At 39.7% G+C, this 57,671-nt stretch carries 48 protein-coding genes (1 of these 48 running past the window's edge); 28 read left to right on the top strand and 20 right to left on the bottom strand.

Going from position 1 to position 57,671, the window contains the following annotated elements; genetic code table 11:
- The 7 genes from DFQ12_RS03720 to DFQ12_RS03690 form a co-directional block, all read left to right on the top strand.
- Positions 1 to 2,033: the 3' end of a hybrid sensor histidine kinase/response regulator transcription factor gene (locus DFQ12_RS03720; protein ID WP_120257667.1), read on the top strand. It extends 2,077 nt beyond the left edge of the window; the window shows 2,033 of its 4,110 coding nt (coding positions 2,078-4,110); the start codon falls outside the window, past its left edge; it ends in the stop codon at positions 2,031 to 2,033.
- Between the two features lie 487 nt (positions 2,034 to 2,520).
- Complete coding sequence (locus DFQ12_RS03715; protein WP_244211669.1) at positions 2,521 to 5,382, top strand: glycoside hydrolase family 31 protein; 2,862 nt, start codon at positions 2,521 to 2,523, stop codon at positions 5,380 to 5,382.
- 27 nt (positions 5,383 to 5,409) lie between these two features.
- On the top strand, positions 5,410 to 8,547 hold the full coding sequence (locus DFQ12_RS03710) for a SusC/RagA family TonB-linked outer membrane protein (RefSeq protein WP_208642424.1): 3,138 nt from the start codon (positions 5,410 to 5,412) through the stop codon (positions 8,545 to 8,547).
- Positions 8,548 to 8,559: 12 nt separating this feature from the next.
- A complete protein-coding gene (locus DFQ12_RS03705; protein WP_120257666.1) occupies positions 8,560 to 10,188 on the top strand; it encodes a RagB/SusD family nutrient uptake outer membrane protein in 1,629 nt (542 codons plus the stop codon).
- Between the two features lie 51 nt (positions 10,189 to 10,239).
- Positions 10,240 to 11,175 (top strand): hypothetical protein, encoded by a 936-nt coding sequence (locus tag DFQ12_RS03700; RefSeq protein WP_120257665.1) that lies wholly within the window; start codon positions 10,240 to 10,242, stop codon positions 11,173 to 11,175.
- A gap of 10 nt (positions 11,176 to 11,185) precedes the next feature.
- Positions 11,186 to 12,805 (top strand): glycoside hydrolase family 43 protein, encoded by a 1,620-nt coding sequence (locus DFQ12_RS03695; protein WP_244211668.1) that lies wholly within the window; start codon positions 11,186 to 11,188, stop codon positions 12,803 to 12,805.
- Positions 12,806 to 12,835: 30 nt separating this feature from the next.
- On the top strand, positions 12,836 to 15,280 hold the full coding sequence (locus tag DFQ12_RS03690; protein ID WP_167457186.1) for a glycoside hydrolase family 2 TIM barrel-domain containing protein: 2,445 nt from the start codon (positions 12,836 to 12,838) through the stop codon (positions 15,278 to 15,280).
- A 189-nt stretch (positions 15,281 to 15,469) separates the two neighbouring features.
- Here DFQ12_RS03690 and rsgA read toward each other — a convergent pair whose 3' ends face one another.
- Both rsgA and DFQ12_RS03680 read right to left on the bottom strand, forming a co-directional pair.
- On the bottom strand, positions 15,470 to 16,522 hold the full coding sequence (gene rsgA / locus DFQ12_RS03685) for a ribosome small subunit-dependent GTPase A (RefSeq protein ID WP_120257662.1): 1,053 nt from the start codon (positions 16,520 to 16,522) through the stop codon (positions 15,470 to 15,472).
- A gap of 325 nt (positions 16,523 to 16,847) precedes the next feature.
- On the bottom strand, positions 16,848 to 17,822 hold the full coding sequence (locus DFQ12_RS03680; protein ID WP_120257661.1) for a helix-turn-helix domain-containing protein: 975 nt from the start codon (positions 17,820 to 17,822) through the stop codon (positions 16,848 to 16,850).
- Positions 17,823 to 17,933: 111 nt separating this feature from the next.
- Here DFQ12_RS03680 and DFQ12_RS03675 point away from each other — a divergent pair, with 111 nt between their 5' ends.
- The 3 genes from DFQ12_RS03675 (at position 17,934) to DFQ12_RS03665 (ending at position 20,238) form a co-directional block, all read left to right on the top strand.
- The gene (locus DFQ12_RS03675; protein ID WP_120257660.1) at positions 17,934 to 18,431 is read left to right on the top strand and encodes a transposase; all 498 of its coding nucleotides are present in this window, start codon (positions 17,934 to 17,936) and stop codon (positions 18,429 to 18,431) included.
- A complete protein-coding gene (locus DFQ12_RS03670) occupies positions 18,424 to 19,608 on the top strand; it encodes an FAD-dependent oxidoreductase (RefSeq protein WP_120257659.1) in 1,185 nt (394 codons plus the stop codon). Before DFQ12_RS03675 ends, DFQ12_RS03670 begins: the two co-directional genes overlap by 8 nt.
- 63 nt (positions 19,609 to 19,671) lie before the next feature.
- Positions 19,672 to 20,238 (top strand): hypothetical protein, encoded by a 567-nt coding sequence (locus DFQ12_RS03665; protein WP_120257658.1) that lies wholly within the window; start codon positions 19,672 to 19,674, stop codon positions 20,236 to 20,238.
- A gap of 87 nt (positions 20,239 to 20,325) precedes the next feature.
- On the opposite strand, the gene DFQ12_RS03660 is transcribed toward DFQ12_RS03665, so the two are convergent.
- Positions 20,326 to 20,835, bottom strand: a complete 510-nt coding sequence (locus DFQ12_RS03660) for a dihydrofolate reductase family protein (protein WP_120257657.1) — start codon at positions 20,833 to 20,835, stop codon at positions 20,326 to 20,328.
- A gap of 89 nt (positions 20,836 to 20,924) precedes the next feature.
- Here DFQ12_RS03660 and DFQ12_RS03655 point away from each other — a divergent pair, with 89 nt between their 5' ends.
- On the top strand, positions 20,925 to 21,266 hold the full coding sequence (locus DFQ12_RS03655; protein ID WP_120257656.1) for a winged helix-turn-helix transcriptional regulator: 342 nt from the start codon (positions 20,925 to 20,927) through the stop codon (positions 21,264 to 21,266).
- Between the two features lie 195 nt (positions 21,267 to 21,461).
- Here the strand turns inward: DFQ12_RS03655 and DFQ12_RS03650 are convergent, their stop codons facing one another.
- Positions 21,462 to 21,692, bottom strand: coding sequence for a TfoX/Sxy family protein (locus DFQ12_RS03650; protein ID WP_208642423.1), 231 nt, complete (start codon positions 21,690 to 21,692; stop codon positions 21,462 to 21,464).
- 511 nt (positions 21,693 to 22,203) lie between these two features.
- Here DFQ12_RS03650 and DFQ12_RS03645 point away from each other — a divergent pair.
- Both DFQ12_RS03645 and DFQ12_RS03640 read left to right on the top strand, forming a co-directional pair.
- Positions 22,204 to 22,911: an SH3 domain-containing protein gene (locus DFQ12_RS03645; RefSeq protein WP_120257655.1), complete on the top strand. Its 708-nt coding sequence runs from the start codon at positions 22,204 to 22,206 to the stop codon at positions 22,909 to 22,911.
- A 167-nt stretch (positions 22,912 to 23,078) separates the two neighbouring features.
- Positions 23,079 to 23,504 (top strand): hypothetical protein, encoded by a 426-nt coding sequence (locus DFQ12_RS03640; RefSeq protein ID WP_120257654.1) that lies wholly within the window; start codon positions 23,079 to 23,081, stop codon positions 23,502 to 23,504.
- A 173-nt stretch (positions 23,505 to 23,677) separates the two neighbouring features.
- Here the strand turns inward: DFQ12_RS03640 and DFQ12_RS03635 are convergent, their stop codons facing one another.
- Both DFQ12_RS03635 and DFQ12_RS03630 read right to left on the bottom strand, forming a co-directional pair.
- The gene (locus DFQ12_RS03635; protein ID WP_147420318.1) at positions 23,678 to 23,860 is read right to left on the bottom strand and encodes a hypothetical protein; all 183 of its coding nucleotides are present in this window, start codon (positions 23,858 to 23,860) and stop codon (positions 23,678 to 23,680) included.
- 25 nt (positions 23,861 to 23,885) lie between these two features.
- The gene (locus DFQ12_RS03630) at positions 23,886 to 24,854 is read right to left on the bottom strand and encodes a helix-turn-helix domain-containing protein (protein WP_120257652.1); all 969 of its coding nucleotides are present in this window, start codon (positions 24,852 to 24,854) and stop codon (positions 23,886 to 23,888) included.
- 150 nt (positions 24,855 to 25,004) lie between these two features.
- On the opposite strand from DFQ12_RS03630, the gene DFQ12_RS03625 reads away from it, so the two are divergent.
- A complete protein-coding gene (locus DFQ12_RS03625) occupies positions 25,005 to 26,192 on the top strand; it encodes an MFS transporter (protein ID WP_120257651.1) in 1,188 nt (395 codons plus the stop codon).
- Between the two features lie 97 nt (positions 26,193 to 26,289).
- On the opposite strand, the gene DFQ12_RS03620 is transcribed toward DFQ12_RS03625, so the two are convergent.
- Positions 26,290 to 27,114: a helix-turn-helix domain-containing protein gene (locus DFQ12_RS03620; protein ID WP_120257650.1), complete on the bottom strand. Its 825-nt coding sequence runs from the start codon at positions 27,112 to 27,114 to the stop codon at positions 26,290 to 26,292.
- Positions 27,115 to 27,266: 152 nt separating this feature from the next.
- On the opposite strand from DFQ12_RS03620, the gene DFQ12_RS03615 reads away from it, so the two are divergent.
- The 4 genes from DFQ12_RS03615 (at position 27,267) to DFQ12_RS03600 (ending at position 30,983) form a co-directional block, all read left to right on the top strand.
- On the top strand, positions 27,267 to 27,827 hold the full coding sequence (locus DFQ12_RS03615) for a GNAT family N-acetyltransferase (protein WP_120257649.1): 561 nt from the start codon (positions 27,267 to 27,269) through the stop codon (positions 27,825 to 27,827).
- Between the two features lie 180 nt (positions 27,828 to 28,007).
- A complete protein-coding gene (locus tag DFQ12_RS03610) occupies positions 28,008 to 28,904 on the top strand; it encodes a GNAT family N-acetyltransferase (protein ID WP_120257648.1) in 897 nt (298 codons plus the stop codon).
- 370 nt (positions 28,905 to 29,274) lie between these two features.
- On the top strand, positions 29,275 to 30,309 hold the full coding sequence (gene srmL, locus DFQ12_RS03605; protein WP_120257647.1) for a PheS-related mystery ligase SrmL: 1,035 nt from the start codon (positions 29,275 to 29,277) through the stop codon (positions 30,307 to 30,309).
- Positions 30,310 to 30,515: 206 nt separating this feature from the next.
- Entirely contained in the window at positions 30,516 to 30,983 is a 468-nt protein-coding gene (locus tag DFQ12_RS03600) for a GNAT family N-acetyltransferase (protein WP_120257646.1), read from the top strand.
- A gap of 125 nt (positions 30,984 to 31,108) precedes the next feature.
- Here DFQ12_RS03600 and DFQ12_RS03595 read toward each other — a convergent pair whose 3' ends face one another.
- Both DFQ12_RS03595 and DFQ12_RS03590 read right to left on the bottom strand, forming a co-directional pair.
- Positions 31,109 to 31,333 (bottom strand): hypothetical protein, encoded by a 225-nt coding sequence (locus DFQ12_RS03595; protein WP_279634404.1) that lies wholly within the window; start codon positions 31,331 to 31,333, stop codon positions 31,109 to 31,111.
- 199 nt (positions 31,334 to 31,532) lie between these two features.
- Positions 31,533 to 31,976: a hypothetical protein gene (locus DFQ12_RS03590; protein ID WP_120257645.1), complete on the bottom strand. Its 444-nt coding sequence runs from the start codon at positions 31,974 to 31,976 to the stop codon at positions 31,533 to 31,535.
- 212 nt (positions 31,977 to 32,188) lie between these two features.
- Here DFQ12_RS03590 and DFQ12_RS03585 point away from each other — a divergent pair, with 212 nt between their 5' ends.
- Together DFQ12_RS03585 and DFQ12_RS03580 are read left to right on the top strand one after the other, a co-directional pair.
- On the top strand, positions 32,189 to 33,160 hold the full coding sequence (locus DFQ12_RS03585) for a DUF6985 domain-containing protein (RefSeq protein WP_120257644.1): 972 nt from the start codon (positions 32,189 to 32,191) through the stop codon (positions 33,158 to 33,160).
- 276 nt (positions 33,161 to 33,436) lie between these two features.
- Positions 33,437 to 33,661 carry a GNAT family N-acetyltransferase gene (locus tag DFQ12_RS03580; RefSeq protein ID WP_279634394.1) on the top strand — a complete coding sequence of 75 codons (225 nt, stop codon included), beginning with the start codon at positions 33,437 to 33,439 and terminating at the stop codon, positions 33,659 to 33,661.
- A gap of 95 nt (positions 33,662 to 33,756) precedes the next feature.
- On the opposite strand, the gene DFQ12_RS03575 is transcribed toward DFQ12_RS03580, so the two are convergent.
- Positions 33,757 to 34,455: a DUF1963 domain-containing protein gene (locus tag DFQ12_RS03575; RefSeq protein WP_120257643.1), complete on the bottom strand. Its 699-nt coding sequence runs from the start codon at positions 34,453 to 34,455 to the stop codon at positions 33,757 to 33,759.
- Between the two features lie 413 nt (positions 34,456 to 34,868).
- Here DFQ12_RS03575 and DFQ12_RS03570 point away from each other — a divergent pair, with 413 nt between their 5' ends.
- Entirely contained in the window at positions 34,869 to 37,313 is a 2,445-nt protein-coding gene (locus DFQ12_RS03570) for a S8 family peptidase (protein ID WP_120257642.1), read from the top strand.
- 35 nt (positions 37,314 to 37,348) lie between these two features.
- Here the strand turns inward: DFQ12_RS03570 and DFQ12_RS03565 are convergent, their stop codons facing one another.
- The 5 genes from DFQ12_RS03565 to DFQ12_RS03545 all read right to left on the bottom strand — a co-directional run bounded on the left by DFQ12_RS03565 (position 37,349) and on the right by DFQ12_RS03545 (position 42,684).
- The gene (locus DFQ12_RS03565) at positions 37,349 to 38,371 is read right to left on the bottom strand and encodes an AAA family ATPase (protein WP_120257641.1); all 1,023 of its coding nucleotides are present in this window, start codon (positions 38,369 to 38,371) and stop codon (positions 37,349 to 37,351) included.
- A gap of 169 nt (positions 38,372 to 38,540) precedes the next feature.
- Positions 38,541 to 39,215 carry a hypothetical protein gene (locus DFQ12_RS03560; RefSeq protein ID WP_120257640.1) on the bottom strand — a complete coding sequence of 225 codons (675 nt, stop codon included), beginning with the start codon at positions 39,213 to 39,215 and terminating at the stop codon, positions 38,541 to 38,543.
- Between the two features lie 10 nt (positions 39,216 to 39,225).
- Positions 39,226 to 40,458 (bottom strand): ApeA N-terminal domain 1-containing protein, encoded by a 1,233-nt coding sequence (locus tag DFQ12_RS03555; protein WP_120257639.1) that lies wholly within the window; start codon positions 40,456 to 40,458, stop codon positions 39,226 to 39,228.
- Positions 40,459 to 40,469: 11 nt separating this feature from the next.
- Complete coding sequence (locus DFQ12_RS03550) at positions 40,470 to 40,883, bottom strand: NRDE family protein (protein WP_120257638.1); 414 nt, start codon at positions 40,881 to 40,883, stop codon at positions 40,470 to 40,472.
- Between the two features lie 238 nt (positions 40,884 to 41,121).
- Positions 41,122 to 42,684 (bottom strand): reverse transcriptase domain-containing protein, encoded by a 1,563-nt coding sequence (locus tag DFQ12_RS03545; protein ID WP_120257637.1) that lies wholly within the window; start codon positions 42,682 to 42,684, stop codon positions 41,122 to 41,124.
- A gap of 441 nt (positions 42,685 to 43,125) precedes the next feature.
- Between DFQ12_RS03545 and DFQ12_RS03540 the strand changes: the two genes are divergently transcribed.
- Complete coding sequence (locus tag DFQ12_RS03540) at positions 43,126 to 44,331, top strand: WYL domain-containing protein (protein ID WP_120257636.1); 1,206 nt, start codon at positions 43,126 to 43,128, stop codon at positions 44,329 to 44,331.
- Between the two features lie 722 nt (positions 44,332 to 45,053).
- Here DFQ12_RS03540 and DFQ12_RS03535 read toward each other — a convergent pair.
- The gene (locus DFQ12_RS03535; protein ID WP_120257635.1) at positions 45,054 to 45,620 is read right to left on the bottom strand and encodes a hypothetical protein; all 567 of its coding nucleotides are present in this window, start codon (positions 45,618 to 45,620) and stop codon (positions 45,054 to 45,056) included.
- A gap of 563 nt (positions 45,621 to 46,183) precedes the next feature.
- On the opposite strand from DFQ12_RS03535, the gene DFQ12_RS03530 reads away from it, so the two are divergent.
- Genes DFQ12_RS03530 through DFQ12_RS03520 form a run of 3 tightly spaced genes read left to right on the top strand, consistent with a single transcriptional unit; the run spans position 46,184 to position 52,209 of the window.
- Entirely contained in the window at positions 46,184 to 49,564 is a 3,381-nt protein-coding gene (locus tag DFQ12_RS03530; protein ID WP_120257634.1) for a SusC/RagA family TonB-linked outer membrane protein, read from the top strand.
- Between the two features lie 10 nt (positions 49,565 to 49,574).
- Positions 49,575 to 50,933 carry a RagB/SusD family nutrient uptake outer membrane protein gene (locus tag DFQ12_RS03525; RefSeq protein ID WP_120257633.1) on the top strand — a complete coding sequence of 453 codons (1,359 nt, stop codon included), beginning with the start codon at positions 49,575 to 49,577 and terminating at the stop codon, positions 50,931 to 50,933.
- Between the two features lie 19 nt (positions 50,934 to 50,952).
- Entirely contained in the window at positions 50,953 to 52,209 is a 1,257-nt protein-coding gene (locus DFQ12_RS03520) for a TlpA family protein disulfide reductase (RefSeq protein WP_120257632.1), read from the top strand.
- Between the two features lie 75 nt (positions 52,210 to 52,284).
- On the opposite strand, the gene DFQ12_RS03515 is transcribed toward DFQ12_RS03520, so the two are convergent.
- From DFQ12_RS03515 to DFQ12_RS03505, 3 genes are all read right to left on the bottom strand, one after another.
- The gene (locus DFQ12_RS03515; RefSeq protein WP_120257631.1) at positions 52,285 to 52,509 is read right to left on the bottom strand and encodes a hypothetical protein; all 225 of its coding nucleotides are present in this window, start codon (positions 52,507 to 52,509) and stop codon (positions 52,285 to 52,287) included.
- A gap of 346 nt (positions 52,510 to 52,855) precedes the next feature.
- Positions 52,856 to 53,416 carry a cyclic nucleotide-binding domain-containing protein gene (locus DFQ12_RS03510; RefSeq protein WP_147420317.1) on the bottom strand — a complete coding sequence of 187 codons (561 nt, stop codon included), beginning with the start codon at positions 53,414 to 53,416 and terminating at the stop codon, positions 52,856 to 52,858.
- 94 nt (positions 53,417 to 53,510) lie between these two features.
- On the bottom strand, positions 53,511 to 53,942 hold the full coding sequence (locus DFQ12_RS03505) for a hypothetical protein (RefSeq protein ID WP_120257629.1): 432 nt from the start codon (positions 53,940 to 53,942) through the stop codon (positions 53,511 to 53,513).
- Between the two features lie 353 nt (positions 53,943 to 54,295).
- Here DFQ12_RS03505 and DFQ12_RS03500 point away from each other — a divergent pair, with 353 nt between their 5' ends.
- Positions 54,296 to 55,324, top strand: coding sequence for a hypothetical protein (locus DFQ12_RS03500; RefSeq protein WP_147420316.1), 1,029 nt, complete (start codon positions 54,296 to 54,298; stop codon positions 55,322 to 55,324).
- A 39-nt stretch (positions 55,325 to 55,363) separates the two neighbouring features.
- On the opposite strand, the gene DFQ12_RS03495 is transcribed toward DFQ12_RS03500, so the two are convergent.
- Positions 55,364 to 55,558: a hypothetical protein gene (locus DFQ12_RS03495; RefSeq protein WP_120257627.1), complete on the bottom strand. Its 195-nt coding sequence runs from the start codon at positions 55,556 to 55,558 to the stop codon at positions 55,364 to 55,366.
- A gap of 602 nt (positions 55,559 to 56,160) precedes the next feature.
- Between DFQ12_RS03495 and DFQ12_RS03490 the strand changes: the two genes are divergently transcribed.
- Complete coding sequence (locus tag DFQ12_RS03490; protein WP_120257626.1) at positions 56,161 to 56,916, top strand: hypothetical protein; 756 nt, start codon at positions 56,161 to 56,163, stop codon at positions 56,914 to 56,916.
- Positions 56,917 to 56,925: 9 nt separating this feature from the next.
- A complete protein-coding gene (locus DFQ12_RS03485) occupies positions 56,926 to 57,330 on the top strand; it encodes a DUF5675 family protein (protein ID WP_120257625.1) in 405 nt (134 codons plus the stop codon).
- Positions 57,331 to 57,671 lie beyond the last annotated feature (341 nt).

Below are 57,671 nucleotides of genomic sequence, written 5' to 3'. Positions count from 1 at the left end.
AAAAAAGGGGCAATCACACCGTTTTGCCGGTTTCTATTGTAGGCCTCGACAAGCTTACCTTGAAATATAATGAAACAAACTTTTCCATTCGATTTTCCGCATTCAACTTTATCCACCCGAATAAAAATAAATATCGCTATAAGTTGGAAGGTGTCGATAAGGAATGGATTGAAACTTCGCGTAGTACAGGAGTAGCTTCCTATTCCAATCTTAATCCAGGCCGATATATCTTAAAAGTTTATGCGGGCAATGAGGATAATGTATGGTCGCCTCAACCGATCGAGATGCAGATTGTAGTCAATCCTCCATTTTGGTTTTCATGGTGGGCTATAGCGACTTATATTGCAGTGTTTGTTTTGTTAATCAGGTGGTTTATTAAATATCGGTTGAAAAGAAAGCAGGATCAACTTGATCAAAATGCCCGTATGTTGGAAGCTGATAAGCTGCATGAAATAGACCAGCTGAAATTAAAGTTTTTTACCAATATCAGTCATGAATTCAAGACGCCTTTATCACTGATTATCAGTCCACTGGAAATGTTGTTAAAAAAAGATAGTCATCAGGAACAAAAAGCAGCACTGGGAGTCATGTATAAAAATGCCCAGAAACTGCTTACGATGGTCAACGATATATTGGATTTTCGGAAATTAGATCAGGATAAAACGAAACTCAATATATCATCGGGTAATATTATTGAATTTGTCAAAGAGACCAGTACATCCTTTTTGTCCATTGCAGCTGAAAAATCGATCAGACTAACTTTTACGACAAACCATCAATACATAGACCTGAGCTTTGATAAAGATAAGATGTATATGGCCATTTCCAATTTGATTTCAAACGCCTTTAAATATACCCGAACTTCAGGCCAGGTAGACGTTAGCGTAGCTATAAACGAAACGATTATTGACCAGGAAATCGATAAGCGTCTGTGTATTAAGGTTGCAGATACAGGTATTGGAATAGAAAAAGAACATCTTGACCGAATTTTTGATCGTTTTTACCGAATTGATTCCAATGAGACCCACGGTATCTCAGGGACAGGCGTTGGGCTTCATATTGTAAATGAATTTGTCAAGCTCCATGGAGGAACAGTGGAGGTCGATAGTGAACTTGGAAAAGGCACAGTTTTTACGGTGCAAATTCCCATGTTAAAAGAGACTTATGCCACGAACAGACAAGATGTGATCTATTCGGGTACTCATGATGAAAGCAATGCAGCATACAATAGGGATAGTGAAAACGACTTTATCCTAGATGCGGAGAACGGCGTATATACGCTTCTCATTATTGATGATAATGAGGATTTTCGCCTGTTTCTAAAGGATCTTTTTAGCAATGATTACAGGATCTTATCCGCAAAAGATGGCCAACATGGCTATGAGCTCGCGACCGAATATATTCCGGATCTTGTGCTTTGTGATGTTATGATGCCAAATGTAGATGGCTACGAATTCTGTCGCAAGATCAAGCAGGATATACGCAGTTCCCATATACCAGTCGTCTTGCTTACGGCAAAGTGTTCGGATGAAAATCAATTCCAGGGTATGGAAGCAGGTGCAGATGCTTATATCTCGAAACCTTTTAATATCGATATTCTACGCGTTACGCTGGCCAATATTGCAAAAAGGCAGAAACAACTACAGGATAAATTCAAATCAAGAATTGATATCTCAACAACCAAACCGGAGATCATTTCGATGGATCAGAAATTTATACAAAAAGCCGTCTCCATCGTTGAGTCAAATATAGAACGAACCGACTTCTTAGTGGAAGATTTATGCCGTGAAATGGCAATGAGCAGGGTTAATTTCTATAAGAAAATTCTTGCTTTGACCGATAAAACGCCCTCGGAATTTATCCGCTTTATCAGGCTAAAAAGAGCAGCAGAACTGCTCGAAAAAAGCCAGATGTACGTCAATGAAATCGCTTTCCTTGTGGGATTTAATGAGACCAAATACTTTAGAAAATACTTTAAAGAAGAGTTCGGGGTAACACCGAATGAATATAAAAAAACAATCACCTTAAAGTAGGAAATTGCTGCTAAGATTTCGGCATTGAAAGCAATCATTAAAAATATATGCAGATTATTCGCTGTTATGATGTTTTCTGTGATTTGCCAAATAAGGGCCGTACCGATCCACTATTTTCTGTTTTCCAAATTCGGATGAAAAGTATTGATCGCTGAATCAATGAACCATGGATCTCATACAGCATTCCAAATTATTGATGGTAGCATCTCCGGTAAAACAAGATTCGGCAATCCAAAACAATCCGGTAAATAAATTATAAACTCGCCTTTGGAAATTCACCCTCGTTTTAGCTCAACTTGTTTTAAAACAATAATTTAACATATAATATATTCCATTTATCCGACCGTATGTTAACAAATCACCCCCTAAAAGTTAACAAATCATAGCCTTAAGACAACCGGTTGCACTCTATATTTGACATGTTCTTTCATTAGGAAAGTATAAGCAATAACCAAGGGAATACAATAACCAATAAATCTTTATTTACATGCGCAACATAACGTATGCTTTAAGCGGTCTGATGTTCTTTACCATGATACATCAAGGATCTGCACAGGCTCAGAAAGCTCAGTTTGAAAAAACCGCCACCGGCGTGAAGGTCAGCTTCAAAAATTCTGCGGGCTCCATTGATCAGGACGTCTATCTGGACGCCATTACGGATAAGATCATACGGGTAACGGCAGTCCCTGCTGGGACTGGCTTCCCGAAACAGCAGCGCCTGGTGATTGTAGACTCTTTGCACCGGCAGCTAAAATCATTTGTTGCCGGATCGACAGACTCAACGGCCACAATACAGACAGCGGATCTGCGGGCTATTGTTTCTTTGAGCAGCGGTAAAGTAGAATTTTACGACTTACATGGCCATGCCATTTTAAAAGAAGCAAAACGGAATTCCGGTTCGTTTACTGCGGGGAGCTATAATGGCGATGCCTTTTACCAGGTCAACCAGGATTTTATTGTCCAACCGGAGGAGGGGATCTATGGGCTTGGACAGCATCAAAATGCGGTCATGAACTACAACCGGGGAAAACAGGTCACGCTACTGCAGTACAATACCGAAATCGGCATTCCATTTTTGTTATCCACCAACAACTATGGTCTGCTCTGGCATAATTACTCGATCACCAAAGCCGGGGATGTGCGCCCATTATTACCTTTGAATGCATTTAAGCTATCGTCCGTGGAAGGGGAGCAGGGCTGGCTCACGGCTACTTATATGAACCGCAATACCGACTCGGTATACCTTTCCCGTCCGGAATCGATCATCGATTATGGCTATTTAACGGACCAGCACAAGTTTCCAAAAGAGATCAAACTTGCGGATACAAAGGTGGTTTATGAGGGTACGCTTGCCTCGCCCTATGCCGGCAAGCATGTCCTGCACTTCAAATATTCGGGATACATGAAGGTATGGATAGATGGTCAGCTCGTCGCCGACCGCTGGCGGCAGTCCTGGAATGCCGGCACTTTTGAGCTTGAAAAAGATCTGGAAAAAGATCAGCCGCGCCGGATCCGGATGGAATGGATCCCAGACGGCAGCGAGTCTTATTTTACCCTAAACTGGCAGAGCCCAATTCCCGCTGCACGGCAGAACCTCTTTTCATTTAATTCCGAAGCCGGGGATGCAATTGACTATTACTTCGTCCATGGTGCATCCATGGACGATGTCATCAGCGGTTACCGGCATTTGTCAGGCAAGGCTCCGATTATGCCGGTCTGGAGTTTCGGTTTTTGGCAAAGCCGCGAGCGTTACAAAACTCAGGCCGAAATTGAACAGGTAGCCACAGAATTCCGTAAACGGAAGATTCCAATTGATAATATTGTCCAAGACTGGTCGTACTGGTCAGAAAACGACTGGGGAAGTCAACAATTTGATTTAAACCGCTTTCCAGATCCGAAGGCGATGGTGAAGAAACTGCATGACCAAAATCTGAAGATCATGATTTCCGCCTGGCCGAAAATAAATGAAGAGTCGCGTGTATATCAGGAGTTTAAAAGCAATAAGTGGATCTACCCACGGAATATTTACGATGGCCGTAAAGATTGGATCGGGAAGGGCTATACTTCTACATTTTATGATCCTTTTAACCAGGGTGCGCGCGATGCCTTCTGGAAGTTATTGGACAACAACTTATTTAAAATAGGCATCGACGCCTGGTGGATGGATGCAAGTGAACCGGATATCCATTCCAATATCGATCTGGATGAACGCAAAGCTGTTTTTCAGCCCAGCATCGGTTCCTCGGTGCGCTACTATAATGCCTTTCCGCTTCAAAATGCGAAGGGTATTTACGAGGGGCAGCGCGCAACGGATCCCAATAAACGGGTGTTTATTCTGACGCGTTCATTTTTTGCCGGACAGCAGCGCTATGCCGCCGCTGCCTGGAGCGGGGATATCGCATCCCGATGGCACGATATGAAGGATCAGATCGCGGGCGGAATAAATTTCTCCATGTCCGGTACACCATATTGGACAATGGATGCGGGTGGATTCCTCGTCGAAAACAGGTTCCATAAGCCCAATGCGGTGGATCTGGAAGAATGGCGTGAGCTCAATAGCCGCTGGTATCAATATGCTGCATTCTTGCCCCTGTTCCGGGCACATGGACAATTCCCGTTCCGCGAACCTTATCACATCGCTCCTGCGGAGCACCCTGCCTACAGAAGCATGCTTTATGCAATCAATCTGCGCTATAAATTGCTGGCTTATAACTACAGCCTGGCGGCAAAGACATTTTTCGAAGATTATTCAATGATCCGGGGGCTAGCCATGGATTTTCCGCTGGATAAAGCAGGATTTGACCGCAATGACCAGTATCTATGGGGTCCATCGCTCTTGGTGAGCCCCGTCACGGAGAAAGTTGCGAGGAGTCGGAAAATACATTTTCCACAAGGCGCCGACTGGTATGATTTATACAGCGGCAAGAAAGTCAGCGGCGGTCAGGATCTTCTGGTAGATGCGCCATACGAGCGTATCCCGGTGTATGCAAAAGCCGGTGCGATCGTTCCGGTCGGTCAGGAGCTGCAATACAGCACGGAGAAAAAGCAGACTGTACTGGACCTCTATATCTATGCCGGTGCCGATGGCCAGTTTTCGCTCTATGAAGATGAAGGTGATAATTATAACTACGAAAAGGGAAAATACAGCCGAATTGATATCCGCTACGATAACAGTACGCAAACGTTGTTGCTGGCCGACCGCAAAGGGGAGTTTGAGGGTATGCTACATAGCAGAAAATTCAATATCATTTTCGTCAGCGACAGAAATGCTATCGGCATCGACAGCCCTACAAAAAAATCAATGGCAGTATCTTATCACGGGAAAGCCTTACAGATTAAATTAAAATAAGTAAAACCAATTTATAAATCAAATCATATGATAAGCAAACAATTGTTGAGCAGGGGTGTGGCTGTTGTAGTCATGACCGGCATGACCTCGCTGGTCTGGGCACAGTCCTTTACGGGGTCCGTTGTTTCCGCTGATTCTGGCTTGCCGATCGGGGGTGCAAGCATTAAAGTAAAGAATCAGAAGATTTCAACGAGTACGGACGAATCGGGTAAGTTTTCATTGCAGGCCGCAAAAGGAAGCGTGCTGACGATCTCTTACGTGGGCTATAAAACGCAAGAAATTACAGTCGCCGGAGCGAATGGTATCATTCGCCTGCAGCCCAGTACCTCGGATCTGGAAGAAGTGGTAGTCATCGGCTATGGTGTGCAGAAGAAAAAGCTAAATACCGGCGCAAATCTGAAAGTAGAAGGCGAGGAACTGCAGAAACGGAATCAATTGAATCCCCTGCAATCGCTTCAGGGGCAGGCGCCGGGCGTTTCCATTACCTCCACCTCCGGTCAGCCCGGAGCGGATATGAAGGTCGTCGTCCGCGGCTTAGGGACAATTGGCAATTCGGGCCCGCTTTATGTCATTGATGGGGTGCCCGGAGGTGATATTTCGGTATTGAACGCTGCAGATATCCAGTCGATCGATGTTTTAAAAGACGCCGCTTCGGCAGCGATATACGGTTCGCAGGCAGCCAACGGTGTAATCCTGGTGACCACCAAGATGGGTGCTGCAGGTAAAAGCCAGCTGTCTTTTGACGGGTATACGGGTATTCAGAACGTATCACGCAAAGCGAAGCTGCTGGATGCCCATCAGTATAAAACAATCATGAATGAGCAATCCCTCAATTCAGGTGCTGCTGCCATTGATTTTGATGGAATGGCCGGACTGGCCAATACCAGCTGGCTGGACTATATGTTCAAGGACAATGCGAAAATGGACAATTATAATGTAGCCCTCACCGGTGGTTCGGAGAAATCCACCTATGCCTTGTCCATGAACTATATCAGTCAGGAAGGGATCGTCGGTGGTAAGGATGTATCCAATTACGAACGCTATGGCTTCCGGACAAATTCAGAACATAAACTGTTTGATAATTTTGTGAAGATCGGGCAGCACCTTAATTTCAACTACATTAAAAATCGGGGTATCGGTGTTGGCAACCAGTACAACAATACCTTACGCGGAGCTTTTACTACATCGCCGCTGTCACCCGTTTATTCGGACAACGGACTATATGGCAGCCCCTTCAACGATACGTCCAACTCACCCTGGTACAACGGCGACAGTAATCCTTATGGGGTGATGATGACCAATTCGAATAACAGCAACGATGGCCAGAAATTACTGGCAGATATTTTTGCTGAGATTGAACTGGTCAAAGGGCTGAAAGTACGCTCTTTATTGGGCTTCAACTATTATGCTTCGGAATACCGGAGTTTTACACCCCTGTACCGTTTTTCCATTTATACGTACAACCAGGACCATACCACTACGTCCCAAAATATGAGCAAGGGACATACATTGACCTGGACCAATACCGCTTCCTATGATTTTGATATCCGGACGGATCACCGCTTTTCGGCCATGATCGGGATGGAATCATTGCGATATCAGGGTACCTATCTTTCGGGCTCAAACTGGAACCTGCTTTCGCAGTTCAATGATTTTGCGCATGCCTATCTGGACAACACAACTGGGCAGGCACATCTGGATGAAAAGGGCAATGTTGTGGAGACGCGCACTGTTTCTGGAAAACCGGAGAACGTCACCCGGCGGGTGTCCTACTTCGGCAGGTTAGGGTACAATTACAAAGAGAAGTACCTGTTAAATGCTACCCTTCGGGCCGATGCTTCCTCCAAATTTTCACATAGCAACCGTTGGGGCTATTTCCCTTCGGTTTCAGCAGGCTGGGTGGTCTCTTCAGAAGATTTTTTCCAGGAGAACCTACCGGGGGTAAACTTCTTTAAATTGCGGGCTTCCTGGGGACAGGTGGGCAACCAAGATATTGCTGATTTTCAATATGCCGCACCGATCAGTACCTCAACAGGTATTACTTCATCCAATCCAGGTGCCCATTATGTATTCGGCACCAGCAACAATAATATTGCCGGAGCTTACCCGAGCCGCTTGTCCAATCCCAATTTAACCTGGGAGACCTCCGAACAGACAAATGTTGGATTTGATGCCAAATTCGCGCAGAGCCGGCTGGATGTCGTCGCTGACTTTTATGTCAAAAAGACGAAAGACTGGCTGGTAACAGCTCCGGTGCTGGCCACGACAGGTACGCTGCCACCTTTTATAAATGGCGGTGATGTGAAGAATACGGGAGTTGAGCTTGGACTGAACTGGGCTGATAAAGTGAATGCGCTTAAGTACCGCCTGGGTGTGAATGGTGCTTACAACAAAAATAAAGTGGGTAAGATCCCGACTGAAGACGGTATTATCCACGGCCAGACAGCCATGTTATATGATAATTCAGAGGAATTTTACCGTGCCGCCAATGGACAGCCCATCGGTTATTTCTGGGGCTACAGCACCGCGGGGTTGTTCCAGAACCAGGCTGAAATTGACGCCTGGAAAAATGCTGGAAAGGGCATTCTGCAGGCAGATGTCAAGCCCGGCGATGTAAAATATGTGGATCAGAATACTGATGGCATTATCAATGCCGCCGACAAAACAAATCTGGGTGTGGGCATGCCTAATTTTACCTATGGATTTAATATCGGACTGGATTACAAAGGATTTGATTTCTCCGTTAATGCTTACGGTTCTTTGGGCAATAAGATTGTGCAGTCTTACCGCAATCATACCAATAAGCAGGCGAACTATACCACCCGTATCCTCGACCGTTGGACAGGCGAAGGTACTTCCAATACCATTCCGCGTGTGACCGAAACAAATGTCAACTGGCAGTTTTCGGATTTATACATTCAGGATGGCGATTTCCTACGGATTAGCAATGTCACCCTGGGTTATGATCTTTCCAAACTGATCCGGTGGAAATACGCCAATCAGATCCGTTTCTATATACAGGGACAGAATCTATTCACCTTTACGAAATATGATGGAATGGATCCGGAGATCGGGTATGGTACAGACGGCTGGGTATCGGGTATTGACTTAGGGTATTACCCTAGACCCCGGACGGTATTATTTGGTTTAAATGTTAAACTCTAAAATCGAGAAATCATGAAAAAAATAGGTTATATCTCTTATTCAATACTACTGGGATCACTACTATTGGGATCCTGTTCATCCAGTTTCCTGGACGTCGAACCGATGACAAGTGTCTTGGAGAGCAACTTTTATAAAACAGTGGCGGATGCTGAAATGGCGCTGGTCGGTTGTTATGACGGTTACCAGCGGACAACCTCCAACGCGAGCCAGGCTTTTTATATCACCTCGGAAGTCGCTTCGGATAACTGTTTCGGTGGTACCGGAACAACAGATGGCCGCGGTTTCCAGGCTATAGACCGCTTTGATATCGGGCAATCCCAGTCGGACAATAATATTTTTGATGGTACCTGGTCAGATTACTATTCGGGCATTTTTAGATGTAATACGCTGCTGGCAAAGTTAGATGGCACCGATTTTTCGGGCAATACTACGGCACGCGCACGGATCGAAGGTGAAACCCGGTTCCTGCGGGCAGTCCTGTACTTCGATTTAGTGCGTCTCTTTGAGAACATACCCCTGTTGACCAGCCCTACGAGTGATAATATTGCGCAATCGGATCCAAAGGAAGTGTATAAGCTGATTGTTTCGGATCTCAAATTTGCTACAAGCAGTATCCCGGCCGATGCTTATCCGAAATCAGCCGCCGCAAGCAACGATGGCCGGGCTACGCCATTCGCCGCAAAAGCACTACTGGCACGGGTTTACCTCTTTTATTCCGGTTATTATGCAGCCGAAGATATTGGCGTATCCAAAGCCGAGGCGCTAGCGGGACTGGAAGATGTGATCAAAAGTGGCCAATTTGCATTGGTCGCTGATTTTAAAAACCTTTGGCCGGCATCAAGTTATCTTCCCAATGCCGCCGACAATACATTGGATATTTCCAAGTACGCAGGTAAAGGGAACTCCGAAGTGGTATTTGCACAGAAATTTAACAATACATCGGATTACGAAGGTCATATCGATGGCAACCGCTGGGTCGTTTTCTTGGGCTTGAGAGGGAAGAGCTGGTCACCCTATGGTCAAGGATGGGGTGCCTGTACCGTAAGCAAAAACTTCTTTAATGCCTTCGATAACAACGATACCAGAAAAACAGCATCCATTATCGATATCGATGGAGAGAAAATACCGGATTTTAATCTGAAAGACCAGCGTGAATACACGGGCTATGCGATCAAAAAATACGCGCCGACAGCATTGCCGGATGGCACCACAAATACAGGTGGAGATAAAGATATGCAATTGTCCCAGGATCAGGATTACTTTGTGATCCGCTATGCAGACGTGTTGCTAATGGCGGCAGAACTGGGGTCGCCCAATGCCCAGCAATATTTTGACCAGGTGCGCAAGCGGGCCTATAAAACCAATTTCGTTGCATTGCCCGTCTCAAAAAGTAATATCCTGAAAGAGCGGAATTTTGAATTTGCCTTTGAAGGCATACGCTATTGGGATGTGCTGCGTCAGGGTATCAATAATGCGGCCGCCATACTGGAGACTTCCGAAGATGTGCTTAGTGGTTCGGCTCCCGACAAAGTTGTTATCACAAAAGGCAAATTTCTGGCCACCCGCGGGTTTATGCAGATTCCGAATAAGCAGATCACGCTGTCAAATGGAGTACTGAAACAAAATGCAGGCTGGAATTAATGAACAGTGCTGCTGAATTTTCGCTTGGTTTAACGATATAAATCTATATACATGAAAAAGATAATACACTATGTCATGGCCCTCTTTGCGCTGATGACGATGGTCGGAGCTTGTTCTCCAGAAAAATATGCACTAGGGGAGATCGACCTCAGTCCGGCACAGCTGACTGAAGGTAAATCGTACCGTATTGAACATGATGTAAATAATCCGAATATTGTTTATTTAACGAGTTTAATGGATCCGAAATATACCCCGCTCTGGGAACATCCCCAGGGGCGGAGCCAAGATAAAAAGGTGACTTTAAAAATGCCTTTTCCAGGAGAATATACGGTTAAGTTTGGTGTCGAAACCCGGGGCGGAGTCGTTTATGGCGAGCCAGTAAGCTTTAAAATTGACGCGATGTACGCTGAATTTATCAGTGACGAGACCTGGACATTATTGACCGGTGGTGCAGGGCAGGAGAAAACCTGGTTTCTGGATCTTGATGCGGCAGAGGTATCCCGCCATTTTAAAGGGCCCATGTATTTTTATGGAACGGGAGACTGGTGGGGCACAGTAAACAAGACCGGCGAACCCTTGAACAGCGACAGCTGGAGCTGGGAACCTGACTGGAAAGGCAATAGCTGGCTAATGCCCGCTGGCGACTATGGTCGTATGACTTTTGACCTCAAAGGCGGCGCCAACGTCAATGTTAACCATGCCATGCTGGGAAAAGTGCAGAAAGGCATTTTTAATATTGACACCGAAAAGAAAACCCTGCGCATGACCGGCGCATCGCCACTGCATGGCAAACCCCAGGATGGTATCGTGGTAGACTGGGGTGATGTACGCATTATGTCACTGACGCAGAATACGATGCAGCTAGCTGTCTTAAGGGATCCTGTACTTTCGAATGACGGTGCCGCCATGCTGACATTCAATTTTATCAGCAAGGAGTATAAGGAAAGTTTAGATCAAGCGGGATCAGAATCCGGTCCGGCCAAATAAGAGGAAAAACATGACTATAACTAACATGACTTCAAGGTACTTGACACTTCTTAGCTCCACGATTTATTGCAGCTTACTTTTTTTGCTGGCAGCGCCGAGCTATGCACAACCGGGCTTTAAAAACCCGGTTGTCCGAGGATTTAATCCAGATCCGAGCATCTGCCGTGTAGGCGATGATTTTTACCTCGTGACCTCTTCATTCGAATATTTTCCGGGGCTTCCGATATATCATAGTAAGGATCTGGTCAACTGGGAGCAGCTGGGTCACTGCCTGACACGGTCTTCACAGCTCAATCTACACGGAGTACCTTCTTCGGGAGGGCTATTCGCGCCTTCGATCCGCTATCACGATGGTTTATTCTATGTCATATGTACCAATGTATCGGACAAAGGCAATTTCTATTGCACGGCAAAAAAACCGGCTGGCCCCTGGAGTGATCCGGTCTGGGTAGATATCAAAAGCATAGATCCGGACATTTTTTGGGATGAGGATGGCAAAAGCTATTTTGTGACCCAGGGAGATGAAGGAATACGTGTGACGGCCATAGATCTGAGTACCGGGAAGTTGACCTCGGCGGAAAAAGTGGTCTGGGCCGGAACGGGCGGGCGCTTTCCCGAGGCGCCCCACATCTACAAAAAGGATGGCTACTATTATCTACTATTGGGCGAAGGTGGCACAGAATATGCCCACAGTGTCAGTATCGGACGGAGCCGCTCCATCTGGGGGCCTTACGAATCCTGCCCGCTCAACCCAATTCTATCACACTCCAACCGTTTGGGACAGGGAAATCCCATTCAAGGGGTTGGGCATGCGGACTTTATCCAGGCAGCAGATGGCTCCTGGTGGACCGTATTTTTAGGTTTCCGCGTCACGCAACCTTACAGTTATTACCATATACTCGGTCGGGAGACATTTCTGGCACCGGTAAGCTGGCCTAAAGACGGCTGGCCACAGATCAACGGTAATGGAAAAATCCAGCTGGATATGGCGGTGAAGCCCCTGCCAGCAGTTCCTGTGGCAACTCCAACACAGCGCGATGAGTTTACTGCCACACAGCTGGGTTTGCAATGGCAGTATCTTCGGAATCCCGATTCGGCAAAGTACTCGCTGACCGAACGACGTGGTAGCCTCTGCCTGTACAGCAGTCCGATATCATTAAACGAGACGGAGTCGCCTTCTTTTATCGGCCGCAGGCAAACGGAACACGATTTTCAGGCCAGCGTAAAGTTTGAATTTAATGCCGCTTCCGACGGAGAAGAAGCCGGTTTAACGCTGTATCAGAACAATTCGCACCATTACGACTTCTTTCTCAAACGCAGCGGAAAGCTCTTTATGCTGCAGCTGCGCGCTAAGGTAGGATCTCTGCATTATATTGTTGCTGAAAAAGAAATCGCAGGCAACAAGATAGAACTGCGTATCAGTGGAACGCCTTTAAACTACAGCTTTGCTTTTATAGACCCAAAGTCCGGGGACTACAGCAACCTCGCTAGTCTGGATACCCGCTATCTGAGCACAGAGGTAGCTGGCGGTTTTACGGGAGTAATGATCGGTCTGTATACAAGTTCCAATGGGCAGCCAACCAATGCGAAAGCATTTTTTGACTGGTTTGACTATCAATCCTCCTATTAAAGTATGGAGCGGTTCCTTTTCTATAATTTTATGCTAAAATTACTTGTTTGCACCCCATATCGCCGCCAACTGAATGTCCTGGGGCTTTGGCTGATCATGACGATACCGCTGTTGGGGCAATCCCGACAGGAAATTAATTTCAATGCCGGTTGGCGGTTTACACTTGATAGTGTTGGGCAGCATAGCCAGGATTCTGGTGGTGACAACTGGCGCCTGCTTGACCTGCCGCATGACTGGAGCATTGAGATGCCCTTCCGCGAACATAGCCCCGCCGGTAGCGGCGGAGCTTATCTGGATGGGGGCATCGGCTGGTATCAAAAGTCATTTAAGCTGCCCCCGGCCTATAAAGGTCAGCGGATATTTATTGCCTTTGAGGGCGTGTATGAAAACAGCGAGGTCTGGATCAATGGTCATTTGCTGGGAAAACGGCCAAACGGTTATATCGACTTTGAATACGAACTATCGTCTTATCTACATGCCGATGGCCGGAAAAATCTGCTAGCTGTTAAAGTCAACAACAATAGGCAGCCCAACTCACGTTTCTATTCGGGTTCGGGCATCTATCGTGATGTTAAATTGATTGCCCGTAATAAGGTCAGTATCGCCACAAACAGCACTTTTATCAAAGTAGAGCAGCTCAGTGAAAAACAAGCTGTGCTGAGTCTTTCGTTGGACATCGAACAGATTCCCAAACAGACTGGATCACTTTCCCTACGGACACAAATTGTATCACCCACCGGAGAAACGGTTTCCCAGGTTGAGGATATATTGGTCAAGCGCGGCTCCGGCGTCAATCCGTTCCGGCAGAAAATCGTGCTGGACAATCCGCTGTTGTGGGGAGTTGAAACACCACGGCAATATACTGCGAATGTACAGCTTGTATCGGGCGGCCGGGTGCTGGATGAGCAGGAAACCAGATTTGGCTTACGCAACTTTAGCTTTGATCAACAGCAGGGATTTGTACTGAACGGAAAGCACCTTAAGATCCGCGGGGTCTGTCTACATAGTGATCTTGGCGCCCTGGGCATGGCCTTCAACCGATCTGCAGCGTTACGTCAGCTAAAGTTAATGAAAGCAATGGGTGTCAACGGTATACGCACATCCCATAATCCGGCCGCACCTGCATTTCTAGATCTATGTGATAGCCTGGGTTTTATTGTGATGAGTGAAACTTTCGATGTATGGAAAGTACATAAGAAACCATTTGACTACCATTTGTATTGGGATAAATGGTTCGAGCGCGACTTTGCCGCCCATGTAAAACGGGACCGAAACCATCCCTCTTTATTCATCTGGTGCCTAGGGAATGAAGCGCAGGAGCAATGGCACTCTAAGTCGGATGGGGCAGCTATTCCCAGACGCTTAGCAGCAATTGCCGACAGCCTGGATGGTACCCGCCCGACCACCATTGCCAATAATGAGCTGTCCAGCGAAAATCCGTTATTAATGAATCCGGCCGTAGATATTATAGGCTATAATTATAACCATAAGCAATGGGCCAGTTTCCCGTCAGATCATCCGGGGAAGAAGTTTATCGTAACAGAAAGCACGTCTGCGCTGGAAAGTCGGGGTCAATATGATCTGGTGCCCTACGATTCAGTGCGCATGTGGCCTGAAAGATGGGATATTCCCTTCAATGGCGGTAATAGAGACAAGTCCATATCAGCTTACGACAACATTTATACCCCCTGGGGATCTAACCATCAGACGAGTCTACGTCTGATGGAGCAATATGATCATATTGCCGGAATGTATGTGTGGACAGGTTTCGATTACCTCGGCGAACCTACGCCTTATACCTGGCCTGCCCGGAGTTCATATTTCGGAATCGTCGATTTAGCAGGCTTCCCGAAAGATGTATATTATCTGTACCAAAGTGTCTGGACCGACAAGCCGGTCTTACACGTATTACCGCACTGGAACTGGAAACAGGGGGATAGCGTTGATGTGCTGGTCTATTACAATCAGGCGGACCGATTGGAACTGTATCTGAACGGTAGAAAGATCGCTGAGCAATCCAAAGATCCTAGTCGTTATGACCTCGTTTTTAGAGCCATCCCTTTTGAACCTGGGGTACTTGAAGTGGTTTCCTATCGGGGAAACGAGAAAGTAATGAGCAAAACGGTCCGCACTGCAGCAAAACCATACCGTGTCAAGCTAGTTGCCGAAAAGCCTAGTGTTAGTGCTGCAGCTAATGAGCTGGCTTATATACACGCCTACGTTGTGGACGAGTTTGATACTGTTGTTCCGGATGCGGCGCATGACATCGAGTTTAACGTTGAAGGGAAAGGGGCAGAGATTGTGGCCACAGACAATGGCAATACAACCGATCTCCGGAAATTCCAGTCCAGGGCGCGACAGGCATACCACGGCAAAGCGCTGGCTATAGTCGCCGTCAAGCATAGCGGCAAATTGATTATCAGGGCAAAAAGTAAGGGACTGATCTCCGGGAGTGTTGAACTGGATGTACAATAGAAAGCAAGGATGGAGTAATGGTTCTATTGAATGAAATGTTATCCGACTGAAAACGATAAAAGGGTAGATGCATGATAGAGCGAGATAAGATATATTGAAAAGCAAAGAAGTTCTGTCGTAGTCGACCTCATGCCGCATGTTAATACAGGTGTTCAATTATTCAGATGAACACCTGTATTACGTAAAAGGTTAACGTTTTTTTATTCTCTTAGCCGCTTCTGAAATTTTAGCGAAAGATTTACCCCTTTTCCGTTTCTCATGCTCCGAAGTAGAAAAATACCAAGATTCTTTACGCAGTTTGAGGTAACTATTGTATACTGCCAGCTCTAAAAGGCCATTGTTTACAGCGTCTACGACAGCACAGCCAGGTTCATTAACATGTGTACAATTTTCAAAACGACAGGATTCTGCAAAATCAGCAAGTTCGAATATATCTGATAATGTATCCGAAGTGTCTGATGCTAAACCAAATTCTCTAACACCGGGCGTATCTATTAAAATACCACTATCCTTCATCAATATCATTTCCCTTCGGGTCGAGGTATGTCTTCCTTTACCTGATGATTTGCTTATCTCAGACGTGGAAAATACTGTAAGTCCACACAGTGTGTTGATCAAAGAACTTTTTCCGACTCCAGATGATCCAACAAATACAATCGATTCCCCCTGCTTGATAAATTTTCGTACCGGAAGTATTGTTTCTGGAGAAAAAACGCTTGTAAAAAGTATTGGCATTTGACGTCCGATATGTTTCAGCGATTCCTCTACTTTTTGGCGATTGAACTCCAGATCCGATTTAGTGAGGATCAATATGGGATGAATATTTTCTTCTGCTATTTGAACCATAAATCGTTCCGTTCGGCGAACGCTGAAATTGGCATCGAGGCTCTGTACAATAAATGCCTTGTCTACATGGGATGCTATAGCTTGCCTTTCGTTCTGCGTGCCACTCTTTCTTCGGTATAAGGTATGCTTGCGTGGTAAAACATCGACGATTATTCCTTTGTTATCTTCAAAAGGTTGAAAAATAATCCAGTCACCGGTACAGGGGTGTTCAAATGATGAACGTCCATAAAGCATATTACCTGCCAGTTCGCACAACAGCCGACCGCTCTGGGCGATGACCTCATAATTGGTTTTGTTTACTGCGGCAACACGACCATGAAAAAGATGTTTGTATTGTGAGGCTTGTTTGATTAGGAACAGCGTATCGTTCCAACCATATAATGATAAGTTATTCACTTGTTGATAATCTAAAATGATGAAATAAAATTGCTTAATTCTCTGTCATCCGAATGGTTTGTTCCATACCAACGGCCTTTGGTAATACGTAAACTACCAAACCGATGATTTTCGAAACAAGACACCCGGAATTAGGCAATCATTCCAATCGTCAAACTATAATATGTGAATAGTTGTCTTTGCATAAGATACAAAGATATAAAAATTTAATTCAATACGTTAATGAGTTATTTAAGAAGAAGTTGCTTTGGATTTCTCTACAAATAGGGTAGGTGCTCTACGAAAGGGACTATGTGCTGTTTGCCCTTTTGGAGGCTACCCAACCTCAACGTCTGACTTTACTTGGCGCCATGCCGAACTTTTTCTTGAATGCCTTACTAAAGTGCTGTAAGGAACAGTATCCCAGTTCAAACGCTATTTCAGTGGCTTGCTTTTTACCCTCCATTAGATCATTTTTTGCCAGATCTAAACGTAGGTCAGATAAATAGGAAAAAGCAGTTTGATTAAATATTTCCTTAAACCCTCGTTTTAGCTTATATTCATTAACCCCCGCGATTCTCGCCAATTCTATCAACGTTGGGGGCGACTCGATATTCTTAACCAGATAATCACGGGCGTATACAATTCGTTCTTTATCATAATCATGTTTTATGTATCTTGAGGTTGAACCTTGATGATGATTTAAAGACTCTGCTTGCAAGACAAGCAACTCGATGGTTTTCGAAAGAAGAAACAGTCTCTTTAACCCACCGGAATAATCACAACTCAAAATCGAATTGATACAGGTTTGTATTGGCAGGTCAATACTTAGACTAGAATTTGAGAAAGCAACCGGAGTTCCTGAAACTATTTTATCAGCAAACCTTTTTAGGGATTCGTTTCCATCTTTTGATATTGTTAAAAAAGATTCTTTTTGAAATTGCACCATAAATGATTTCATCTGCAGGCCGTCAAATTTCATTTTACCTTTAGCCTTGGTACCATAGAATAAATTGTGCTGATTACCATTTAATTCAAAGGAATTGCTCATTCCTTTCTGTACTATTGAAGTTCTTCCTTGCAAATTGAAGTGCATGGTTACCAGCTCTGAATCTCCTTTCCAATCCAACTCGGTCGGTTTATCAAGATCAGTTTCGGAATATAAGATCTTAATGCCGTCAAAGAGCCATTGTTTAGCAGTTAATTGTCCAAAAGGAATATTCGTTGTAAAGGTGTTTTCTTTAAAACCATGATCACCAAAATCATTTTCATCAAAGGCTATTTTAATGGCCTTTTTATCATTTTTCAGTTCAAATCCCATTGCGCCCTAATTTACCAGTTTAACTCCTTTTTTTGCCAGCGCATTTTTTGATAGCGCGGTACTTTTGCTAAGTGCGGTAATGTAAGAAATAAATTTAAAAATTTTAGACAAATGAGAAACACATACCAATACCCGACAGCTACCCGATGGCTATTTTATTCAATCTGTGCTTACTTTATTATGAATGGAGCACAGTTATGGGAAACTGCGATAATGGTTCCTGCATGGACTGCAGCTCCGCCTTCTTCATTTATCTTTTTTCAAAAACCTTACATGCTGGATTTTAAAATGTTTTGGATAATAATCCATGGAATTCATGAATCGGTATTTATTACAGCTGTGATTTTTAACTGGGCGATAAAGAATCGTAGAAAGTTAATGTTACTGGTTCTCGTTGCACATATTGCAGTAAGGATATGGACATTAACATATTTCGCGCCTGTTATAACGGAATTCCAGCAATTACCATATAGCGATACGCTGGATATATCCTTACAGGAAAAAGCAGCTCGATGGCGCAATTTAAATTATTTGCGGGTGGTCATTTTTTTTGCATTGAACTTTTTACTGATACACGGATTAAAAATAAAAGAGAAAAACAATGAATAAAAAAGTACTCGTTATCGGCGCTGGCGTAGCCGGGCCCATACTAGCTTTACAACTGAAAAAAATAGGTTTTGATGTTGAAATATTTGAAGCGAGATCAGAAGACAATGCAAAAGAGGGAGCCTTTTTGGGCCTTACACCCAATGGCTTGAATGTATTGAAAGAATTTATTGACTTAAAACTGCTCAAGGAAGATTATACTCCCGGTTCAATGAAGTTTTTCAATTCTAAAGGAAAGCAAATAGCAAAACTCGATACGGCCTATCAGAAACAACAATATGGTGTAGAAACAATTCAGATCAAAAGAGCAAACCTCAATAAATACGTTCGTTTAGCTGCTAAGGCAGCTGGGATAAAAATATGGTACGACAAAAAATTTGTCAGATATCATGAGGCTAATGAACAGGTAACCGCATATTTCGCTGATGGGACAATAGTTACTGGATATATTATGTTGGCCTGTGACGGAATGTTTTCCGAAGTTAGAAATCAATTATTCCCGAATGCTTCTCTTATTAAGTATACGAAAGTCATTTCTACTGGTGGTTATGCATATGTTCCTGAACTTTATGAACCGTTGGATTCCATACACATGAACTTTGGTGAAAGGGGATTTTTCGCTTATTCGGTTTCCGACAAAGGTGAAGTTTGGTGGTTTAATAATTATTTTAGAGAACAGGAACCGAAGCCAAAAGAAGTAGAAAAAACATTAAATACCGAAATTCAGGACTATTTGACAAAAATTCATCAGAATGACGATCCTTTATTTTCCAAAATCATCAAAAATAGCCATCAAATTATTGCATATCCTATTTATGATGTGCCTAAACTTTTGCATTGGTATAAAGGTAGGGTGTGTCTTATTGGAGATGCGGCGCACGGTATCTCTCCACATATTGGGCAGGGAGCCTCATTGGCATTGGAAGATACGCTCGTAATTGCTGAATTATTAAAATTAAACATAGGCTATACACAAGCCTTTCAGCTTTTTCAGACCGACCGCCAGCCTAGAGTAGAGCGAGTAATAAGAAGTGCAAGGAAAGTAGGGAATACGAAAACAAAAACCAATCCAATAACAGCTTGGTTTCGTGATCGTTTAATCGGTTTTTTTATTAAAAAACAAATTAAACAGCTTGACTGGATATATGGTTGGATCTTTTCCCTTAAGAATAGGAGCTAACGCAATTACTAATCAATTTTATAGCTCAAAAAGTATCGCACTCTAGCAATTGCACTATTTTCGGTGGTATTTATTTTTTCGTGTATCTCTTGCACTTCCATATCGCCCAAGTATTTAGCACAAACTGCTGCGGCACATAGTGTTTCGAAGGTAGAATTGAAGGAGACATACATCTTTGATAATTATCCCCAGAAGATAATAGGCCATAATCATAGCAGTCAGGAGAAGAGTGCAGCCTATAATGAATATTGTTTATGGAACTATATTGAACCAAATTACTATAAAACTGATAGTCTGCACTATCTTTACAAAACTTCATTGGAGCTCACCAAAAAAAATAAAATCCATTTCAAACTCATTGATACCTTAGGAAATGTCGTGCATGAAAGAACGAGGAAAGTTAAGCCCGAACCGCAAAACTTTGTTTCTTTCAGAAATACCGACATTGACATCTATGTATTAGTCAATAGATTCTTTACCAAAACTATTTGCTTTGCACTAGATAAACATGGTGATTTAGTCGTGCCCAGTGAGTCGACAGCAGCCGGTTTTCTTATTCTCTTTCCGCTCGCCGGCGCCCTTAACCATGATGCATATACTTATCGTCGTGTGGATACAGTCGCCAACTGAAAGGATATAGATCGGAAAGAAATAATTTTAGCGGATTTGTTTCCATCATTCAACTATTTTTGAAAGACATTTTTGGTCTGTTGTTATTCAGTCTTCTTTAGTTAGATGCAATTGAAGAAAACCGTTTTTAAGCGTCTGTGCTTTGTATCTGAACGTTGAACTTAACTCCTCATTGTTTGCTAAAATTGCTCCAGCTCCAGTGATTATAGGACTGACGTTAAAATAGATATCTGTAATCAAATCCCAGTCCAAAAAAGCGTTGAAAGTACCTGCTCCACCTCCGACGGATATTTCACGCACTCCTTTTGTAGACATATATGCAATTGCCTCTTCAGGACTTGCTACAGTCTTGTAGCCATCAGCCGTATAAGGTTTGTCGGCCAATATGATGATTTCTATTCCATTAAAATGTTCTTTTACTTGATCTGGAAAATTTAGAAAATTTTCGAATGTTTTCAATCCTATTACTACATTTCCAACCTGCCTTACAAATTGTACATAAAATTCCATTGTTTCCGGTGGTAGTTTATGATGCGGGTTATCGGATATCAAAATTCTTCCATTAGCTGAAATATTTGCGATTACTGTTACTTTCATAATGATTTTCCTTAAATTTCTGTTCAACAAAACTATTGGATATTCAATATATATTTACTATTCATTACCTTTAGGAAAGTAACTATCATATGAGCAATAAAAATATTGATAAAGAAACGATATTGGCATTAAAAGATGGCATTGAATTGCTCAGTGGTAAATGGAAATTTTGTATCCTGCACAATTTGCAGAAACACGGCACAATGCGGTTTAAAGATCTGCAAGAGATGGCTCAGGGAATATCCCCAAAAGTTCTATCCAACGAACTTCAGGAACTAGAAGATAATTTACTGATTAGCAGAACGGTTAATGACACCAAACCTGTGACCGTTTCTTATTCGCTTACCGCCTATGCTAAAGAAACGGAAGAAGTTGCCAATGCTTTAATTAAATTTGGTCTAAAGCATAGAGATAAAATTAAAGCAAAATGACGTTTCTAAGATTTGTAGGTTGTACTGCCTAAAAGTAGCTAAGTTCTCCAACTTTCCGACTGACTTTTCAGGCTCACTACTACCTGAAATCGAAAAAGTATACTGACACAAATTTATTTTTCATTTCTTCTTGGAAGCCCTAGCGGTTGGGGTATAATCAAGGCAGATTTTTATCCAATATTCAAAATCATTAGGTTATTGAAAACCAGTGGGCTCTACATAACGATAGCCTTTTTTTTCCGAGACCTCATCTTCCAGTTCCGCGCTATAGCGGCACATTAGATTGTCATCACTGATATTGATACACATTTTCCCATTCACCAGAAAAGATAATCCGCTGAACATTTTCTTTTCCTCAACGTCGATATTTTCTTCCATTGCAAGTCTTTCGCGGACGCGGTTGACAAGTTCATTGTTATAAGCCATCACTTCAATTTGACAGTTATTTAAAATTACTTAAAAACTGCCATTGTCACGAGATTTTTCCTTATTATAATTTAAAGAATTATAATAAGATAAGGTTGTCTGCAAAAGATTGTCCGTCCAATCATGGATATCACTGATAACCGTGATTGTTTCATCCCATTTTAATTTCTAATATTGCTCATTCGGTAAGTAGAATTTAAACGCATGAATATCTCCGATCAACAAATCCTGTTTATAAATACGCATTTTAATGATGGTATCCCGGAAAATGTAGCATTCTGACGATTGAATATTGATTTAATGGAATTGACCATTGAAAATAAAGGTAAATTACTGAACAAAAATATTGCGAACTTAAAAAATAATAAAAATCTGAAATACAACCTTGAACTAGGAAGTTTTGCCGCAACAAGTGATTAGAATCGCTTCAAAGTCATGGAATCTTAGTGAGAGACCAGCATTGCGTTTCGAAACCTGCCCAAATTATTATAAGTAATAACATGATAAAAAAATGAACCATAAATATCTACTACTACTTTTTCTTACAATAAGTCAATTTGCCAACGCGCAATTTGCAAAGATCATTGATAAAGATGGTTATGTAAATGTGAGGGAACAAGCCACATTGAATAGTGCCATAGTTTCAAAAATTGCTGCTGATGAAATTGTCTATGCCTTTCCCGATGAACAATTTGGCAATTGGGTGATTGTTGATTATACAGACAATCAAGAGAAGAATATTACAGGATATGTACACAATTCAAGAATTAAGTTTGTCGGATCTTATATGCAGATCCCCAATATATCCTTTGATGACAACAGCACAACATTTAGATCAAAGGACGTCGCTGTGGAAATACGGTCTAACAAGTTTGATTACGAAAAAAACAAAAAGTACTTTTCTTCAACTACATATGAAGACTATACCGTTACGGATAAATTTAAAGGACAGAAGCTCTGGGGAACAGATGGCGAACCCCCTACAAGTCATTATACATCTATAAAAGCCACGATAAAGGGGCGGAGCGTCCAAATTCCGGAAAAGGAAATTGAGAACCTCTTTAATTTCAACAATGAATTTGCAGCATGTTATTATGATGATCGGGATGATATTCTATATATCACTTCTGTAAATAGTGATGGGGCTGGTGGATATGCGATTTTATTTACGATTGAAAAAGGTAACTATAAAGGGCGAGTGGTAACTATTCCTTTTTAGGCGTATGGATTTTCTTGATTTTTTTAATACAGGTTATTTTTTTTCGAATCTGGATAGTCAATGTTATCAAAATCCCCATCCAGCGAAATGTAGTAACTATTACTTCCTAATTTGGCAAATTGCGTATATTTAAGAGTTGTGTGATATTGTTATAAATCAAGTGCTAAATGGAACAAAGAGAATTTTCGAAATTAACACTTAAATTCTTGGAAGGAAATTATCCACAGTTTGTTCAGACAATAAAATTTCAAGATGACGGATCTTTTGATTGTGATTGGAAAAGTGAATCCGGAATATTTTCCATTTGGATTGCAACATATAATACTGAAATAACTATTGGAATTGAAGATCCAAATGGAAAAACAGATATTCATAGGCATAATCCATGTTATGGGTTAGATGATTTAGGGGCTTGCGTTGCAGAATTATCATCATTTATTGAAAATATTAAAGCAGGCAATTTAGTTTTATATCAAGATGGGGATGGAAAATATAATTTGATAAAATCATTTGAATTTGAAAACCTTGATAACTGTAAAAAGTTTTCATGGAAGATTAATCACCCAAGCTCTTCGGAAAAGGAGGGTAGTTGATCCGATTGTAAAAGCCTCGGAATAGACTGCGCCCAAAAAGTTGAACACTATTTGGGCGCAGTCCATTTTTTTTGTCTGGGCTTTTTAATTTCCATCACATGTTACCCTTTATGCCAACATTTAATATTGTGTAATTAGATGTTCCGCAAGAATTAGTTTCTCTAGCTCTGATTCTAAAAATCTATCAGATCTTCTGGTTGGTACCTTTTGTCACATCCCGAACCCGCATATGCTATAATCAGATTGCTCTTATCATACACATCGATTTTGCAGAAATCAACACCTTCTGACCTTGTTTTTTCTAATGTATCAATGCCATTTTCGTAGATCAGTTTAAATAATTCTGTAAATTCCATCTTTAAATAGTTTAATGGTAGACTTCTAAATACACCCAAATAGGTTGGATAAAACATATATATGATCGTCCGTAATAATGATATCCTTTGGAATATTGATTTGATACTTTTTTTGACAAAACAACTGCCTGTTTTTATAGGCATTTGGAGTCTGTCCTGTGCAGCGTTTAAAATATCTGCAGAATAGTGATGCGTCAGCAAACTCAAGTTCATCGCTGATTTGCTTAATGGATAGCGATGTGTTATTTAAATATTCCTTTGCTTTATTAATAATAGCAAATTCAATCCATGATTTAACAGATTTACCTGTCTTTTTCTTGATTAATGTACTTAGATGTTGTGGTGTTATATGCAGGTGGTCAGCATAAAAGGAAACATTACGTTGTATATGACCATGTTTATTTAACAAATTATAGAATGTATCCGTTATATCATTGATTCTGTTTTTTTGTAGGTTATTCTTATCCGATAGTGTGGGGTACGCCTGTGCTACGGCGGTAATTAAAGAAAAAACCAGGTATTGTATCATTTGCTCTAACAGAATTGTTTTTGGAAGCACGTAATGTTTCTGAAGCAGTTGAACTATATCTTCAATCAATAATAGATCTTTTTCACTGGGGTGAATGACAGGCATATTCAACACTTCAGTATTGTTTATGAATTCTGGTAGAATAGTAAATTTATCGATAAAATCATAGGTCATCACAAATAGGACAGCCACAAAATCCGTACTCCAGTCCATTGGTTCAATGGGCATCTCAGGCAATATGATGAGTATTTTGTTCTGATCGACAGTACAGAGTTCGTTATTGACTTTCAACACTGCCGTACCTTCTTTACAAAATAACAGGATTAGTCCTTCAAATTTCTGTGCTGATCTTAAATAGGGCTGTATTTGCAGTGGTAAAGTGTCTATAATAATCAGTCCATCCATTTTATTTGGATAGTTTACATCGTATGCGGCGTGAAGATCGGATATCTTTAATAAATCCACTATTTTTTCTTGTAAAAGTACAAAACGGCACTATTAAAGTGACGCGAATATCTAAAATTGAACATAAACACCTTAAAACCGAATATGTTTTCCTTGCCATCATCGTCTACATTTGCTAGCAAATCAATACATGCAGTAGTAACTTTCACAATGAATGACCAAAAACAAGCTTTCCAGCGGCAAAATAGGATACGTATAGCTATTTCGCTGTTTTTTTTCTCCCATGGACTGATACTTTCTTCCTGGGCTAGTCGGATACCTGTTATTAAAACTAATTTAGGTATTTCAGACGCTGAACTAGGTACGCTTTTATTGCTTATGCCCGTCGGACAGGTCAGCACAATGCCTTTATCGGCCAGGTTAATTAACCATTTTGGAAGCAAAAATGCTGTGAAATACAGCTTCTTGCTATATCCAATTATACTCGTTATCATTGGTACGGCGACAAGTTATATACAGCTTGCCATCGCGCTATATTTCTTTGGGGTAGTAGGCAATCTGTCTAATATCGCCGTGAATACCCAAGGAGTCGAGTTAGAGAATATTTTGAAAAAACCTATGATGTCCTCTTTTCATGGCACTTGGAGCATATCCGGTTTTATTGGCGCATTGATAGGTTTTCTGTTATTGAATTTGAATCAAACACCATTGATTCATTTCAGTGTGATTTTCCTCCTCGTTGTATCAATATGGATATTCAATATCAACTTCCTGCTACATGTAATACCTGTAAAAGGCGTTCGTAAAGACAGAAGGTCTATTTTCAGATACCTTGACAAAACCTTGATTAGATTAGGTTTGATAGGATTCTCGAGTATGGCAATTGAGGGAGCCATGTTTGATTGGAGCGGAGTTTATTTTCAGGATATCGTCAAGGCCCCTGAGCAACTGATCATTCTAGGCTATACTTCTTTTGTACTCATGATGGCCACAGGGCGCTTTCTTGGTGATTGGCTGATCACCAAAATGGGTAGGAAATGTTTGATTCAGGTATGCGGGATATTGATGAGTACAGGACTAATTATGTCAGTTTTCTATCCTACAGTAGTACTTTGCACAATCGCCTTTATGGTCATTGGTTTAGGTAGTTCCTGCAGTGTGCCTACTGTGTATGGTGTAGCGGGCAAGCATAAGGCCATCAGTGCTGGGAATTCATTGACGCTGATTTCAACAATAGCATTCCTTGGATTTTTAATGGGACCACCCATGATAGGCTTTATCTCCGATTTATTTGACCTCAGGTATTCTTATCTTTTGTTGTCGGTTTTCGGTATTGTTATGATTTTTATGGCTGGTAGAATGGACATATTGGATAAGGAGAAAGCACCCATAGAATGATAAGTAAACCGCAATCGCTTAGTTGCCAAATAACGTCCACGAATTTTTTACCATGTGATGTAAGAGAACATTCAATCCAAGACGATTGCTTATTAGATTAATTTCTAAATGCTGTCAAAGTTATTCCTGTTTGCCTTTTGAAGTAGCGAGCCAAATATGATGTGTCCTCGAAATAAAGTCGATCAGCAATTTGTTTGATTGACAGTTCGGTTGTCCTTAAGAGTACTTTAATTTCTAGTATAACTTGCCTGTCAATCAAATCCTTTGGCGAATCATTTAAAAAGTCTTTAGTGATCTGAGAAAGATAGTAGGGAGTAATGCTCAGTTTATTTGCATAGAATGCGACATTTCTCTGCTCGGTACTATGCTGGCTGATAAGCTCCCAAAACTTCCAACATAGCAATTCCTTTCGACTGTATTGATGTTCAACATTAATTTCTGTCAGTGAAACGCTTTCGGCTATTTTGAGAAAGAAATTTTGTAAACTATTCCGCAACATAATATGCTGATGTGTTGTGCATGTATTTTTGATGTGTTTTATTTGCGTTATCCATCCATGTAATAGGGCGACTTCCGAACAACGAGGTCTGCAAAGTGGGGATTGATGTAGAAACAAGAATAGTTGATTAGGTAAATCAAAGGCTACTTCTGCAGCCAAACTGCGATCTACAAGACAGTAGAATGCGTTGAAATCAGCGGACACCCGTTGCACCACTGTAATATAATCCTCAGCCAGGACCAATACATCATTAGTCTTTAGCAGATAATTCTTAAAATTAACGCTAACTACCGAAGTGCCTTCCAAACATACAATTAAGGAAGTATAGCCGAGCCGTAGGGGATATCCCAGACTTTGGCAAAAATTACTTTCTCCTAGTGCTAGTTCCTCTTTTCCCAAGGAAATATCCGGTGTGTAATTCATTATGGTACTTTTTATTTTTACCATAAATTTAGACTATTTATGGTAAGTAAGTATGATTTGTTTTCAAAAGTACCCATTTTGCGAAAATTTTGGCTATATCCCTATTCTATAAAGACTGTAATTTTGCCACGTACATTTAAAAATAGAATGATATGATTTTAGAGACAGAAAGATTGATTTTGCGTCCATTCAGAGATGCTGATGCAGCAGACTTATTCAAGTATGCTAAGGACGAGAGAGTAGGGCCAATTGCTGGCTGGCCTCCCCACAAGAGTGTTGAAGAAAGTAGTGAGGTAATCAAAAACATATTTTCGCAAGACGGAGTATTTGCAATCACACTTAAAGAGGACGACATTGCTATTGGGATGATTAGTTTGATTTTAGGGGAGAAAAGTAACTTTCCAATCACCGAATCGGAAGGCGAAATTTCATATTGGCTAGGTGTTTCATTTTGGGGTAAAGGCATAATGCCCGAAGCAATCGGCAAAGTGGTACGCTATGGCTTCGAAGATTTGAGATTAGTAAATATCTGGTCCGGCTATTATGAAGGAAACGCCAAGTCAAAGATCGCACAAGAAAAATGTGGTTTCCATCATCATCATGTGGAAGAAGCTAGCTTAAATGAGTTAATGAATGACATACGTACAGAACATATCAGCAGGATGACACGTGATGAATGGACAATGGCTGTCCATGGCAAGGTCTCATTCTAATCGCAAGCATCTCTATAGGGATGCTTGTAATATATTTATGTATATATATAGGGATAAATAATTGCTTGGAGGTCAAAGCACAAATAGCCACAAAACATCAAATCTTTATGAAGTTAAATAGAATAGAGCGTTGGGAAAGAAAGCTGAATAGATACAAAAAATAAAAAGGTGCTAACTACGATGGATACAAATAGAAAAGTTTATTCCGGATTGGAGGAGATGGTGCCATATTTCCTTAGTTTCAACAAGCTATATGATATCTGTCTTGATGGAGATTATATGCCATGGTATGAAATGGGGTACTGGGACAATACTTTTATACCATTTTTTATAGTTCAGGATAATACGGTAATTGCAAATGTATCTTTATCTCCTATGGTAATGATTTTACAAGGGCAGTCCCATAAAGTTCTACAGATTAGTGCAGTGATGACACATCCAGCTTTTAGAGGTCAGGGACTGTCACGTTATCTAATGAATCATGTAATGAGTCAATTCCGTGGGCAATATGAATTCATATACCTATTTGCTAATGCAGAGGTGTTAGATTTTTACCCAAAGTTTGGTTTTGTTAGGTTAGATGAAAGTAGTTTCAAACTTAAAGATTTAACAGATTTCGAACCCGTAAGTTCCGATTGGAGAAAACTTTCTATTCAAATCAGCGAAGATAAAAATCTCTTGGAGCGATTTGCTAAAGACCATAGATTTCTGTCAAATACCCTTTCGTTTGAGCCTAATCCTTGTTTAGCGACCTATCATTTTGTATTGCAGTTCGAAGATTCTTTGTATTATTCAGAAAAAAGAGACTGCTTAGTGTTGATGGAATTTGAAGAAGAAGACCTCAATATCTATGATATTTTTTCAAGTAGGCCATATAAATTAGAAGAGTTAATTCCTACTTTAGTTAAAACACATACGGAAGAGGTCAGTTTCTTTTTTGTTCCGGATACAGATTTTGGCGGAAAACTTGAGGTCGAAAAATATCCTTTCGATGATGATGCTCTTTACATATATCCTGAACACAAAAAGGATCTATTTATGGAGAACTTTGTCTTTCCAATAACTTCTCATTATTAAATATAACATTCTGAGCATTAATCATTATGAAGGCGACCATTATCGATGATCACAGCTAAGGTTGACAACAAGTAAGTATTGCCTGATCACAAAGTTTAGTTAGGAGCGTTAAATTAATTACCGTTAATTTGCACATTTATTCCTTTTAATGGACAATTTTTAGTATATTGAAAAGGGATATATTTGTAGTACATTTTATATTGAATGAATTGTAGCATCCATCTAGTATTTTCCTTTTTCTTTTTTGGCCCGCTAGGGCCGAGATAAACAGATATGTCCGTTACGCACGGATATCAACATCAGATTTTACTTCACGAATTTTTAATATTATGTATTGCGACAGACTGTCGCAGCCTATACACTAGTAGATATGAATAATATCCCAAAGACTATAAATGAAAAGCGTAGTCTAAAATTACATCAGAATAAATTACATCCTGTCTGTCAGTTGAAAGAGAAAATCCAGTGTTATTTTCACGATTTTACACCTTTCGACGATTTAAATGAAGTTGTTAGTATCAAAGGCAATTTTGATGAGTTGCTCGTGCCGCAGGATCATCCCGCACGATCTACTAATGATACATATTATGTAGATTCGGCTCATGTATTAAGAACACAAACTTCTGCACATCAGAACGAATTATTGAGAGGAGACTATAAGCGTTTTATCGTTACAGGTGACGTCTATCGAAAAGATACGATTGATCGCACACATTATCCCGTTTTCCATCAAATGGAGGTGGTGAAGGTATTACCCAAAGGTTCAGATGCTCTTTCTGACCTCAAGAGTACGTTATCGGGGCTAATTGCATATTTGTACCCAGGCAAAGATTATAGATTCCTGGATGATAGTTTTCCGTTCACAGAGCCTTCGGTACAGATCGAAGTTTATCAAAATGAAGACTGGATGGAAGTCTTAGGAGCGGGTGTGATCCACCCTAAGATTCTGGAAAATTGCAATATTGAAGCCACAGGTTGGGCTTTCGGATTAGGCCTGGACCGACTTGTACTTTCTTATTGCGATATCCCAGACATTCGCTATTTATGGACTACAGACGAACGTTTTATAAAACAATTTAACAATGGCCTTGCCCAATTCCAGGAATACTCTAAATATCCTCCTGTTTTTAAGGATATATCGTTCTGGGTCAATGGGTATACCGAAAATAAAGATGAAATTTGGTCTGAATATAATAATTTCTGCGAGATCATCCGTGAAGAAGGCCTTGATCTGGTTGAGGATGTTACTCTTCAGGATAAATTCCAAAAGGAGGGAAGGACCTCACTCAGCTATAGAATTGCCTATCGATCAGGTCAGCGTACGCTCTCCAATGAAGAAATCAATCTCATACAGGAAAAGATCAGAACAGTTCTTTCTGATAAATTTGAGATAATCTTAAGGTAATTATATCATAGGTTCTGCAAACTATTCGTCTGTAGAACCTATTGCTATAGAGCCAACATCAATCAAAGAGAATTATTGACCACAAACCGAAAGATGAGATTTTTTTGCTCCTGAAGCTATTTTAATGCAGCTTCATAGGAGTAAAATTCGGTGCAGAATTTGGCCATTAAAGAATCTGAAAAAACAAAACATATAGTTATAAAAGTATGAACATTAGAAAAGCAGTCCAGACAGATCTGCCAAAGATAAAAAACCTTTATTTCCAACTCTTTGAAGATATGGCACATCATGAACCCGATTATATGCAGACAGCACATCAGGACGAAAGTTTTTTGCAAAGAGTCATCGCCGGAGAAGATCAGTTTACAGCCTTTGTATATGGAGCAGATGATGAGGTAAAAGGAATTGCAATTACACAATTACAGGAGAGCCCACCTTACAATTGTTTCGTACCCTTGAAATGTATGTATTTAATGGACATTGTTGTTGATACGGATATGCGTGGAATAGGAATTGGTAAAGCATTGATTGATCGCGTTAAAACGTGGGCAAAGGAAAACGAAGCGGACTATGTGGAGTTAAGTGTCTTGTCTAAAAACGCTTCCGCTGCGGCACTGTATCTGCACGAGGGTTTTGAGCCATACAGTTTATCTATGCGATTGAAAATTGAATAACTGATTAATCTCGGGGCTCTTAAAGTAATTTAGCGAAGAACTATGTATGCTAAAAAGAAATGAAAAACGATGACAAAAAGAAGAAATGTTGTGACACGTTTAAAATTAGATCAATAGCTTTATTTCTAAGCGACACCGCTTTCTAATATCGAAAACGTCCTGCCTATACAGTTGATTTCGGCCAGCCTTCCATAGGGCAGGGTGAAAGTCGGGCAGGTGTGACCGAAATCCATGCGCGTAATGACAGGTAAATAGGATAATCCTTCTTCATCGAGCACTTTTAGCAATTCAATCTCATATTGTTCCGTGTAAAGATTGTCGTAAGGTCTACCAAAAATAATCCCCATTATACATTCAAGAATCCAGTCATTATGGTTTTCGTAGATTGGTCAATTTAAGTTATTATCAGAAATAGGTTTTGCGGTATGGTTCCTAAAACCTAAATGTTGAAATAGTTGAAGCAGTCAAGACTTAGTCTAACAATTGCAATAGAATAACAATTGAGGAATAGCGTCATGACTACTTCACTTTGATTAATATTACATTCTATTATCCAGTTTCCCCATAGTCAATAGGATAGGCTAAATTTGGACGGACATACACATAATATGGCCCTACAATAAAGTCTTCATGTTGCACCGCCTGCTCCATGCAGGACGGCTGTATCTGTATCATCTTGCCATCCAGGTGGTGGCCGTAGTCGCTATTCCTAATCTTGGATGCCTCCAGTTCATTCCTGGCAATCCGGTAGACGATATCGGCAGACCGAAGAATGGGCAATACAGCATCCAAAGCCTTCGGTATATCCAGTAAGCGCACCGATAAAAAGAATAGGTAACCATCCGGAGCGGCATCGCCACCTACGGTGAGCCAGACATCGCCCTCATGGTAGTTAATACCATGAGCGTCCAGTATCGGTTGAAAGTCCTTGAAAGCGGGCTTGCCGCTGTAAGCTGCCCGCTGTGTTGTCCGGTTCAATGTCTCCGCGTTCATCGGCTTTTTGTGCTATGTTTAAATAATCATGTTTTTATAATTACCAAGATAAAGTGAAAATCAACACGTAGCGCAGCTGCTTAGCGGGGGGATGAAAAGGCATTTACGGTGAATAGCTGATGTGTCATGCAGGGCTTTTCTTTTGCCAGCCAATAGCGAAGAATTTTATTTTTTAGTAACTTTGGGGTAGTATCATTAATATATAATCAATAATGACTGGATGGGAACTTGAAAAACCGGGAGAGTTGCTGCAAACTAGCCGTAACAGGTTAAACAAAACATTGAATGGTTTTTTAAAGCGATACCCGCTGGCTACCGTAAGCGCGGACCATAATATTTTGCTTATCATACGTAAGTACCACCCTTCCCTAAATTGCAGTCCCGATAACGAAACTTATCAAACAGATGATTTCCGATATTGTATGGCGTATTATACCATAAACGCCTATACATATTTTGAACTGCCCACTTATGATTATCAATATGTCTCTATGCAATATGATGCTGCTATAGGGGATTTTACTATCAGGATATCCGCAAAAGGAATAACCCGGATCACTAATATCAAGGAACTGTCACAGCAGCTCAATAATTTTATCGAGCGTGATGAAGCAACAAAACGTACTATTTTTGAATCACTGGCCAACAAGGTGCCAATTGTCACCAAACCGTCTCCCATCACCCAAACCGAGATACAGTCCGCCGTTGTCGGCAGATTAACTAATACGGAGTATGATGATTGGTGGACGGCCATAGATGAGGTCGACATTCCCTTCTTCAACAATGAAAAAATGCCGGTTTCGTTTACGGATTTTAATCCAAATGAAGACCATTCTTTTATCGAGGAAGCGGATGAACTGTTACGTAACTTCTTGGCACAGGATAACAGCCACCGCCTTACGGTATCGGCATATGTGTACCAAAATTGCATGGATTTTTTGGACGCCATTGGTTACGATGATGCTGATGATGCGATGTGGAAGATGAAGCAGCCTGAAGAGGTGTGGCAGTTTGTAAAATGTACCGGGCTATATGTAAGCCGCGAGCCGTATGAAGATAAAGGTGTATATCTGCAACTGCTTTGCGATTGCGATTGGGAGCAGGAGCATGGGCTGCAGCTGGTGTACAATAAACAGGGAAAGCTCGTTCGTGTAAGTGCGCAGGACGGATATATTATCGGCTAGAAAAGAATTATATTTAACTATGCATATTAATCATAATGACAAACATTCACCCTTTTGGAAACTGCTGCCGATGGTCGGTCTTGGACCTATACGTTTTCCTGATGCCCAGATCGGAGGTAGATAACTATCAGCATGAGCTGGGTTCGATTGTCGGGTAGCGGAGTGATAATTTGGATCAGCAGCTAACCAATAGCGCTATTTAAGGAATGTAATCCACCTTCCGTTAAAGCGCTGAAAAATTACAAACTTTTTCCATCTTTAAGGTTTGGGGATTTATTGGTCATAATAGGACAAGGAATAGGCCGCAAGCTCCATCAAATGATGCTTGACTGGTATTTTTCTACAGGAAAGCAATTTGTATGGCTGGGCACAGCTCCTAATTCAAGAGCAGAAGGGTTTTATCTGAAATCAGGTTGGGAGAGAAACGGAATGCACGGCAGTAAAGAGGTTAAGTTTGAAATGACAAAAAGCACTTGGGAAAGTATTAGGCAGGAGGCTTAGGCAATTGGAAATGTCGGGAAGGAATATTTTGTTTGAAGTTTTGATCCTCAGATCAAATAGTAGCTATTACAGTTGTTTTGAGCTCTGCTGTTTTTTTAATAAAAGTCACAGTAGAAATTCCATTCTTCTGTTTTTGCATTTTTAGCAAAATACATCGTTCCGCTATCAACTATATTCAAATTTGCTTTATCGTCGGATGCAATTTGAAATACAAATTCAAAGTCGTTGCCAAAATATACGCCTGGTTGACAAAAGCTTGGATAACCTCCAAGTTTGTGTCCATATTGATTTTCAGCTATATCATAATAACCTTCAATTATTCCCGAATCTTCAAGTTTTAATATTTCATTTTCCATTTCACTTGTTAAACCACCTCCATCCCACACAGGATAATCTTCTTCTATTTTTGAAGGTTTTAGGGGGAATGGTTTTAGTCCTGAATCAGGATTCTTTAATTCTTTAATTATTAATTTGTCTGATTTTTTATATTCTCGCAATAGCCATTCATTTCCGTTGGCAGTTATATCCATTGGAAGTTCTTCTGCTATAAAAACAGTAATCACCATTGTATCAGCTAAAATATCAGGTCTAATTTCAATATCTTCTAAGCAAAGTTGGAACAGAGGAAACATTAGATTTCCATTTTTGTCTTTCGGAATTTCTTCATCTTCTTTGTATAAGTAAACTTTTCCTATCCAACTTTCAGAAATAGAATTTGTTGGCCTAAAACCTCCTGTTTTAAATTCTATAGCTTTTCTTACAATCTGTTGCTTTATTTTTTCTACTTCATTCATTGTGAGTCGCGTTTGGGCAATTACAGGTAATAACTGTATTGTCGAAACTAATATACTAAAAGTTTCGCCAGTCCATCCCTATATATGTATTTCCACTACCGTCCAAAACGATTAGCCAATGCGCCACCAATGCAATGGTAAGTATAAACGTTTTCAGTCAGCTTCTATCCTTGATAGACCGGGATAGTGGAATGTGTCCAATCTTGTGAGCCTTATACGTATGGACATATTTGTGAAGAGGCTACGGTTTCCCGTAATCAACCAATACCTTAGCCTTACATGTTTGTAATAATCTTGAAAGTTAATATTCACAAACATATTAATTCAAAATAAATAATGTATATTAGGCTTGGGTATTAACCTTGCCCGATTGAAAAGAATAAAGCCAATTTTTGTAACCAATTTTAATAGAAATGAATAAACCGCATGTTTTATTAAGGAGTGATATCCAGAATGAGGGAATTGTCCCTATGAAATATAATTACGGGTTCGGGAAAACTGATGACGAAGCCACTGAAGAGGAGAGAGAGGAGGAGAAGCAGATAAATTTAGCAGGTTTGGCCGATAATTTATATAAATCCGCAACGCAATTTCGCAGTGCTCGTGACACCCGTTACCAAAAAAGAAATTCGAAACTTAATATACCCAAGCATATAGACTATGTAAAAGTTAATTTCTTAGGTCAATTTGCAGTGAAGGATTATTTTAATGCTTGGTATAAACATTTCGGCTTAGAAATAGTTGAGGTAACCAATTTTGGTAGCACAATACTATTTGCCGTAGTTTCTGACAAAGATCAAGAGTTTCAAAACTTTTTATCCTCTATAGACACTTTGGTAGAAAATGCCAAAGATGGTGGTGATAGAACATATTCTCACCTTATTCACTATATTGAAACGTTCGAGTTGTTGTCGTCTAATGATATTATAAAAACTGATATAGAAATAGACGGTATTTTGATTTTAAAAGTCCCCGAACTTCTTATAAACTCGGCATCTAAAGATGTAATTTTACAACAATTATTTCAATATTTAAAAGAGCATGGAATAAAGTATACATATGATGATGGCACGAATATCCTTGAAATTTATGTGGCGCCACTGCTAGATCTTGAGGAGGTAATTGACAACTTTGATATATTTCTACAGGTAACATCCAGTAGAGGTACCTTAGTAAGGCCTGATTCATTCAATCTTGCTAAAAAAGAGTATGGTTTTAATTTGATCAACATACCAGATTTTCCGACAGTTGGCATAATCGATTCAGGAATCAGCTTTAACACACCATTGAAGCCAGCGGTAATTGTTGATGAGAACTTGAATATCACGGCTACCCCTGTAAATGAAGATAATTTGGATGGCGGTCAGGGGCATGGTACTGCTGTTGCGGCCTTAGCAAGCCTTGGTTCAGAAGTTATTACACGGGAATATTTAGGAGATTTTACTCCATACTGTAAATTACTTCCGATCAAAATAACAGATCAGTATAGTTCATATTTATCGATTATAAAAATTGTTTCTGTACTCAAAGAAGCAAAATCAAGATATCCAGAAATTAAGATATTTACCCTAACTGTAAGTTTCAAAGAACATAAAAAGTTTAATGAAAACTACTCAAATTATGCCTATTCATTAGATCGTTTTGCTTACGAGAATGATTGTCTTATTTTTATTAGCACCGGAAATAATTTTGCTGCTGCGGAACAATACAATAGATATCATTTGCCTCACTTTAATGATGAATCAACAAACCTGTGTGTACCAGCGGAATCTTTAAACAATATGACTGTTGGTGCATGCGCAGAATCTTTTAGAAATGGAGATTTTTCTGGAATTTCTAACGGAAGGGAATACCCCACAATGTTTAGCCGAAAGGGTCATTATAATGATGCTCTGCTACAAAAAGGAGAGAAGAAAAATAAGCTGCTTTTTAAACCAGACATGGTTATGGCCGGTGGAGATTACTGCTTAGATCGTTTCAAATGGGTTACAGTGGAAGGTAATGCAAGTATGATTTTGTTGTCTGCTGATTCTGCAGAAAGTTTTTATCAAAATGTAGGGACAAGTTTTGCGGCTCCTTTAGCGGCCAATGTTGGTGCAAGAATTCAGAAATTGTATCCTTCTATTAGTTCAAGTTCAATAAAAGCTTTAATGCTAAATCATTGTACTGACAAATTTGTTTACAGCCCAGATTGGTATAAGGCTTCTTTAATAGGACATGGTCATTTAATCAAAGACGAAGTGCTTTTTTCCAATGAAAATAAGATCAGTTTAATTATAGAAGATAGCCTCGACAATGATGAATTTAAAATTATACCTATAAAATTACCAGACTACTTGATTAATGAGGATCTTAAAAAAAGTAATGGGATATTGAAAATTACAACCACATTATGTTTTCAATTTCTTCCGGTAAAAGACAATCAATTAGGTTACTGTCCAGTTCATATTGCTTTTGGCTTTTTTAAAAACCATACACATGGTACTATTCTACAGAAAGAAGAAGATATACGATCCAAGCTCAAAACTAGTTTGCCAGTTTGGAGCCAAAATGCGCGATTTAAAACTAGACCAATTCCCTATTCGAACGTACAGAAGCAATCTTTCCCAGTAAATGTAAATGAATTAATCGATGAAAATGGAATTTTTAAATTGGGCATTCACTGTCTAGTACATCCACAACTCAGGCCAGGTGAAGATCAACCATATTTAAAAGGAAATAAATTCTCAATCGCTATCACAATAGAAGAAACCCTTAAGAAAGAAAACTTAACAGGGAAATTGTATGATGAACTTACAGCTATCAATCAGGTAGAAGTCTTAGGAAATCTCGATCAGGAAGCAGATCTGGACGCTTAATTCTCTGAGATTATTGTTATAAAAAATGCCTCAGCTTATTTAATAGCTAAGGCATTTTTTTCTTGCTCTAATAGATCTTTCCAGATCTGGGTATCTATTTTTGGTTTGATGCTTTTTACAGACTTAATAGCAAATAAGCTTCGTTTTATTGCATTGATCAATGTCTTTTGAATACTGTAATAGGAAAGGCCTTTAGCACTTTCTATTAGTGCAGTTTTCGAGACCTTTTTATCGAAAATGAATTGGTCTTCCTGGAGTACCAAATTGATCAGCTTTTCAATTTGCTCTTTTTCTGGCAACTCCAATGAAATAGAAAGATCAAATCGACGAAGTAAAGCTTCGTCCAACATATCTTTCTGATTGGTAGCTGCGATTACCATACTACTTTGGGGTAGATAATCAAATAACTGTAAAATGGTGTTGACTACTCGTTTCATTTCAGCATGATCTTGGCTGTAGTCACGCACTTTACCAAGAGAGTCAAATTCATCAATAAAGATGATACAATCTTCCTGCGCAGCTTTCCGAAATATCTTGGCAAGATTTTTACTTGTTTCACCCAGTTTGGATGAAACAATAGCTCCAAGGTTGACAACGATCATCAGCTTGTTGAGCTCACCAGCGATCACATAGGAAGCTAATGTTTTACCGCATCCCGATGGGCCATAAAACAAAAGCTTATTGGAGACCGGCAGATTGTATTTGGATAATAACTCACTTTGACGATGTTCCTCCAAAAAATTATTTAATTTATCTGCAGCATCCTCTGTTAGTACCAAATTATTGAGTGTATAATCAGAAGTGAGTTTTTCTAAGATTAGCTCGTCAGTCTCTCTGTCTTGTAGCGTTTGATAATGCGTAGGGGAACCCACCTTCATTAAATGATTGTTCTGCTTGCGCAACGAATCCTTTAATAGCGATTGAAGCTGCAAAGCAAAATTGATCTTTTTGGTGTTCTTGTTATGTTCAATAAATTCGTTCAACGTAGACAACAGTTTGTCCTGATCGTTTTCCAATCCAAAACGTGCAATGTCTTTGATATAATCTTGTTGACTCATTGTATTAAACTTTTAATGGCTTATCCATTTGGATATATGCAAATATAACAAATATTAAATATTGATATATTGTTACAGTGTTATATTGATATATTGTTACAGTGTTATAGTTATTTTATTTATATTAGGCACTAATACAGCGTTAGATAAATTAAAAATGACCGACATGTTATTTCTTCTTTTTATAATGGCGTTTCTTAATTTCCTCAATAACATCTATACCAATCCACTTGTTTTGGTCTTTATCGAAATAATAGAAACCAGAGTTCATTGGATGGTTCACATTGTTTGATTCGCTGATTAGAGTAGGGAGTACATCCAATGCTTTATTAAGCTGTTCAGGACTCAAATCCCCATTTAGATTTATATCTATTTTATCACCATTTTTTGTCGAGTACTTGAAACCAAAATTAATAGTATGTTTTTCCTGCTTTTCTTTACTATTCCAATGTCTTTCTTTGACCGTATTCCATATAAATACTGAAGATAATTTTAAGGCCTCCCAAATTGCGCCACCTGACACGCTTAAAACTAAATTTTGTATTATCGGATCCTGAAGATACAAAGACATTTGCAACGTAAAGTCTTGAATCGATGCGTAGGGAATACCACTTTTATCAAATTTGTTTAACTCTAAATTTCCGTTATTTAATAATTCTTCGATATAAAGGGTTTCGCTCTCAGTAATTAATCCTCCAAAGTATTCCAATAGGACCACATTGTCTCCTTCTTTCATTTTTGAAATTTGATCAGACTTATCTGTTGCTTTGGCTACAATTTTATCTTCCGGCAATTCTGGATATATTTGTTTGAACAAGTCAATATACTCTTGTAAACTTTTCATTTTTTCTATTTTAATGGTCAAAGAAAGTGTCTTTACTTAATTCTCTATTGAATGATTGCATCCCATTATATGTCTCTCGAGCGCGATATATAATCATTTTTAATATATCTTGAGGAACTTCTATCTGTTTTAACAGGTTGAAAGCTACAAGTATATCTAATAGAAAACTTATATAAAGTAGTTCGAAATCTGAGAAGATGTTATTGTTTTTTATATTGGCATGTACATAGTAGTCTCTTGATGAAATAATCTTTGAACAGAATTCATCAAAATACTCTTCATTTATTCCGGAAAGTGTAAGAATATCGTGTTGGTTCTTTTTTAAAAAATTGCGTAGTTTTAGATTTTTAGTTTCAATATTCAGTTTACAATATCCTTCGAAAGTTGAAATTGAATTGGTGAATCTCTTGCTATGAGTTAACTGACCCTCCACCTGGTTATCTAATAACCTGTTTACGCAGAAGTAAAATTTCTCATCCGTAAACATCTTGGTAAATAATAGTGGTAGATGGTCAGAAATTTTATCAAAATCAATACTTAAATATTCAAATGTCGAATCTTTGAATATTAATTCTTTAAAATATATAGCACTCCAATCTTCGTGTTGGGAACATTTAAAGTTGAAAAATGAAAACTTACCAGATTTACCATTTAAAAATTGAATTAACTTTTTAGCTTTGGTGTAATAATCTAGGAGCTCTTTTACATTAATTGGACTGAAAAATGAGAATTCTATATTTCCACTCTTTTTTAAACTGATTTGTTCATGTGACACCGATGAAGTAATCCAGGAATTTAATTTTATTTGCAATCCCAGTTCTTGAATATCAAAATTGTGAGTCACTTCATTATTTGTTTTCAGTAGGCTTTTATCGAATTCAAACTTTAAATTTATCCATTTTCCCAGGCCAATTCCAGCTACTCGAAATCGATTTATTTGTAGGTTTTTCGGATTTACAATGTGCTCTATATGATTAAAACAATATTTAGGGATATAGATCGCACTTCTTATCATACCTGTTGAATCTGAACCTAACTTACAATCAACAAATGTTAAACAGCCTAACCCATTAAATATTCCAAAGATTAAGGGATAGACATTTTTTTGAGAATAGCGGTCTGGACTAACCAGGTTGGTTTCCAATTCTATCTTATTATCTACAATGGATAAAATACAGAAACATCTCTGATCTGGAAAATCTGGAAACCATAGCTCACCTTGATATTTAACTTTATTAAACATTGTTATCTTTTCTATTCAATTATTAATTTACTATCTAACCAAGTGTCGATTTTTAGAAGCTCATTAAACTGGTTTTCTAAGCTTTTAACCATCCAATCTATCACGGGCTTTGTGGGAGATAATGAGAGCATTGTATCTAGGATTTCCTTTGAAAGATTTTTTTTCTGAGAATTTTTTAACATTAAAATGTACTCTCCAAAAGTTGTTCCTTCAAACATTAGGTCGTTAAAAGCATTGTATTTTTTGCAATATTTTTCAAGCTTTTCAGTTACCGATAAAGACAAGCTTCTGGTACTATTAAACTGTAAAATCAAAAATTCCTTTTCTTCCTTAGGTTTTTTAGCATGGTCATTTCTGTAAGCTAAAATTGCGACAACACTGGCTACTGCCCCCAATACGGTACAGATGAGTAAAAAAGGTTCCATATTTTACAACTTGGTTATTGATGACTACATGATAAATTTAAGCTTTTATATAATTTCTGAGCTTTTTCAAAAATAAAAATATGAAAGGATTTCGATAATAAATTTTAAATAAAGCCCTTACTAACCCAATGGTTCACTGGTGAAAGTTATAAGATTATATATACCAGCATCATAAATCAATACATCTAAGAACAATGAGGATGTAAGGTTTGCAATTTTAAAATTGCTTATTCTCCTGCTAATTTTTTAAACGATGTTTGTAAATAGCGGTATGTAGAATCGTTTTATGTCTCTTAATCTGTTTTAACAATGCGGGTTCATTCATTTCTTCGCTAGCTCTATTAATATAAGACAAATAATTGCTACTGTGCTCTGCAGGTGTTATTTGTGATTGGAAATAATATTCGCCCATAGAATTACTTCCCCAAGATTTCCTTCTAGTTTTTAAAGATCCCGCAGAAAGTGGATAGCGAGCATATAGTCGAAAAAGTTGATTTCTGTAAATAGCATATTGGTTTGTAGGATTTTTTTCAAGTGATTGCTGAGCCCTTTTGGTTTTTGTCTTTACAGAACTAATAAGTCTTCTATAAAATTTCGCGAGATTTGCCGACTTTACTAGTGTCTTGTACCCATAGAATTCAAAACCGAGATAAGTAAGAGGTATGTTGCAACTTAAGCTATCATCTTCATTCAATTTTATAGATTCTACCCGTACTTCTCCTTTATTCAGATGCTTTCTAAAAATGAAGCGTTCAGTTTTCTCTTCGCTAATCTTTACTTTATACTTCTTAATTTCATTAATTACAAATTGTTCAACTTGAGCAGAGTACTCATTGGTTGTCAGCACAATTATATCATCTGAATACCTTCTATAGTATCCATTAAGTTTTACTACAATATTTTCAATTATTGCCTCGTCGAATTTTAGAAGATATAAGTTGGCTAAAGTCGAACTGATTGGTAGACCCTGTGGAAAGCCACAAGGAACACCATCTTTTCTAAAAGGGAACTTGTGGATCTTTATATCATTATTTCTAATCGCTTCTCGAAATTCTTTTGGTGACTCGAAAAAAGAGTGAATTTTATTCTTTCTGTGTTGCGATAGTTTTTTTTCATTAAATCCTGGGCGACGTCCTTTATATTTTTCTCCAACTCTAAACGAGTCTTTCATAATATAGGAGAATCTCGTTACCCCTTTAAATACATTGTAATGATCTGTCGGGAGCATATCTAATCCTAATATTTCGGCCCATTGCTTCTTTAGCAGAAAATGGTCTATTTCATTGAAAAAACTTTTTATATCAAATTTAAGGACAATACAATCTTCTTTTAGAGCCCTTTTCTGAATTTCCATAAAAGCATCATGGGCAAAATTAATTGTACTTTTGTTTTTAATCCCATCAGGCTTAGGTATCCTTCTATATGCTGTTATTGACTCCGATAAAGCTGGATATTTCTTTAAATAATTTTCATATTCGACTAATATTAACTCAGAATAATATGAAAATATAGCTGCATCCATATGTGTGGCGTAATGAAGAGGACGCTTTTTTGCATTTAGTTTTTTCTTTTCTCCATCTTTGAAAGAATGACATTTAAAGCCCTTTTCTTTATAAGGATTCTGTTTATATCTTCTCTCTTTAATAATGGAGTGAATTAAGGGGAAAAAGGCGTAGGATGATACGAAATCTTTATTTTTAATAAGAGAAAGCAATTTATTTCTATCCTTTGAAATATTCAATTGGTTTGTTACATGAAGATATCCTCTATTTTTTAACCAATTATTTGTTTTACTTTTCATAAAAATGCTTCGAAAATGACGGTGCTACGGGATTTATATAGCATACATTTATTATCATATTAAGACCATTACCCAGATATTCTGAGTCGCACTATCGTTTGATTCAACAAGAATAAGTAATCTACAAATAAAATTAAATGTTATGCAAATAATTCGTATATTTATATATAACTATCTTGCGGTCACAGTATGTTCTGTTATTGGAATTCCTTCTATTATAGATGGGACACTCCTGGCCGTAGTAGCATCGATGCTATGGAGGGCAGGAGGCATGTTCCTCACAGTCTTCACTGATTTCCTTCCTGTTCAGCCATCGCTGAAAGTAAATAATTTATTTGGCGATCCATACTAGTTGCTATACCCCTCATCATTTTGCGAAGCTTTTCAAATATAGTAAAAATTGTTATCTTTAACGAAGCTTTATTATTAACAAAAATTACAATGTCAAATTATAAAATAGGTGATATCGTATCCGTAAATAGCCACCCATATTTTAAAGATTTAATCAATATAAATATAGCTGGTGAACCAATTAATGTAATACCACTTATGGTGGTGATCGAAATCTATAATGAAACTAGAACATCTTACAACGAAGAAACAGGTGAAAAACTATCGTTAAAGGGCGATGGTAAATGTAAATGCATTTGGTTCTCACTAAAATCAAATGCGTTCAGTGAATCATGGTTTAACTTTGATTCTTTAAAAATTATTTCTAGAAAAGATGTTTTTATTCAAAATAATTCGGGGCTAAATAGTATCGAATTTAGGAAGAAAATGCTCAAGGATTATGTTAATAAAGACGTAATATTTACCACTTCTGCTTTGGAGCTTGAAAAAATCAAAGAAACAAAGCTCCACGACAAAAAGAATGATAAAATTTCTGAGTGTAATTCGCTTTTAAATTTTGTTGCTCCGCCTTTGCAAATTATTGATGTTAAGCTACAAGAAGACAAACATATTGGGAAATTCGATTCTAAATCAGGAGATATAAAAAGAATTCATGCTGAAATTTTCTTTAAATGCCGTTATTATAATGCATTGGCAGATAAGTGGACAGAAGTACTATTACCTAACGAATGTTTTGAATTATTAAAAAACGTTGAGACGGAATTGAGATCGATAGATGAAGATAAAAGAAAAGGTTTTTATTTATACGATTATACTCAAGACAAAAAATATGATCCGTCAAAAAAAGAGGCGAATTCGTTATTAGAAATTGGTGATGTTACTTATGTTAATGGAAATTATCTGTTGAATACTTATGATTTAATTCACCAAGAATGGAAAGTTCTGAATATTCCTCTAGAGGGAATTATGGATGTAAAGCCAAAAGAGGAGATTTATTTTAGTGAAGTTTACCCAAATTTTAATTTTAGAAAGGGGGATAAAGCTTCCGAAGTTGAAAAATTATTAAATGAGCTCGTGGCTTTTGTTGATAAGTTTGGTGATGAAGACAGCTATTTAATGGTAACTTATTTAAACGGTTCTGATAAGATCGTTAGAAGGGTTTTGAAGGGGGCATTCATGGTTCTAGGCGCAACAAAAAAAGCAAGTAACTACTTACATGGCTTCTGTTGTAAAAAACGTGAAATGAGAAGTTTTAATTTTGATAAATTACGAAGTGTCAGAGTTCTTAAATTTTAGTTACGAGTATGAAGTGGCGTAAAGTTTCTAACGGTGCAATAGCTAATGTTAAATTTTCTTAAAAAATAACTTATGAAATATGTTAAAGTTAAAATATTATTATTATTTTTGCTAAAGTGATAAAATATGATTGCTTACTATCATCGTTTTGTTGAATGGTGTTGGATTCTTTCCATCTTGGGTTAATTTTGTGCTGAATATAGTGACAGGGATACAGTTGGGGATTCAGTTTATAAATATAAAGAAATTGTGTAAAATGTTAAGAAAGGGATGTGATATGATTAATTCAGAACTAAACAGAAGAATGTGGAACCTGGGTGGAATAAAAAAGACACATTCAAAAAACATGAGAACTATTATATAGAGCATAGGTTCCACTCACCAGAAAATTACTATATCAATATATTAAACAGCCGAACTTTGTTTGGCTGTTTTTGCAGTAAGGAATAATGACCATACCCCAGAGAAAATTTAAAACTATTTGATTTTTCAGGATTACCAAAAAATGCTGTAAGATCTATTTAGGACTAATGGTTAAATCTGTAAAGTTTTTTCAGGACGAACTATATTAAATTCCAAATTTTTTATAACTATTTATTATCGAAAGAGGTTTTTAAGTTTTAATCCTATGACACAGTTGGTGTTACACTCCCGAATCAGGATGATTTTTTTTAAATACGTTTGTGATTTTGTTATTTATTTGATATTGCGTTGTGCCATGATTAATCAACCCAATACACATCGACCAATCTTTTTCCTACACCACCATTTTTTAGTTTAATCGGCTTTTTGGTACTTTTAATAACTCCCTTTTTTACAGAATATCTAAGCGCTTTCGACAATTGGTCCCCGATAAATGTTTTATTATACTCTGATTTAATGAATAACTCAATTTCACTCAAATATCGAGGCTCCTTTAGAAAATCCGACTTAATAAGAATTCTTGAAATAAATAAATCAATGCTCCTGTCAGTCAATGTGCTTGAGAAATATTCCGGGTTATTCCGTTTATCCTTTTTAAATTCATGAACACTTTCTGTTTTAGCAATAGTCTGTGAGACAGGGACGTTAAGATTAAGTATTTTTGATCCGTTTACATTGAGTTTTTTACCGATATCCTCTGCTAAAGCATGGCTAAATGGTCGAGTAAGATTTAGAATTCCATATATATGTGATGAATCTCTTCCAATAAATTCAGCAAATCCAGATACTGTCATTCCTAAAATATTCATAATTTCACGTAATCTGTTCGCCAAACGCTCATTATAAGTTTTGTCTTGATTTGTCATAAGACAAATTCCGTTAAAAACTTACGCTAAAAATTATCATTAATTTACTTTTATTGTAAAATATTAATATCTATATTTGTTATATTATTTTACTGGCTTATAATTTATTAAGTCTATTAGTGTAATTTAAGAGTCTCGTTTCCCAAGTCTCACATTTTAATCGAACACGAGAGCGATAGATTGCACCCATATGCCTTTATTTGCTATATTAGCAACGGTAAAGGCGTGGGTACTATCGTCTGCTGAGTTCGAAGGAGTGAGACCCGGGGAATAATGCAAGGTAGTAACCCACGTTTTTACCTTATTTGAGACTCACCAAATAACCTTAAAAGGTGAGTTATGATTATTAAAAACAAACATCCAAAAAATCCTAATCCGCCTTAATTCTATTAAGGCAAGAGGTCAGTATGACCATCCGAAAAAGTGTCATTGTAAATATATCATCTGCTTTGTAACCAATTAGAGACTACTATATCGGAACATTTTTACGAGTTATCCTAATGACCTGATCCAGCGTATACGCAGGGATAGGGGAAGATTATGACCATTTTTAAAACCTTAAAATGAACAATTTTATAAGGACTGGGATCGGTATTGCCTGTTCAAAACAGGCAGCCCAGTATGTAAATTTAATAAATGCACAACCTACGTGTATTGAAAATAAAGCATATAGCTTAAGAGAACTATTAATCATAAGGACTCTTTTAGTAATTGCTACATTATTTCATATGTTTAGTTTATCGGCTCAGACGCCCCGCAAGGACAGCGGGGCCAATGGGCCTACTCGACATGAGTTAAAAGGGCAGGTTCTATCTCATGATGACAAGCCGTTACAAGGGGTGTCTATCCGTGTGGATGTAGAGAATTTACAGATCAGAAGTGCCAATGATGGCACTTTCCAACTACTAGTCAATAATCAAAAGGGCAAGATAAAGTTCACTTATGTGGGCTTTAAAAGCCAAGAGGTCAGATACACCGCTAGAACAGATCTTGTGATCAGATTGATACCCGAAGACAACAAACTCGAAGAGGTAGAAGTGGTCTCCACAGGATACCAAAAGATTCCCAAGGAAAGGGCGACGGGTAGTTTTGAGTTTGTGGACAATAAACTGCTCAATCGAAAGGTGTCCACTGATTTCGTCAGTAGGCTAGAGGATTTGGTGCCCGGCTTTACGTCCAACAAAACTGGAAATAGCCGCGGTAGTTATTTAAATGTAAATGTGAGGGGGCTGAGCACGCTCTTCTCTGAAAAGTTTCCCTTGATTGTTATCGACGGTGTACCTTACGATATCTCAAATCCGGGACTCGGTCCGGGGATTTTCACCAATATTAATCCAAATGATATTGAGAATGTCACCGTACTAAAAGATGCCGCCGCCGCATCTATATGGGGTGCCCAGTCTGGGAATGGTGTTATTGTGATCACGACCAAAAGGGGTAAGTTCAATGAGCAGACCAAACTTTCGTTTAACTCGAATATCAGTATAAAAGCAAAGCCCGATCTATATTACTACCCACAGATGAGTAGCTCAGATTATATCGATGCGCAACAATACATCTTTGATCAGGGGAAATATAACAGCTGGTTTAAAAACAAATTTAGAAACCCACAGCCTGTCCTGTGGTTAATGTATGCTAGGAAGAACGGTACACTATCTGAAGCCGATTTTAACGAGCAAATTGCACTATTAAAAGCTGCTGATCTGCGGGACGATTTCCTGAAATACATCTACCGACAGGCTGTCAATCAACAGTATAATATCCAGTTGCAGACGGGGAGCGATAAAGTAAATACGCTATTTTCTGTTGGCTATGATAAGAACCTTAACGACGTGGTTACTTCTTCCTTTAAGCGACTGAACTTAAAGTCCAATACGCAGATCAAACCTGTCAAGAACATGATCTTGGATATTGGTCTATCGTACACAGATTCCAAAAACGAGAATTCATACTTTACGGTAGCTTATAACCGTATGGCTAAAGGGGTGAAGAACTACCCTTATATGCGGCTTGCGGATGCAAATGGCAATCCAATAGCGGTAGATATCAGTGGGTTGAATCCTACATTCAGAGATACGATAGCCGGCGGTAGGCTATTGGACTATTCTTATGTGCCACTCGACCAGTTAAATGACTCTAAGGAGACGCAACAGATACGTGAGTTCTTCACGAATATCAATGCAAGCTATTCCTTTGACTTTGGGTTGAAATTAAACTTGTTATATGCATACCAAAGGACGATGAATCCAACGGAAATATGGAAAGGTATAGGCACCTTCCAGCTGCGGGATGAGATCAATTCTTTCGCAAGTTGGAATAACAATGCGGTTACTTGGAACCTGCCGGTAGGCGACTTTTTGGGAATCGTAAACTGGGATAGCTACAACCACCAGAGCAGGGCGACAGCAGACTACAGCAAAAAATGGAATGAGAAGCATGAGATTTCGCTGTTTGCCGGTATGGAGGTACGCAAAAATGAGCAGAAGGTAACCTCAAGCCAATACAGTGGTTATGATCCAGAGACTGGGGCATTTAAATCTGTGCCTTATGGCATTCAGGTGCCCATGTTGAATGGTCTATTCGGAACCTCCACGATAACGGATGTAAATGTATTTAAGCGGTTCCGTAATAACTTTGTGTCTTACTTTGCCAATGGAGCTTATACCTATGCCAACCGTTATTTGCTGAGCGGGAGTTTTCGTAAAGATGCATCAAATCTATTTGGGGTGAAAAGTAACGATCGAGGTCAGCCATTCTGGTCTGTCGGTGCTGCCTGGATCTTGTCAAACGAACCGTTAATAGCTAATGGTGTCTTTAACTTCCTAAAGCTCCGGACTACCTATGGTTATAACGGCAATGTGAATAATTCGGTTTCAGCATATCCCATCATGTCGATACAGAGTGAGGCACATTATATGACCAATCAAAACTATGGTATGATCATGACGCCGCCTAATCCCAGACTACGATGGGAGCGGATAGGGATCACAAATGTGGGGCTTGATTTCTCCCTCCGGAATAACAGCCTATCGGGTAGTATAGAGTATTATGTGAAAAATGCAAAAGACCTGATTGCGCCGGATCGTATTGACCCGAGTACAGGCTTCTCTACCCTAATGGTCAATAGTGGTAATATCCGTACCAAAGGCTGGGATATCTCCCTTAATAGTATACCGGTACAGCAAAAGAACTGGACATGGTCAAGTAATCTGGTCTTCTCATACGCACGTACCAAAGTGCTGAAATCATATGTCCAAAATGAAAATGGAAAGGATTTTATCAGCTCAGCACAGTCTGGTACCATGACACCTATCGAGGGAATGGATCTGTATAGCCAGCTGGGCTATAAATGGGCTGGCTTGGATCCTGGGACGGGTGAACCTCGTGCGTATATCAACGGCGAAATCTCCAAAGACTATACGGCGATATTGGGCCTTAATGTCAGAGATCTTGAAAACTATGGATCCACTGTACCACTGTATACAGGCGGATGGCGGAATAACGTCCGTTATAAAACGGTGGAGCTGTCATGGAATATTTCCTACCAATTGGGACATAAGTTTTTGAGAAATTCATTTGACAATAGCCTGTTCTTAAATAGTGATATCGGACATACGGATTATGCTTTGCGATGGCAGAAATCGGGAGATGAGCTACATACCGATGTGCCAGCATTTAAATATCCGGCGGACCTGGGCAGTCAGGTCTATATGCGCTCATCGGCACTATTGGAAAACGGGGGCCAGATCAAACTGCGCGATATTCAATTGTCCGTTAGCCTGCCGTCGCTATCCCGTTTCAAAGTACACAATGCTAAAATCTATGGGTATATACAAAATGTGGGGACGATATGGCGGGCTAATAAATTCGGGATTGATACGGAGTATGGCTTTAATATTCCTGATCCGATGATGTCCGCGCTCGGTCTAAGTTTTAATTTTTAATCCGATCATTATGAAAACACTATATTTCTCTATTGGCATGTTCACCATGATGATGTTGGCTGCCTGTAGCAATTTTTTGGAAGAGAAGCCCGATATCAAAATGGTAATCCCCAAAAGCTTAAATGATGCTGAGCTATTGCTCAATGACTATAGTACGATGAATGCAGCATATCCTGCCGTGGGCGAATGTGGCACTGACGAATACTATGTCACTGCAGAAACCTTTGATGGAATGATGACCGTGGATCAGCGTAATGCTTATATCTGGAAAGATGAGCCTTACTTTGATGTAACACAGTGGCAGGGCCCCTATAAAACTGTCTTTAACGCCAATCAGGCGCTCGAAATCATAAGCAAGCTAGGAGAGGAGGCCAAAGGTGAGAAAGGACAGCAGTTAAGTGGAATTGCACATTTCTTTAGGGCATTTGCTTTCCAGCAACTAACAGAGGTGTTTGCACCGCCCTACAATGCTGCAACAGCTTCGACGGAAATGGGCATCCCGTTGCGTCTCGATCCGGGTATCGATGCCCCATCTGAGCGGGCGAATTTAAAGCAGTCCTATGAGCAGATTATTGCGGATTATAAAATTGCCGCCTCTTTATTACCGCCAAAGGAGGCTATACCCGGCCGTCCCTCAGTTGCAAGCGCTTATGCAAGTCTAGCTAGAGCTTATCTTTATATGGCTGAATATGAAAAAGCATACCAATATGCTGATTCGAGTTTGCAGCTACATGCTGATTTATTGGATTTCAACGATCTCAATACGGGTGTCGAGCTGCCTATCGGACGATTTAATAGTGAGGTTTTATTTGCCGCAATCGCGAACAATGCGGGGCCTATGAGTCTAAACAATGGATTGGTGGATTCCAATTTATACGCCAGTTATGCTGACAATGACCTTAGAAAGCAGTTGTATTTTAGGAACAACGACTACCCGAAAGATTCGTACAGTTTTAAAGGTAATTATGATCAGTCCTTGGCAACTCTTTTTGTAGGGCTAACGACAAGTGAGATATACCTTATCAAAGCAGAGTGTGCTACCCGTATCGGGAAAGTCAAAGAAGCATTAGCCGCGCTAAACGCATTGCTAAAAAATAGGTTCGATAAAAATAGCTTTACGGCAGTGATCCAAACTGATGCCAAGATCTTACTATCTACCATACTGCAGGAGCGGCAGAAAGAACTATTATTTCGGGGAAGGCGTTGGTCTGACCTGAAACGGTTAAATCTGGATCCAAGATTCCAGAAAACTATACAAAGAAATATCCAAGGGCTAACGTATAGCTTGGCACCTGATAGTCGGAAATATGCTTTCCGGTTACCGGAGCCAGCAGTCCTTATAGGGAAAATACCTCAAAACTTACGCTAAACACTTAACACTTTAAAACATGAATCATTTAAAACAACTATTCATTTCATTTATCTTATTGATCCTGACGATTAATGCCTTTGCACAGACAGCTGAAAATATAATATCCAAGGAGGCTTTAAAAATCGGGGATACCTTTGTACCCCCCAGTGCTATTCAGCAAATGCGCGGAACAGGAAAACCGTTGGATCTTAAAAAGCTAGCAGGCAAAGTGGTGATATTGGATTTTTTTGACACCTATTGTGGCACTTGTATACAGTCTATGCCCAAATTGCAAAAGCTACAGGACAAGCTGAAAGATCAAGTTCAGATCATTAGTGTAACTTGGCAGGATAAAGCAACCATCGACAAGTTCTTCGCCGGGAACAGTTACCTTAAAGAAAACAAGGTCAACTTGCCCGTTATCTATGCCGATGTTTATTTAAAACAGCGGTTCCCGCATCAAAGTGTCCCGCATGTGGTATTTCTTTATAAAGGAAAGGTTAAAGCAATAACGAACTACAAGTCTGTAACCGAAGAAAATATACTAGAGCTCTATAAAACAGAATTAATAGAATTGCCCTTAAAGGATGATTTTGGTAAGGGGGACCTGATGGGAAAAAAAATGGAGGAAACTGAGTCTGTTAAATATGGTGTTTGGATCGCTGGTTATCAAAACGGCGCCCCTTTCGAATCTTTAAGAATAAAAAAAGACAGCCTGACAAATATGATCAAAACTTCTTTTTACAATGCCTCGATCAGTAGCGCCGTTAAATTTATTTGGGCAAAAATAAGTCCGGCCGGCTATGTGCCAAGGCCGGAAAGACTTGTATTAAAGGTTAAAAACCCGGATCAATACCAAGATGTTGAAGCTAAGGGAGGGGTATGGTCACTGGAGCATGCGCTGTCCTATGAACGATTGGATAAAATGTCAAGACCGGATTCGGTACAGGCAAGATTGGTACTGAATGACCTCCACAGTTTTTTAGGGATACGATCGTATAAAGTGATGAAAAAGATTCCCTGTCTCATATTGCAGCCCTGTCCTGTACAGCCTATGCCGAAAGATACGCATGCAAAAGGAATGGTATATGAAAATAGTGCTGTCCTGGCGGTCATGACGGATCTAGGTGGAAAATTTCCACCTGTTTTAGACCGTGTCAATAGCAAAGAAAAAATAGAGATTGCATCCTATGAAACCCTGGCGGAATTTAACGCACAGCTCGCAGCGTACGGCATTGAAGCAATACTGGGCGAGGAGGCGATGGAAGTATTGGTGATAGAAGAAATAGAGTAAAGCGCAAAAAATATAGGGTATGAATTTTCATACCCTATTACTTAGTTAGCAAACGCTGATGTCTTAACGATATTCCTATCGCGATTTTAATCGCACATTTGGACCATTTACCTGATTTTGCAATGAGTTAATGATTTCATTTTTCAATGCATCAGTGATAACCGGTGAACCTGCAGAATTTGTCGCCTGAAGGGCACACATCTGTTCGGTAGGTGTTGGACATGATGGTGGAGTTTCTCCTGCCAATGTATAGTGTGATGGTTGTGATGGGTCTGAACCCGTAAAGTTGAACCAACTCATGATTATGTCGGCTTTTACATGATTTAAAAGCCATAAAATTTAAAGTTCCTAATTTTGTTATATGAATATTCCGTATATTCATAAGGGTTATAATTGATCATCTTGTGTGTAACAGGATGGCCACATAAAAGCTTCAGTACTATGGAGGCTTTTATTACTAAAGTGGTCTTTATTCCCTTACCCATGGAGGGAAAGACTGCAAACTTGCGTCGGTATCTTTTAATACCTTTTTCTATATTATTCATCATCCTATTTTTATTTTTCTAAGCATTTTATCCATTTGCCTATTACAAAGGAAGGGACATTAAAAATCGAAAAATCGGGTCTGACGGTAGTATTTCAACTTTTATTGATTTCTTTTGCTTTCATATATTGTCTTTGGGTCTATGTACAAAAATTGGCTCAGCAATTTATTGTTCAGACTATGCAACAGCACAGGCATCAGCTCCTTGAATTTTGCATACCTGGCCATGGAATCTTGGGCCATAATAAGTCCCTTTTTATTAAAAAAATCTGATTTACGCTGCCGCATGATACTCACAAAATGATGCATGCTTGGATACCGGTCTTGCAGCTCCTGCAAAACTGTTAAGGGTATACAGGCAATTTTACTTTTTTTGAGAAACTGAATATTCAGATCCTGGCTGTTAAAACTATACTCGTGCTTGGTACCGGTAAAATAATGCCCTTCCGTGGCGATCCAGTGGAGATAGGGCTTTCTGAGTTGAAGCTCATATGCGCCCACCATACCCTCGAGCACATAGCACCAATAGGGACGGCTCTCGTCCTCCCGGCAATAGATCTGCCCGCGCTTACCTTGGCGTACTTTAGTATGTTGGATCAGTGCATGGCGACAGGGATCTTCTACATTGAAATGTGCATTTAAATGTTTGATAAAGCGATTCACTTTTAATATGTTGTAAATGAATAGTTCATGAAAAAGAAAAAACGCCATGAGAGAGATATGGCCCATGGCGTTTTGTTGAATTATTTTAGATCACCTAAAGAAGCGTGTAGTAAATCCTGACGATCAAATGCCCCTCTAAACGGCGACTGAAGATGTCATTTGCTTTAGATTCTACGGGTATCTCAGGTGTATCTGACTGGATCTTGTTTGACTCATACTCCGTCACCTTGACCGAATCTCGGGAGAGGGTACTGGCAGCTTTTTCATTGGTCTGCTTTTCCAACGTGATGTCTGCCTGGTTGTTGATGGCAAAGGCGATCTCTTGGGCAAGATTATTTTTGAAGTCTGATGACAGCGATATGAGATACTCAACCTGGCTCTCCGAAAGTTCAAAACGCGACATAAGCCAGCTGCGTAGGCAGAGCAGGATCAGCTTTTGCTCCATCATCTGGAGTTCGACGGTTGAGCTGTACAACTGTCTGAGCCATTGTCTGACTCCCATCTCATCAAATGTGTATTTGTTCATTCTGTTTAGTTTATCGGTGATTGCTAGGCCTCAAAGGATATAGCGGCATGCCAATGCTATACATCAGGCAACTAGTATGCACCGTTGTTAAAAATTTAAATTAGTTTTATAATTCGATCGAACAGCGAATCTAAAACCAAATCACTAAAAAGCGAAGGAAACAAAGGCCGAGATCGGCGAAAACGAGAATGGTTTCGTCGAGATAAGTATTAAACACGCTTGAATGCTACTTAAACGCATTTGCAAAGTCTACGAAGGGATAAATTAAATCTATGATAACATGTAAAGGAAACGTTACCTTAAGTAATCATACATATTATTAACTTAGAGGTTAATCTTATTGTCAACCTATTATGATAACACTTAAATCTTTCTTTCGCTCCTGGTATGGAACTTTGTGGATAATTTTATTATTAGCAGCTATTTCATCTTGTATGGTCACTTTTTACACGACTGAAGAATCTTTATTTTCGAGTATAACCATGAAAAAACATGGTTTGATATTTCTTTTTAGTTTGGTATTAATGCTATTGGCGATAGTGCCTGTTGCATTCGTCATATACAAACTTGACTCGTACAAATTTCTGGGGCAAAATGAAATAGTACGCTATCTGATCCAATTTGCGCTACTCGTTTTAGTTTTGGGGGCTGTGGCCTTAAGAATTGTTTACAAGGTCTATTTAGAGGTATTTGGGCAAGATCTGCAAAAAGGTGATTATTTTGAGCGGGATTTTGTCGTGGTTATGTTCTGCTTTATCATGGTTCAGTTTTATTATGCCTTTCGAAAGGAAAGAAAGATTAATAACTATAAAAAAAAGCGTGTAAAAGTAATGCAAAAATGGCTTTTGCAGAAAGATGAGCAGATACGAGCGGTGGAAAAAAAGAGTAATGAGCTTCGGATGCAGTATGAGCAGGAATTGAATGAACTAAGAAACCGGAAGCAACGACTGCGTGCCAACCACGATCGTTTGAGCAGTGACGAAAACAGATTGAAGGCTTGTCTCAAAGAGGTCACCCAACAGATTGAGGTAATGATAGGTGCTGTCAATGAATGGGTGAGAATAACTCAGATTGCGTATTTCCATCTCAAGGAAGGATCCGCCAGATCCAAGCTGGTCGATGTACGTTTGCTGGATGGTCGGGAGGGCACTGTTGATATGGATTCCCTCGCCAAAATTGAAAGACAATGGCCTAATTTATTTTTCCGCGCCGGTCGGGGGCTGTTGATCCAACAGCTGGCCATAAAAGACCAATACAAGGAGGGCAATGATTATATTGTGCAGCTATTGGGCATAGATCAGGAGCAGTTGAAAGTGCCGGCTGAGGCTTACGATAGACTACTGAAAATAAGGGAAGAATGGGCATTGGTAAATGAAAGATAAGAGTTAGGGGGCGGGCTTGCGCCCCCCAATTTTAGAAATTTAAAGCCGTTCAATAACTTCTGCTAGGGGTAAGTCATAATATGCTGCAAATTCATGTATGGTAAGTTGCTGGTGCTTGGCCTTTCCATAGGCATCTTTTGCCTGCTGGTATTTGCGCTGTGCCTGCCTGGGACTGAGATCGAGTATCAGGGCAACATCTTTTGGATTGATACAAAGTCGATATTTTTTGCTCATGTTTATCTGGGCTGATGGAGTGCTGTGGGGCATAATATGGTCATGCCACAGACAATCCATAGGTGGTACCATGATTTTCCTGTTAGCTGGATACCTCTCTGCCGATAGATGCACGATGCGCACTTTTAACGACAGCCCTTAAGAAAAAAATTAATAATTCTACTTTAAACGATTCAATCCATATTTTGTTTTAAATATTTGTATAACAACATTTTGATATTTACCAGTTAATCTATTACGTACGATAATATCAGCCCTTTTTGATCTTGGCTATTGCTCCGGTACCATCCTACGGGGCTATTAACAGGAGGCTACCATCCCCACACATTTTACTTACACGCAGTCTACGGATTGCTGTAACTCTTTGGTAGCTTTTCAGTAGCTCTCCAGTACCTTTTTGGTAGGGTATTGGTACCTCTTCAGTACACTCGCGGTACACTAACAGTACTTAAATACTAGCACATGATGGACAAATAGTGCCATATACTGCCATTCCTAGCCTTATACTGTCAATTTAAGCCATGTTGGCCATATCGGGCCATTTTGGACAGTGGGGGTTTTAATGCTCGCCATCTTTGTGTTGTCATCAAAACTTAAATATCATGGCAAAACAAGAAAGTTTAATCAAGTTTAGAGGGAAGGTCGGGGACCTTTCTTTTAGCAAACACCGCAGTCGCGGTTATGAAGTCCGCATGAAAGGCGGTGTGGACAAGGCCCGGATCCAGACGGATCCCAATTTTCAGCGAACACGTGAAAATATGGCCGAATTTGGTACTGCCGCAGGTACCGCCAAACTCCTACGTATCCAGCTGAACAATCTGCTGCGCACATTTGCAGACAATACGATGCGCAACAGGCTGACGTCGCTGATCCACAGGATACAAAAGTCGGATTCGGCAAATGCACGTGGCGAGCGGATCTTTCTAGAGGAAAACAGTACAATGCTCAAGGGCTTTGAGTTTAACCAGGCCAGCAGCCTAAAAATGCTGCTGGGTGAAAAACTGGAACCAACCTATGACCGTACCGCCGGTGAGGCCACACTGATCATTCCGGAATTCAACCCACAAAATGATGTCATGCTGCTGAACGGGGCGACGCACATGTTGTTTACACTGGCCGTTGCCGAGCTGAGTACGGATGAAGTACCTCCGCGTCCGGTGATGGTCAGATCGGGCTACATTCCGCTGATTGGTGTGCACGTTGAGGAAACACTACAGGCACCATTGGTCGTAGATGCTGCAAAAGTGGTATACATCATTGTCGGTATTTCGATGTATCAGGAAGTTAACGGGGAATTCTATCCACTCAAGAACAACCCTTATAACGCAATGACCATCGTGGACGTAGACATTCCATAATAACCTGTCATGAACAACAGACACACTCTCAAGCTCCTCCGGAAATATGGGGCTGAGGGAACAAATGGAACGATCACGTACAACGGTGAGCATATCTGCCATACCATCGAGCTGCCTGACCGCAATAACATCAGGCGGATCAGCTGCATTCCGATCGGTCAGTACAAACTGGAGAAGGTCCGTTACCAGCGGCATGGTGAGCAGATCGGTATCCCGCATGTGTTAAACCGTGAAGGAATCTTGATCCACGCGGCTAATAATGCCAAGGACGAATTGCTCGGCTGCATCGCTCCGGTCACCAGTCTAACCGGAGAGGGGCAGGGTGTCGGAAGTGGGAAGGCCCTGGCCAAGCTGAAAGCACTGGTGTATTGCCTGTGGGATATGGGTGATGATGTGTATTTGAGTATTCGATAAGGCTTTGGAGATCTGGAATTGCCTGCTGCATTCCTTTGTGCCATCTTCTTAGCAAGCTGACGGCATAAATCAAACTCGCTACGCTCGGACAGTGATTTACGCTATCCTCATCTTGCGTCAGCGATAAGCAGTCGGAACGCAAGGCATGTTTATCGAAAGGTGTAGTGGAGGAAGGAGATTGGTAGTCGGAACGCTAGGCTTTCAATTCTATGATCTCCTTAGCTTAACGAAAAGTGTGTGTTGGAGGATGGGGAAACAATGTCACTTATTCTTTGCCCTTCAATATTTATCGAAAGGGGTATTGGTGGAGAGGCAGGATTAGCGGTCGGAATATCTTGCTT

The sequence above is a fragment of the Sphingobacterium detergens genome (genome assembly GCF_003610355.1).
Classification (GTDB): domain Bacteria; phylum Bacteroidota; class Bacteroidia; order Sphingobacteriales; family Sphingobacteriaceae; genus Sphingobacterium; species Sphingobacterium detergens.
The sequence above is the reverse complement of the archived record's forward strand: the minus strand, read 5'-3'. Positions and strand labels throughout refer to the sequence as shown.

What these genes read in the sequence shown, in the direction of transcription:
- DFQ12_RS03715 (WP_244211669.1), top strand. Translation starts at nt 2,521, where the DNA reads ATGCGCAACATAACGTATGCTTTAAGCGGTCTGATGTTCTTTACCATG.
- DFQ12_RS03710 (WP_208642424.1), top strand. Translation starts at nt 5,410, where the DNA reads ATGATAAGCAAACAATTGTTGAGCAGGGGTGTGGCTGTTGTAGTCATG.
- DFQ12_RS03705 (WP_120257666.1), top strand. Translation starts at nt 8,560, where the DNA reads ATGAAAAAAATAGGTTATATCTCTTATTCAATACTACTGGGATCACTA.
- DFQ12_RS03700 (WP_120257665.1), top strand. Translation starts at nt 10,240, where the DNA reads ATGAAAAAGATAATACACTATGTCATGGCCCTCTTTGCGCTGATGACG.
- DFQ12_RS03695 (WP_244211668.1), top strand. Translation starts at nt 11,186, where the DNA reads ATGACTATAACTAACATGACTTCAAGGTACTTGACACTTCTTAGCTCC.
- DFQ12_RS03690 (WP_167457186.1), top strand. Translation starts at nt 12,836, where the DNA reads ATGCTAAAATTACTTGTTTGCACCCCATATCGCCGCCAACTGAATGTC.
- DFQ12_RS03680 (WP_120257661.1), bottom strand. Translation starts at nt 17,822, where the DNA reads ATGGGATTTGAACTGAAAAATGATAAAAAGGCCATTAAAATAGCCTTT.
- DFQ12_RS03675 (WP_120257660.1), top strand. Translation starts at nt 17,934, where the DNA reads ATGAGAAACACATACCAATACCCGACAGCTACCCGATGGCTATTTTAT.
- DFQ12_RS03670 (WP_120257659.1), top strand. Translation starts at nt 18,424, where the DNA reads ATGAATAAAAAAGTACTCGTTATCGGCGCTGGCGTAGCCGGGCCCATA.
- DFQ12_RS03660 (WP_120257657.1), bottom strand. Translation starts at nt 20,835, where the DNA reads ATGAAAGTAACAGTAATCGCAAATATTTCAGCTAATGGAAGAATTTTG.
- DFQ12_RS03655 (WP_120257656.1), top strand. Translation starts at nt 20,925, where the DNA reads ATGAGCAATAAAAATATTGATAAAGAAACGATATTGGCATTAAAAGAT.
- DFQ12_RS03650 (WP_208642423.1), bottom strand. Translation starts at nt 21,692, where the DNA reads ATGGCTTATAACAATGAACTTGTCAACCGCGTCCGCGAAAGACTTGCA.
- DFQ12_RS03645 (WP_120257655.1), top strand. Translation starts at nt 22,204, where the DNA reads ATGAACCATAAATATCTACTACTACTTTTTCTTACAATAAGTCAATTT.
- DFQ12_RS03640 (WP_120257654.1), top strand. Translation starts at nt 23,079, where the DNA reads ATGGAACAAAGAGAATTTTCGAAATTAACACTTAAATTCTTGGAAGGA.
- DFQ12_RS03635 (WP_147420318.1), bottom strand. Translation starts at nt 23,860, where the DNA reads ATGGAATTTACAGAATTATTTAAACTGATCTACGAAAATGGCATTGAT.
- DFQ12_RS03625 (WP_120257651.1), top strand. Translation starts at nt 25,005, where the DNA reads ATGAATGACCAAAAACAAGCTTTCCAGCGGCAAAATAGGATACGTATA.
- DFQ12_RS03620 (WP_120257650.1), bottom strand. Translation starts at nt 27,114, where the DNA reads ATGAATTACACACCGGATATTTCCTTGGGAAAAGAGGAACTAGCACTA.
- DFQ12_RS03615 (WP_120257649.1), top strand. Translation starts at nt 27,267, where the DNA reads ATGATTTTAGAGACAGAAAGATTGATTTTGCGTCCATTCAGAGATGCT.
- DFQ12_RS03610 (WP_120257648.1), top strand. Translation starts at nt 28,008, where the DNA reads ATGGATACAAATAGAAAAGTTTATTCCGGATTGGAGGAGATGGTGCCA.
- srmL (WP_120257647.1), top strand. Translation starts at nt 29,275, where the DNA reads ATGAATAATATCCCAAAGACTATAAATGAAAAGCGTAGTCTAAAATTA.
- DFQ12_RS03600 (WP_120257646.1), top strand. Translation starts at nt 30,516, where the DNA reads ATGAACATTAGAAAAGCAGTCCAGACAGATCTGCCAAAGATAAAAAAC.
- DFQ12_RS03590 (WP_120257645.1), bottom strand. Translation starts at nt 31,976, where the DNA reads ATGAACGCGGAGACATTGAACCGGACAACACAGCGGGCAGCTTACAGC.
- DFQ12_RS03585 (WP_120257644.1), top strand. Translation starts at nt 32,189, where the DNA reads ATGACTGGATGGGAACTTGAAAAACCGGGAGAGTTGCTGCAAACTAGC.
- DFQ12_RS03575 (WP_120257643.1), bottom strand. Translation starts at nt 34,455, where the DNA reads ATGAATGAAGTAGAAAAAATAAAGCAACAGATTGTAAGAAAAGCTATA.
- DFQ12_RS03570 (WP_120257642.1), top strand. Translation starts at nt 34,869, where the DNA reads ATGAATAAACCGCATGTTTTATTAAGGAGTGATATCCAGAATGAGGGA.
- DFQ12_RS03565 (WP_120257641.1), bottom strand. Translation starts at nt 38,371, where the DNA reads ATGAGTCAACAAGATTATATCAAAGACATTGCACGTTTTGGATTGGAA.
- DFQ12_RS03560 (WP_120257640.1), bottom strand. Translation starts at nt 39,215, where the DNA reads ATGAAAAGTTTACAAGAGTATATTGACTTGTTCAAACAAATATATCCA.
- DFQ12_RS03555 (WP_120257639.1), bottom strand. Translation starts at nt 40,458, where the DNA reads ATGTTTAATAAAGTTAAATATCAAGGTGAGCTATGGTTTCCAGATTTT.
- DFQ12_RS03550 (WP_120257638.1), bottom strand. Translation starts at nt 40,883, where the DNA reads ATGGAACCTTTTTTACTCATCTGTACCGTATTGGGGGCAGTAGCCAGT.
- DFQ12_RS03545 (WP_120257637.1), bottom strand. Translation starts at nt 42,684, where the DNA reads ATGAAAAGTAAAACAAATAATTGGTTAAAAAATAGAGGATATCTTCAT.
- DFQ12_RS03540 (WP_120257636.1), top strand. Translation starts at nt 43,126, where the DNA reads ATGTCAAATTATAAAATAGGTGATATCGTATCCGTAAATAGCCACCCA.
- DFQ12_RS03535 (WP_120257635.1), bottom strand. Translation starts at nt 45,620, where the DNA reads ATGACAAATCAAGACAAAACTTATAATGAGCGTTTGGCGAACAGATTA.
- DFQ12_RS03530 (WP_120257634.1), top strand. Translation starts at nt 46,184, where the DNA reads ATGAACAATTTTATAAGGACTGGGATCGGTATTGCCTGTTCAAAACAG.
- DFQ12_RS03525 (WP_120257633.1), top strand. Translation starts at nt 49,575, where the DNA reads ATGAAAACACTATATTTCTCTATTGGCATGTTCACCATGATGATGTTG.
- DFQ12_RS03520 (WP_120257632.1), top strand. Translation starts at nt 50,953, where the DNA reads ATGAATCATTTAAAACAACTATTCATTTCATTTATCTTATTGATCCTG.
- DFQ12_RS03515 (WP_120257631.1), bottom strand. Translation starts at nt 52,509, where the DNA reads ATGAGTTGGTTCAACTTTACGGGTTCAGACCCATCACAACCATCACAC.
- DFQ12_RS03505 (WP_120257629.1), bottom strand. Translation starts at nt 53,942, where the DNA reads ATGAACAAATACACATTTGATGAGATGGGAGTCAGACAATGGCTCAGA.
- DFQ12_RS03500 (WP_147420316.1), top strand. Translation starts at nt 54,296, where the DNA reads ATGATAACACTTAAATCTTTCTTTCGCTCCTGGTATGGAACTTTGTGG.
- DFQ12_RS03495 (WP_120257627.1), bottom strand. Translation starts at nt 55,558, where the DNA reads ATGAGCAAAAAATATCGACTTTGTATCAATCCAAAAGATGTTGCCCTG.
- DFQ12_RS03490 (WP_120257626.1), top strand. Translation starts at nt 56,161, where the DNA reads ATGGCAAAACAAGAAAGTTTAATCAAGTTTAGAGGGAAGGTCGGGGAC.
- DFQ12_RS03485 (WP_120257625.1), top strand. Translation starts at nt 56,926, where the DNA reads ATGAACAACAGACACACTCTCAAGCTCCTCCGGAAATATGGGGCTGAG.